At 69.4% G+C, this 54,990-nt stretch carries 53 protein-coding genes (1 of these 53 only partly in view); 20 read left to right on the top strand and 33 right to left on the bottom strand.

All coding sequences use genetic code 11. The features are described 5' to 3' along the window. From CGR01S_RS09855 to CGR01S_RS09840, 4 genes are all read right to left on the bottom strand, one after another. Window positions 1-849 carry the 5' portion of a TRAP transporter large permease gene (locus CGR01S_RS09855; RefSeq protein WP_042426003.1) on the bottom strand. It extends 435 nt beyond the left edge of the window, so the window shows 849 of its 1,284 coding nt (coding positions 1-849); the start codon lies at window positions 847-849; its stop codon lies beyond the left edge, outside the window. Continuing rightward, on the bottom strand, window positions 846-1,529 hold the full coding sequence (locus CGR01S_RS09850) for a TRAP transporter small permease (RefSeq protein WP_042426001.1): 684 nt from the start codon (window positions 1,527-1,529) through the stop codon (window positions 846-848). Before CGR01S_RS09850 ends, CGR01S_RS09855 begins: the two co-directional genes overlap by 4 nt. A gap of 128 nt (window positions 1,530-1,657) precedes the next feature. After that, complete coding sequence (locus CGR01S_RS09845; protein WP_042426000.1) at window positions 1,658-2,665, bottom strand: TRAP transporter substrate-binding protein; 1,008 nt, start codon at window positions 2,663-2,665, stop codon at window positions 1,658-1,660. A gap of 104 nt (window positions 2,666-2,769) precedes the next feature. After that, window positions 2,770-3,771, bottom strand: a complete 1,002-nt coding sequence (locus CGR01S_RS09840; RefSeq protein ID WP_042425997.1) for a DctP family TRAP transporter solute-binding subunit — start codon at window positions 3,769-3,771, stop codon at window positions 2,770-2,772. 50 nt (window positions 3,772-3,821) lie between these two features. Here CGR01S_RS09840 and CGR01S_RS17225 point away from each other — a divergent pair, with 50 nt between their 5' ends. Then, entirely contained in the window at window positions 3,822-5,861 is a 2,040-nt protein-coding gene (locus CGR01S_RS17225) for a sensor histidine kinase (protein ID WP_052382536.1), read from the top strand. Then, the gene (locus CGR01S_RS09830; RefSeq protein ID WP_042426309.1) at window positions 5,858-6,502 is read left to right on the top strand and encodes a response regulator transcription factor; all 645 of its coding nucleotides are present in this window, start codon (window positions 5,858-5,860) and stop codon (window positions 6,500-6,502) included. Before CGR01S_RS17225 ends, CGR01S_RS09830 begins: the two co-directional genes overlap by 4 nt. 60 nt (window positions 6,503-6,562) lie before the next feature. Here the strand turns inward: CGR01S_RS09830 and CGR01S_RS09825 are convergent, their stop codons facing one another. Next, window positions 6,563-7,552 carry an AraC family transcriptional regulator gene (locus tag CGR01S_RS09825; protein WP_245616784.1) on the bottom strand — a complete coding sequence of 330 codons (990 nt, stop codon included), beginning with the start codon at window positions 7,550-7,552 and terminating at the stop codon, window positions 6,563-6,565. A 95-nt stretch (window positions 7,553-7,647) separates the two neighbouring features. Between CGR01S_RS09825 and CGR01S_RS09820 the strand changes: the two genes are divergently transcribed. From CGR01S_RS09820 to panD, 6 genes are all read left to right on the top strand, one after another. After that, on the top strand, window positions 7,648-9,255 hold the full coding sequence (locus CGR01S_RS09820) for an FAD-dependent oxidoreductase (RefSeq protein ID WP_042425992.1): 1,608 nt from the start codon (window positions 7,648-7,650) through the stop codon (window positions 9,253-9,255). A 63-nt stretch (window positions 9,256-9,318) separates the two neighbouring features. After that, a complete protein-coding gene (locus CGR01S_RS09815; RefSeq protein ID WP_042425989.1) occupies window positions 9,319-10,977 on the top strand; it encodes an acetolactate synthase large subunit in 1,659 nt (552 codons plus the stop codon). Between the two features lie 75 nt (window positions 10,978-11,052). Then, the gene (locus CGR01S_RS09810) at window positions 11,053-11,262 is read left to right on the top strand and encodes a DUF3460 family protein (protein WP_042425986.1); all 210 of its coding nucleotides are present in this window, start codon (window positions 11,053-11,055) and stop codon (window positions 11,260-11,262) included. Window positions 11,263-11,330: 68 nt separating this feature from the next. Next, window positions 11,331-12,185, top strand: coding sequence for a segregation and condensation protein A (locus CGR01S_RS09805; RefSeq protein WP_042425983.1), 855 nt, complete (start codon window positions 11,331-11,333; stop codon window positions 12,183-12,185). 131 nt (window positions 12,186-12,316) lie between these two features. Continuing rightward, entirely contained in the window at window positions 12,317-13,897 is a 1,581-nt protein-coding gene (gene nadB / locus CGR01S_RS09800) for an L-aspartate oxidase (RefSeq protein ID WP_042426306.1), read from the top strand. Window positions 13,898-13,908: 11 nt separating this feature from the next. Continuing rightward, window positions 13,909-14,289, top strand: a complete 381-nt coding sequence (panD, locus tag CGR01S_RS09795; RefSeq protein ID WP_042425980.1) for an aspartate 1-decarboxylase — start codon at window positions 13,909-13,911, stop codon at window positions 14,287-14,289. Between the two features lie 19 nt (window positions 14,290-14,308). On the opposite strand, the gene CGR01S_RS09790 is transcribed toward panD, so the two are convergent. From CGR01S_RS09790 to nadC, 6 genes are all read right to left on the bottom strand, one after another. Next, on the bottom strand, window positions 14,309-17,458 hold the full coding sequence (locus CGR01S_RS09790) for a DUF3427 domain-containing protein (RefSeq protein WP_042425977.1): 3,150 nt from the start codon (window positions 17,456-17,458) through the stop codon (window positions 14,309-14,311). A 171-nt stretch (window positions 17,459-17,629) separates the two neighbouring features. Further along, window positions 17,630-19,240: a tetratricopeptide repeat-containing response regulator gene (locus CGR01S_RS09785; protein ID WP_042425974.1), complete on the bottom strand. Its 1,611-nt coding sequence runs from the start codon at window positions 19,238-19,240 to the stop codon at window positions 17,630-17,632. A 21-nt stretch (window positions 19,241-19,261) separates the two neighbouring features. Beyond that, window positions 19,262-19,954, bottom strand: coding sequence for a sensor histidine kinase (locus CGR01S_RS09780; RefSeq protein WP_042425972.1), 693 nt, complete (start codon window positions 19,952-19,954; stop codon window positions 19,262-19,264). Window positions 19,955-20,040: 86 nt separating this feature from the next. Next, on the bottom strand, window positions 20,041-21,807 hold the full coding sequence (locus CGR01S_RS09775) for a chorismate-binding protein (protein ID WP_042425970.1): 1,767 nt from the start codon (window positions 21,805-21,807) through the stop codon (window positions 20,041-20,043). Window positions 21,808-21,860: 53 nt separating this feature from the next. Next, window positions 21,861-22,979 (bottom strand): quinolinate synthase NadA, encoded by a 1,119-nt coding sequence (gene nadA, locus CGR01S_RS09770; RefSeq protein ID WP_042425967.1) that lies wholly within the window; start codon window positions 22,977-22,979, stop codon window positions 21,861-21,863. Continuing rightward, window positions 22,976-23,842, bottom strand: coding sequence for a carboxylating nicotinate-nucleotide diphosphorylase (nadC, locus tag CGR01S_RS09765; RefSeq protein ID WP_042425964.1), 867 nt, complete (start codon window positions 23,840-23,842; stop codon window positions 22,976-22,978). Before nadC ends, nadA begins: the two co-directional genes overlap by 4 nt. An 88-nt stretch (window positions 23,843-23,930) precedes the next feature. On the opposite strand from nadC, the gene panB reads away from it, so the two are divergent. Genes panB through CGR01S_RS09750 form a run of 3 tightly spaced genes read left to right on the top strand, consistent with a single transcriptional unit; the run spans window position 23,931 to window position 26,331 of the window. Continuing rightward, window positions 23,931-24,824: a 3-methyl-2-oxobutanoate hydroxymethyltransferase gene (gene panB / locus CGR01S_RS09760; protein WP_042425961.1), complete on the top strand. Its 894-nt coding sequence runs from the start codon at window positions 23,931-23,933 to the stop codon at window positions 24,822-24,824. A gap of 10 nt (window positions 24,825-24,834) precedes the next feature. Then, a complete protein-coding gene (gene panC, locus CGR01S_RS09755; protein WP_042425958.1) occupies window positions 24,835-25,683 on the top strand; it encodes a pantoate--beta-alanine ligase in 849 nt (282 codons plus the stop codon). 36 nt (window positions 25,684-25,719) lie between these two features. Beyond that, a complete protein-coding gene (locus CGR01S_RS09750; RefSeq protein ID WP_042425954.1) occupies window positions 25,720-26,331 on the top strand; it encodes a hypothetical protein in 612 nt (203 codons plus the stop codon). A 61-nt stretch (window positions 26,332-26,392) separates the two neighbouring features. Here CGR01S_RS09750 and CGR01S_RS09745 read toward each other — a convergent pair whose 3' ends face one another. Then, window positions 26,393-27,796 (bottom strand): aspartate ammonia-lyase, encoded by a 1,404-nt coding sequence (locus CGR01S_RS09745; protein ID WP_042425951.1) that lies wholly within the window; start codon window positions 27,794-27,796, stop codon window positions 26,393-26,395. A gap of 299 nt (window positions 27,797-28,095) precedes the next feature. Between CGR01S_RS09745 and CGR01S_RS09740 the strand changes: the two genes are divergently transcribed. Together CGR01S_RS09740 and CGR01S_RS09735 are read left to right on the top strand one after the other, a co-directional pair. Next, the gene (locus tag CGR01S_RS09740; protein WP_084690634.1) at window positions 28,096-28,983 is read left to right on the top strand and encodes a peptidoglycan DD-metalloendopeptidase family protein; all 888 of its coding nucleotides are present in this window, start codon (window positions 28,096-28,098) and stop codon (window positions 28,981-28,983) included. Beyond that, window positions 28,980-29,618 carry a pseudouridine synthase gene (locus CGR01S_RS09735; protein ID WP_042425948.1) on the top strand — a complete coding sequence of 213 codons (639 nt, stop codon included), beginning with the start codon at window positions 28,980-28,982 and terminating at the stop codon, window positions 29,616-29,618. Before CGR01S_RS09740 ends, CGR01S_RS09735 begins: the two co-directional genes overlap by 4 nt. Before the next feature lie 37 nt (window positions 29,619-29,655). Here CGR01S_RS09735 and CGR01S_RS09730 read toward each other — a convergent pair whose 3' ends face one another. From CGR01S_RS09730 to CGR01S_RS09715, 4 genes are all read right to left on the bottom strand, one after another. Beyond that, the gene (locus CGR01S_RS09730) at window positions 29,656-30,660 is read right to left on the bottom strand and encodes an NAD(P)H-dependent glycerol-3-phosphate dehydrogenase (RefSeq protein WP_042425944.1); all 1,005 of its coding nucleotides are present in this window, start codon (window positions 30,658-30,660) and stop codon (window positions 29,656-29,658) included. Window positions 30,661-30,705: 45 nt separating this feature from the next. Beyond that, window positions 30,706-31,167 carry a protein-export chaperone SecB gene (secB, locus tag CGR01S_RS09725; RefSeq protein WP_042425941.1) on the bottom strand — a complete coding sequence of 154 codons (462 nt, stop codon included), beginning with the start codon at window positions 31,165-31,167 and terminating at the stop codon, window positions 30,706-30,708. Between the two features lie 99 nt (window positions 31,168-31,266). Next, on the bottom strand, window positions 31,267-31,527 hold the full coding sequence (gene grxC, locus CGR01S_RS09720; RefSeq protein WP_042425938.1) for a glutaredoxin 3: 261 nt from the start codon (window positions 31,525-31,527) through the stop codon (window positions 31,267-31,269). Window positions 31,528-31,551: 24 nt separating this feature from the next. After that, window positions 31,552-31,959, bottom strand: coding sequence for a rhodanese-like domain-containing protein (locus tag CGR01S_RS09715; RefSeq protein ID WP_042425935.1), 408 nt, complete (start codon window positions 31,957-31,959; stop codon window positions 31,552-31,554). A gap of 71 nt (window positions 31,960-32,030) precedes the next feature. On the opposite strand from CGR01S_RS09715, the gene gpmA reads away from it, so the two are divergent. From gpmA to CGR01S_RS09700, 3 genes are all read left to right on the top strand, one after another. After that, window positions 32,031-32,774 (top strand): 2,3-diphosphoglycerate-dependent phosphoglycerate mutase, encoded by a 744-nt coding sequence (gene gpmA, locus CGR01S_RS09710; RefSeq protein ID WP_042425933.1) that lies wholly within the window; start codon window positions 32,031-32,033, stop codon window positions 32,772-32,774. 104 nt (window positions 32,775-32,878) lie between these two features. Beyond that, window positions 32,879-34,315, top strand: a complete 1,437-nt coding sequence (locus CGR01S_RS09705) for a S41 family peptidase (protein WP_042425930.1) — start codon at window positions 32,879-32,881, stop codon at window positions 34,313-34,315. A 72-nt stretch (window positions 34,316-34,387) separates the two neighbouring features. Further along, the gene (locus CGR01S_RS09700; RefSeq protein WP_042425927.1) at window positions 34,388-35,152 is read left to right on the top strand and encodes a HesA/MoeB/ThiF family protein; all 765 of its coding nucleotides are present in this window, start codon (window positions 34,388-34,390) and stop codon (window positions 35,150-35,152) included. On the opposite strand, the gene coaD is transcribed toward CGR01S_RS09700, so the two are convergent. The 4 genes from coaD to CGR01S_RS09680 form a co-directional block, all read right to left on the bottom strand. Next, window positions 35,142-35,642, bottom strand: a complete 501-nt coding sequence (gene coaD / locus CGR01S_RS09695; protein WP_042425924.1) for a pantetheine-phosphate adenylyltransferase — start codon at window positions 35,640-35,642, stop codon at window positions 35,142-35,144. The genes CGR01S_RS09700 and coaD overlap by 11 nt on opposite strands. Window positions 35,643-35,772: 130 nt before the next feature. Further along, window positions 35,773-36,462 (bottom strand): 16S rRNA (guanine(966)-N(2))-methyltransferase RsmD, encoded by a 690-nt coding sequence (rsmD, locus tag CGR01S_RS09690; protein ID WP_084690627.1) that lies wholly within the window; start codon window positions 36,460-36,462, stop codon window positions 35,773-35,775. Continuing rightward, window positions 36,459-37,805, bottom strand: a complete 1,347-nt coding sequence (locus CGR01S_RS09685) for a M16 family metallopeptidase (RefSeq protein ID WP_042425921.1) — start codon at window positions 37,803-37,805, stop codon at window positions 36,459-36,461. The genes rsmD and CGR01S_RS09685 overlap by 4 nt, the downstream gene beginning before the upstream one ends. Window positions 37,806-37,834: 29 nt before the next feature. Next, complete coding sequence (locus CGR01S_RS09680; protein WP_042425918.1) at window positions 37,835-39,274, bottom strand: M16 family metallopeptidase; 1,440 nt, start codon at window positions 39,272-39,274, stop codon at window positions 37,835-37,837. A gap of 28 nt (window positions 39,275-39,302) precedes the next feature. Here CGR01S_RS09680 and ftsY point away from each other — a divergent pair, with 28 nt between their 5' ends. Further along, window positions 39,303-40,643 carry a signal recognition particle-docking protein FtsY gene (gene ftsY / locus CGR01S_RS09675; protein ID WP_084690626.1) on the top strand — a complete coding sequence of 447 codons (1,341 nt, stop codon included), beginning with the start codon at window positions 39,303-39,305 and terminating at the stop codon, window positions 40,641-40,643. An 88-nt stretch (window positions 40,644-40,731) separates the two neighbouring features. After that, window positions 40,732-43,383, top strand: coding sequence for an EAL domain-containing protein (locus CGR01S_RS09670; protein WP_042426296.1), 2,652 nt, complete (start codon window positions 40,732-40,734; stop codon window positions 43,381-43,383). A 16-nt stretch (window positions 43,384-43,399) separates the two neighbouring features. Here the strand turns inward: CGR01S_RS09670 and cutA are convergent, their stop codons facing one another. Beyond that, window positions 43,400-43,756, bottom strand: a complete 357-nt coding sequence (cutA, locus tag CGR01S_RS09665; protein ID WP_042425915.1) for a divalent-cation tolerance protein CutA — start codon at window positions 43,754-43,756, stop codon at window positions 43,400-43,402. A gap of 220 nt (window positions 43,757-43,976) precedes the next feature. Between cutA and rpoH the strand changes: the two genes are divergently transcribed. Continuing rightward, complete coding sequence (gene rpoH / locus CGR01S_RS09660; RefSeq protein ID WP_042425912.1) at window positions 43,977-44,912, top strand: RNA polymerase sigma factor RpoH; 936 nt, start codon at window positions 43,977-43,979, stop codon at window positions 44,910-44,912. 104 nt (window positions 44,913-45,016) lie between these two features. Here rpoH and CGR01S_RS09655 read toward each other — a convergent pair whose 3' ends face one another. The 5 genes from CGR01S_RS09655 to CGR01S_RS09635 are packed head-to-tail and all read right to left on the bottom strand — an operon-like array spanning window position 45,017 to window position 49,160. After that, window positions 45,017-45,631, bottom strand: a complete 615-nt coding sequence (locus CGR01S_RS09655) for an SCO family protein (protein ID WP_042425909.1) — start codon at window positions 45,629-45,631, stop codon at window positions 45,017-45,019. Between the two features lie 5 nt (window positions 45,632-45,636). Continuing rightward, window positions 45,637-46,530, bottom strand: a complete 894-nt coding sequence (gene cyoE, locus CGR01S_RS09650) for a heme o synthase (protein ID WP_042425906.1) — start codon at window positions 46,528-46,530, stop codon at window positions 45,637-45,639. Next, window positions 46,527-47,747 carry a COX15/CtaA family protein gene (locus tag CGR01S_RS09645; protein WP_042425903.1) on the bottom strand — a complete coding sequence of 407 codons (1,221 nt, stop codon included), beginning with the start codon at window positions 47,745-47,747 and terminating at the stop codon, window positions 46,527-46,529. The genes cyoE and CGR01S_RS09645 overlap by 4 nt, the downstream gene beginning before the upstream one ends. Further along, window positions 47,744-48,451 (bottom strand): SCO family protein, encoded by a 708-nt coding sequence (locus tag CGR01S_RS09640; protein ID WP_084690625.1) that lies wholly within the window; start codon window positions 48,449-48,451, stop codon window positions 47,744-47,746. The genes CGR01S_RS09645 and CGR01S_RS09640 overlap by 4 nt, the downstream gene beginning before the upstream one ends. After that, complete coding sequence (locus tag CGR01S_RS09635) at window positions 48,396-49,160, bottom strand: SURF1 family protein (RefSeq protein ID WP_042425898.1); 765 nt, start codon at window positions 49,158-49,160, stop codon at window positions 48,396-48,398. The genes CGR01S_RS09640 and CGR01S_RS09635 overlap by 56 nt, the downstream gene beginning before the upstream one ends. Before the next feature lie 15 nt (window positions 49,161-49,175). On the opposite strand from CGR01S_RS09635, the gene CGR01S_RS09630 reads away from it, so the two are divergent. Next, the gene (locus CGR01S_RS09630; protein ID WP_174435697.1) at window positions 49,176-49,397 is read left to right on the top strand and encodes a twin transmembrane helix small protein; all 222 of its coding nucleotides are present in this window, start codon (window positions 49,176-49,178) and stop codon (window positions 49,395-49,397) included. A 9-nt stretch (window positions 49,398-49,406) separates the two neighbouring features. On the opposite strand, the gene CGR01S_RS09625 is transcribed toward CGR01S_RS09630, so the two are convergent. The 7 genes from CGR01S_RS09625 to CGR01S_RS09600 all read right to left on the bottom strand — a co-directional run. Continuing rightward, the gene (locus CGR01S_RS09625) at window positions 49,407-50,288 is read right to left on the bottom strand and encodes a cytochrome c oxidase subunit 3 (protein WP_042425890.1); all 882 of its coding nucleotides are present in this window, start codon (window positions 50,286-50,288) and stop codon (window positions 49,407-49,409) included. Between the two features lie 34 nt (window positions 50,289-50,322). Continuing rightward, on the bottom strand, window positions 50,323-50,547 hold the full coding sequence (locus CGR01S_RS09620) for a DUF2970 domain-containing protein (protein ID WP_042425887.1): 225 nt from the start codon (window positions 50,545-50,547) through the stop codon (window positions 50,323-50,325). Beyond that, window positions 50,544-51,149, bottom strand: a complete 606-nt coding sequence (locus tag CGR01S_RS09615; RefSeq protein ID WP_042425884.1) for a cytochrome c oxidase assembly protein — start codon at window positions 51,147-51,149, stop codon at window positions 50,544-50,546. Before CGR01S_RS09615 ends, CGR01S_RS09620 begins: the two co-directional genes overlap by 4 nt. Before the next feature lie 3 nt (window positions 51,150-51,152). After that, complete coding sequence (locus CGR01S_RS16955; RefSeq protein ID WP_217997533.1) at window positions 51,153-51,266, bottom strand: cytochrome oxidase small assembly protein; 114 nt, start codon at window positions 51,264-51,266, stop codon at window positions 51,153-51,155. Window positions 51,267-51,280: 14 nt separating this feature from the next. Next, window positions 51,281-52,912, bottom strand: a complete 1,632-nt coding sequence (gene ctaD / locus CGR01S_RS09610; RefSeq protein ID WP_042425881.1) for a cytochrome c oxidase subunit I — start codon at window positions 52,910-52,912, stop codon at window positions 51,281-51,283. 32 nt (window positions 52,913-52,944) lie between these two features. Continuing rightward, window positions 52,945-54,114, bottom strand: a complete 1,170-nt coding sequence (gene coxB, locus CGR01S_RS09605) for a cytochrome c oxidase subunit II (RefSeq protein ID WP_042425877.1) — start codon at window positions 54,112-54,114, stop codon at window positions 52,945-52,947. A gap of 332 nt (window positions 54,115-54,446) precedes the next feature. Continuing rightward, window positions 54,447-54,990, bottom strand: a 544-nt coding sequence (locus tag CGR01S_RS09600) for a methyl-accepting chemotaxis protein (RefSeq protein WP_042425874.1), incomplete at its 5' end; no start/stop codon positions are given.

The raw sequence follows: 54,990 nt of genomic DNA, 5'->3' as shown, positions 1-54,990 counted from the left end.
GGTGATGATGTACAGCAGCATGGCGCTCATGTTGGCCGAGTTCAGCAGTACCTTGGGCACGTCTTTGAGGCGCATGTCCTTGTAGACGAACACCGCCACGATGAAGGCGTACACCGCGCTCATGGCCGCCGCCTCGGTGGGCGTGAACATGCCCGTGTAGATGCCGCCCATGACGACGACGATGAGGAACAGGCCCCAGGCGGACTTGCGAAACGCCGTCCAGCGCTCGCCCCAGCTCGCCTTGGGCAGGCGCGGGTAGTTGTACTTGCGCGCGCGCCACCAGGTCACGCCGCCCAGCACGGCCGCCAGCACCAGGCCCGGCACCACACCTGCCATGAACAGCGCGCCCACCGAGGTGTTGGTGGCCACGGCGTACATCACCATGACGATGGACGGCGGAATCAGGATGCCCAGGGCCCCCGAGGTGGTGATGACGCCCGCCCCGAAGCGGTTGGGAAAGCCCGCCTTGACCATGGCCGGCAGCAGGATGGAGCCAATGGCCACCACCGTGGCCGGGCTGGAGCCCGAGACGGCCGCGAACAGCGCACAGGCCAGCACCCCGCCCAGGCCCAGGCCGCCGTACCAGTGGCCGACCATGGCCGTGGCGAAATGGATCATGCGCCGCGCCACGCCGCCATGGGTGAGGAAGTTGCCCGCCAGGATGAAGAACGGGATGGCCATGATCTCGAACTTCTCGATGCCGGTGAACAGCTTCAAGGCCACGGACTCCAGCGGCACGTCTGTGAAGCCGAACAGGAAGGTGAGCACCGTCAGGCCCAGCGAAATGGACACCGGCATGCCGGTGAGCATGAGCACCAGCAGGATGATGAAGATGATGGCGGCGTTCATGGCTTGCCCCCTGCGCTGGGGTCGTTGTCGTTGGGATGCAGGTTGTCACGCATCGACAGGGGGTTGATGTTCTGCGCCTGGGCTTCCTGCGCATCCTCTTCCAGCCCGTCTACGTGGCCGTGGTCGTGGTGCGGCAGTTCGCCCGTGCGCACGAAGCCCACCAGCACCTGCAGGAAGCGAAAGCACATCAGCCCGCTGCCCAGCGGAATGGCGCTGTACACCACCCAGGTGGGCCATTCGAGGTCGGGTGTGGTCGGGCCTTCGATCAGATCTTCGACGTTCAAGCCCAGCGCATGGAAGATGCCGTAGTGCGCGCCGTTGTCCCACACGAAGGTGGCGCCCATGACGGACACGATGCCCGTGAACAGCGCGCCGGCGGCCATGCCGAAAATGATGAACTTGCCGCGGGTGTCCTGGTTCATGCGGTTGATGAACACATCCACCCCCACGTGGATGCCGGTGCGCACGCCATAGGCGGCGCCAAACTTGGCCATCCACACGAACATGATGATGGTGAGCTCCTGCGCCCAGGTCATGTTGATGGACAGCAGCCAGTCCTGCAGGCCGGGAATGGCGTAGCCGGCGGCATAGCGGTGCAGCACCGCCACAAAAATGATGAGCGTGGCTGCGCCCATCAGGAAGGTGATGAGCCACTCTTCCAGGTGATCGAGGATTTTCATGGGAGGTTCTCCGCAGAGATCGGGGCGCGGTGCAGCACCGCTGCACCCGGGCCGGGCCGCCCGGCAGGAGCGGGCCCGGTGGCCAGCGCGGGAGCTGCGCCGCACCCGCGCCGTGTGCCGTCAGATGCTCAGAGCTTGGCGGGATTGAAGCCCGTGGCCTTGTAGACCTCCTGGATGGTCTCCTTGCCCACGCGGCTGGCCATCTTCTCGTGCACCGGGATCAAGGCCTTCTTCAGCGCCTGGCGCTCCTCGGCGGTGGGGGTGTAGATGGTCGTCTTGCCGCTCTTCTTCACGGCTTCGAGCGCCTGGTCGTTCTCGTCCTGGGCGATCTGGTTGGCATAGGCCGTGGCCTGGCGCATGGCATCGCTGAGCTGCTCACGCACGTCGGCGGGCAGGCCATCCCAGAATTTCTTGTTCACGATCACGGCGTAGCCCAGGTAGCCGTGGTTGGTCAGGCTCAGGTGCTTTTGCACCTCGTGCATTTTCTGCGTGTAGAAGTTGGACGGCGGGTTCTCCGTGCCATCGACCACGCCCGTCTGCAGCGCCTGGTAGGTCTCGCCAAAGGCGATCACCTGCGGAATGCCGCCCAGCGCGCGGATCTCCTCCTCCAGCACCTTGGACGATTGGATGCGGTACTTCAGGCCCTTGTAGTCGGCCACGGCGTGCAGCGGCTTGTTGGCCGAGAAGACCTTGAAACCATTGTCCCAGTACGCCAGGCCGGTAATGCCGCGCGCCTCGAGCTTCTTGAGCAGCTTGGCGCCCACGGGGCCGGTGGTCACCTTGTGCAGCTCATCGCGGTTGTCGAACATGTAAGGCAGGTCGAACACCTCGAACTCCTTGACGCCCAAGGGGCCGAACTTGGCGAGCGAGGGGGCCAGCATCTGCACCGAGCCGAGCTGCAGGGCCTCCATCTCTTCCTTGTCCTTGTAGAGCGCGCTGTTGGCGTAGACCTCGACCTTGACCTTGCCCTTGGTCAGCTCACCGGCCTTCCTGGCAAAGAACTCGGCCGCCTTGCCCTTGGGCGTGTCCTGCGCCACCACGTGGCTGAACTTGATCACGGTTTGCGCTTGCGCAGCCAGGCTGGCACCAAAGGCCAGCAGAGCGCAGGCGAGGATTTTCTTCACGGGAAATGGCATGACAGTCTCCTTGGACGGGGGTGGATGACAATGCCGCGGACTGTAGGCCTTGCGCTGCGGCGGCGTAACTGTGGCGTTCCACAGCTAGGGTTATCCCGGAGGGCTCAGGCCAGCGCCGCCTGTACGCGCTCGAGCCACGCGCCCCCGATGCGCCCCTGCAGGCCCAGGAACACCTCCTGCGTGGCCTGGCGCAGGCGCCGGCGCTGCGCCTCGTCCAGCGCATGGATGCGCGTGCTGCCGCTGGCGCGCAGGGCGGCCAGGGCGGCGTCGTTCTCGCGCTGGGCGATGGTGTTGCCCCAGTCGAGCGCCTCGTCCACCGCCTGGCGCACCAGGCGGCGGTCGCCGGGGGACAGGTGGCTCCAGAAGCGCTGGTGCACCACGACGGCATAGCCCAGGTAGCCGTGGCGCGTCAGGCTCAGGTCCGTCTGGGCCTCGTGCATGCGCTGGGTCCAGAAGTTGGAGACGGGGTTCTCCGTGCCATCGACCACGCCCGTGGCCAGGGCGCGGCGCGTCTCGCCGAAGGGCAGCACCACGGGCCGCGCGCCGAGCGCACGCATCTGGTGGGCGATGACGCGCGAGCTTTGCACGCGCATGCGCAGGCCCATGTAGTCGGGCGGCGCCAGCAAGGGGCGGTTGGCGCTCATGTGCTTGAAGCCATTGTCCAGATAGCCCAGACCCACCATGCGCTGGCGCGCCAGCAGGGCCAGCAGGTCCTGCCCGACGGGGCCCTGCGTGATGCGCCGCACCTGCGCGCTGCTGTCGAACAGGAACGGCAGGTCGAACAGTTCGAACTCCGGAAAGCCCACTGGCCCGAACTTGGAGAGCGAGGGCGCGAGCATGTCCACCGCGCCGAGCTGCAGCGCCTGCATCTCGTCGGCATCACCGTAGAGCAGGGAGTTGGGATGGATCACCACCCGGATGCGCCCCTGGCTCAGGTCCTGCAGCCGCTGGCCGAAGCGCTCGAGCGCCAGCCCCTTGGGCGTGGGCTGCGCCACCACGTGCGAGAGGCGGATGGTGATCGGCCCCGCTGCCCGGCCCCGCGCGGGCAGCAGCCCCAGGGCCAGGGCCTGCAGGCAGCGGCGGCGGGCGAGAGGGGCGGCGCACATGGCCGTTATTATCGAGCGCCCAGGCTTGCGCGCATGTCCCCATGCCCTTGATGACGCCCCAATCCTCCGACGACTTCGCGCTGCTGCACGCGAGCACGCGCAGCCTGCCCGACCGCAACCGCTGGACCGTGCTGTGGATGATGGGGCTGGCCGTGCTCATCGTGGGCGCGGTGGTGGCCCTGGTGTGGTACCTGCACCATTTCGAGAACGAGGAGGAGGAGCGCCGCCGCGGCGCCGACGCGCAGTGGCTGGAGCAGAACGTGCAGTTCCACTTCCGCCGCCTGGAGGACGACCTGGCCGAGCGCGCGCAGCAGGCCGCCTTCGGCACGGCGCCATTGCCTGCCTCCGGCACCGCAGACGGCGCGCCCGAGCTGCCCGCGGGCCTGCTGTGGCGCAGCAGCGGCGTGGTGCTGGCGCGCGTGTGGCTGGCCAGCCAGGGCGCGAGCAGCGGCGACGTATTCCGCTGGCAGGAAGACCAGGCCCTGCACCCCGAGAACTACCAGACCCTGCAGACGCTGCAGGACATCGTGGGCGGCCTGCGCCGCGCCAGCTACGCGGGGCCCATGCGCCAGGCCGATGGCCGCGCGACCGACCGCGTCTGGCTGGCCGTGCCCTTTTTCGACGGCCCGCGCCTCGTGGGCGTGTATGCGGCGCAGTTGGCCATGCGCCAGGCGGTCGATGCGCTGCTGCCCCCCTGGTTCCTGCAGAACCAGACGGTGCGCCTGGTGGTGGACGCCGTGGACCCGCCGTCCGCCCCGCCGGCCAGCGGCCCCTACCGCACGGTGATGAACCTGCCGGGCACGGACCTGATGCTCGAAGTCGTGCCGCAGGGGCCCCAGACCTCGCCCGTGCCGCGCATCTTCTTTGTCGTGGCGCTCATGTTCCTGCTGGGCATGCTCGCCAGCCTGGCGGCGCTGCGGCGCGACTTCGTCAAGCGCCAGCAGGTGCAGCAGCGCCTGCTGGCCGAGGTGGCACTGCGCTCGGCCATGGAGCGCTCGGTGACCATCGGCATGCGCGCCTGGGACATGAAAGGCCGCATCCTCTACGTGAACCAGGCCTTCTGCGCCATGGTGGGCTACAGCGCGCAGGAGCTGCGCGGCGCCAGCGCCCCCCTGCCCTACTGGCCCGCGAGCCACAGCGGCGAACTGGCCCTGCTGCACGAGCACGTCATCCACCAGGGCACGCAGCCCCAGGGCATCGAGGTGCAGTTCCAGCACCGCAACGGGCACCGCGTGGACGTGCTCATCCACGAGGCGCCGCTGCTGGCCGCCGACGGCACGCAACTGGGCTGGATGAGCTCGGTGCTCGACATCAGCGAGCGCAAGCGCGCCCAGCAGCTCACCGCCTTGCAGCAGGAAAAGCTCGAAGCCTCGGGCCGCCTGGTGGCGGTGGGCGAGGTGGCCTCGACCCTGGCGCACGAACTCAACCAGCCGCTGGGCGCGCTCGCCTCGTTCGCCAACGGGCTGCTCAACCGCCTGCGCGCCAGCAGCATCACGCCCGCGGAGATGCAGCCCGTGGTGCAGCGCATGGCCCAATTGGCCGAGCGCGCGGGCGGCGTGATCCAGCGCGTCAACGCCTTTGCGCGCCGGCGCGAACTCACGCTCACGCGCGTGGACCTGGTGCCGCTGGTGCGCCGCGCCGTGGCCGCCGCGCAGGAGGCGCGCAACACGCCCGTGGCCCTGGACCTGCCGCCCGCACCGGTGTGGGTGCAGGGCGATGCGCTGCTGCTCGAGCACCTGGTGCACAACCTGTGCGCCAACGCCCTGGACTGGGCCCGGCTGGGCCTGCAGGGGCCGCGGGTGCAGGTGCGGCTCCATGCCGGCCCCGAGGCCGAAGGCCGGACCGCCAGCCTCACCGTGGCCGACAGCGGCCCCGGCGTGCCCGAGCACGCCCAGGCGCGCATCTTCGACGCCTTCTTCAGCACCAAGGACGGCGGCATGGGCATGGGCCTGGCCATCTGCCGCTCCATCGCCGAAGCGCACCACGGCCGCATCCACGTGGGGCAGGACGCCCAGCTCGGTGGTGCGCAGTTCACGGTTGCGCTACCCTTGTCACCCCCCGCCACTGCCGCCCCGCCCGCCGCCCCATGACTGCGCCGCACCGTACCGTGGACATCCACATCGTGGACGACGACGCCGACGTGCGCGACGGCCTGGCCTGGCTGTTCGACTCGCGCGGCTACGCCACGCGCGCCTGGGCCAGCGGCGCCGCGCTGCTGGAGGCCGCGCGCGCCCTGCACGGCGACTGGGGCGAGGCCGTGGTGCTGCTGGACATGCGCATGGAGCCGCTCTCGGGCCCCGTCACCTTCGAGCAGCTCAAGGCCCTGGGCTGCCCCTGGCCGGTGCTGTTCCTCACCGGCCATGGCGACGTGGGCAGTGCGGTGGAGGCGGTGAAGAACGGCGCCTGGGACTTCCTGGAAAAACCCTTCCAGGACAACATGCTGGTGGACCGCATCGAACAGGCCATGCAGGCCGTGCGCGCGCGCACCGATGCCGAGCGCGAGCTGCAGCGCCTGCGCCAGGCGCTGGCGTCCTTGAGCCCGCGCGAGCGCGAGGTGCTGGACGAGCTCATCCGCGGCCACTACAACAAGAACATCGCCGAGCACCTGGGCATCACGGCGCGCACCGTGGAGTTCCACCGCGCCAACATCTTCGAGAAGATGGGCGTGGAGTCGGCCATCGAGCTGGCACACCAGCTCGGGCGCCTGGCGCCCATGGGCGCGAGCAAGTAGGCGCGGCGCAGCGCTATCGATACGATAGCTGTCAGCGCTTGCTGCATAAGCGCTGGAGCCCTAAATCTCTTTATCGTGCCGCGCGCGCCACTGCGCTGGCGTGCAGCCCGTCCAGCGCCGGAAGGCGCGCCAGAACACGCTGGGCTCGGCAAAGCCCAGGCGCTGGCCGATGTCGGCCAGGGCTTGCGGGGTGTGCGCCACGGCGTGCAGCGCCGCGTCGCGGCGCACACCGTCGAGCAGGCCGGAGAAGCTCAACTGCTGCGCCTGCATGCGCCGCGCCAGGGTGCGCTCGCTCAGGCCCAGGGCCTGGGCGGCGGCGGCGCGCGCGGGCACGCGCTGCGGCAGTTCGCTGGCCATCCAGGCGCGCAGCTCCTGGGCCAGCGCCGCCCCTTGGCCCAGGCCCGCGAGCTGGCGCGCCGCATGGCGGTGGTGCTCGCGCACGCGGCGCACATTGGCCTGGGGCAGCGGCGCATCGAGCTGGGCATTGGCCAGCAGCAGGCCGCTGAAGGCCTGCTCGAACGCCACGGGGCAGGCAAATACGGCGCGGTAGCCCGCCAGGGGCCCGATCTGCGCCTGGCTGAACTGCACGCGCTGGGGCCGCAGCCCCGGACCCGCGACACGGCGCGCAAACGCCACCACGGCGGCGAGCACGGCCTCGATCTGGTGCGGGCTGAAGGCGAGCTGGCCCTGGCGCGGGTGGTAGATCACCCAGGTGGCCACGTCCCCGGCCAGGAGCTGGAAGCGCCCGCCGTCGCTGATGAGGCGCTGGTACTTCTGCACGGCGGCCAGGGCTTCGCGCAGCGTGGGCGCGGCCTGCAGGATGCCGCCCACCCCCTGGAAGCGCGCAGGCTCCACCGCCGCGCCCGCCTTGAGGCCAAAGCCCGCGTCCTGCGTGCACTGCACCGCCGCGCGCCACAGCCGCGTGATGTGGTCAATGGGCCAGCGCTCGCGCTCGAGTTCCGCCCCGGCCATGCCCGCCTGCGCCAGAAGCTGCATGCGCGCCACGCCCTGCCGCTCGGCGGCCGTGAGCACGGTCTCGACCCATGCCATGGAGACACTGGCCTGCAACGTCAACCCGCTTGTCCTCCAAAGTCAATGCGCCGCCATGATAAGGGGCTATCTTTGCCTGCGGAGGAGACAAGGGCATGGCACAACACGCATCCGACATCCTGGTCATTGGCGGCGGTCTGGCGGGCATCGTCACCGCCTTGCAAGCCTTGCGCGCCGGCCAGCGCGTGACCCTGGTGGACCGCGACCGCCCCGAGCGCCTGGGCGGCCTGGCGCTGTGGGCCTTTGGCGGCATGGCCCTGGTCGGCACGCCGCTGCAGGCCAAGATGAACATCCCCGACACGCCCGAGCGCGCCCTGGCCGACTGGCTGCGCTTTGGCGAACTCGGCGCCGATGACCACTGGCCGCAGGCCTGGGCGCGCTACTACGCCGAGCATTCGCGCAGCGAAGTCTATGACTGGCTGCTGGGCGAGGGCATCACGTTCATGCCTGCGGTCAACTGGGTCGAGCGCGGCATGAACGGCGACGGCAACAGCGTGCCGCGCTACCACATCGTCTGGGGCACCTCGCGCTTTCTAACGCTGCGCCTGATCGAGCAACTGCGCGCCGCCGGCCAGGGCGGGCGACTCACGCTCCTGCATGGCCACCGCGTGACGCAGCTCGACCACGCGGGCGGGTGCATCGCCGGTGCCGTGGCGGTGCACGAAGCCACGGGGCAGGAGGTGCGCCTGGCGGCCCCGGTGGTGGTGCTGGCCATGGGCGGCATCAACGGCAGCCACGAGGAGGCGCGGCGCAACTGGCCCCCAGAGCGCCCCCGGCCCGCCACCATGCTCAACGGCGCCCACCCCTTTGCCGATGGCCGCCTGCACCACGCTGCCACCGGCCTGGGCGCGCGTCTCACCCACGCGGGCGAGATGTGGAACTACGCCGCCGGCTTTCCGCACCCCTTCCCGCATTTCCCGGGCCACGGGCTGTCGACCATTCCGTGCAAGTCGGCCCTGTGGCTCAACCACCGGGGCGAGCGCATCGGCCCGCAGCCGCTGGTGACGGGCTTTGACACCCACTGGCTGTGCCAGCAGGTGGCCGCACAGGAAAAGCCCTGGACCTGGCATTTGCTCAACTGGCGCATCGCGGCCAAGGAGTTTGCGATTTCGGGCGCGGAGCACAACCAGCGCATCCGCGACCGGCAGTTCCCGCTGTTTCTCAAGGAAACCCTGCTGGGCAACCACCGCCTGGTGCGGCAGATGCAGGCGCAGAGTCCGCATTTCCTGGTGGCCGACACCCTGACCGAGCTGGCGACGAAGATGAATGCGCTCACCGCCTCGCACGACGTCAGCGCCGCCCGGTTGCAGGCCACGGCCGATGCGTTCGACGCCAACTTCGTGCGCGGCGCCAAGCTGCACAACGACGACCAGATCCGCCGCATCCTGCACGCCCGCCAGTGGGGGCCGGACAAGCTGCGCACCTGCGCGCCCGCGCCGCTGCAAATGAAAGGCGCGGGCCCGTTCATCGCCATCCAGATGCAGCTCATCACGCGCAAAAGCCTGGGCGGGCTGCAGACGGACCTGCAAAGTCGCGTGCTCGATGCCGCGGGCCAGCCCCTCAGCGGGCTGTACTGCGTGGGCGAGGCCGCGGGCTTTGGCGGCGGTGGCGCCAGCGGCAAACGCTCGCTCGAAGGCACCTTCCTGCCCGGCTGCATCCTCACGGCGCGCGCGGCGGCGCGCCATATCACCCACGGAAAATAAGCAACAAATCGGCCTCCAGCGCCTATCCATCAAGCGCAAGCAGCTATCAATAAAGGAGCACATATGAACGGCGCACAAGCCCTGATGCAAACCCTGGCCGACGCGGGCATCGAGGTCTGCTTCACCAACCCCGGCACCAGCGAGATGCACTTCGTCGCCGCGCTCGACAGCGAGCCGCGCATGCGCGCCGTGCTCGCCCTGTTCGAGGGCGTGGCCACGGGCGCGGCCGACGGCTATGCGCGCATGGCGGGCAAGCCCGCCGCTACGCTGCTGCACCTGGGCTGCGGCCTGGGCAACGGCCTGGCCAACCTGCACAACGCACGCAAGGGCAAGGTGCCGGTGGTCAACATCGTGGGCGACCACGCCACCACGCACGTGCCGTACGACGCGCAACTGCAGTCCGACATCGAGACCGTGGCGCGCAACGTCTCGCCCGGCTTCGTGCGCACCGCACAATCCACAGCGCAACTGGCGCAGGATGCGGCCGACGCCATCGCCGCCGCGCGCGGCCTGCCCGGCCAGGTGGCCACGCTCATCCTGCCGGCCGATGTGTCCTGGGGCGAAGGCGGCGTGCCCTGCCCGCCCCCGCCGCCGCCTGCCGCGCCCGCGGCGGACGAAGCCGCCATCGCCGCCCTCGCCCAGGTGCTGCGCGCGGGCGGCCAGCGCTGCGCCCTGCTGCTGGGCGGGCAGGCCCTGCGCGAGAGCGCCCTGCTGGCCGCCGCGCGCCTGGCCGCACACTGCGGCGTGCGCCTGCTGGCCGAGGTCTTCCCCACGCGCATGGAGCGCGGCGCGGGCCTGCCCTTCGTCGAGCGCATTGCCTACCTGGCCGAAATGGCGGGCGTGCAGTTGGCGGACGTCGAGCACCTGGTCCTGGTCGATGCCAAGGCCCCGGTCTCGTTCTTCGCCTACCCCGGCAAGAAGAGTGACCTCGTGCCCGCCACCTGCACCGTGCACACCCTGGCCACGCCCGCGCAGGACGCCGCCGCCAGCCTGAAACTGCTGGCCCGGGCCCTGGGCGCCGCGCAGGCTGCACCCGCCCTGGAGCCCGCCCAGCGCCCACCACGCCCGCGCGGGCCGCTCACGGCGCCCAAGGTGTGCAAGGCCGTGGGCCACCTGCTGCCCGAGGGTGCCATCCTCATCGACGAGGCCATAACCTCGGGCCTGATGCTGGGCGTGATGACGCGCGGCGGCCCACGCCACGACCTCATCACCCTCACGGGCGGCGCCATCGGCCAGGGCCTGCCCAATGCCGTGGGCGCGGCCATTGCCTGCCCCGACCGGCCGGTGCTTGCCCTCATTGGCGACGGCACCGCCATGTACACCATCCAGGCGCTGTGGACCATGGCGCGCGAGCACCTGAATGTGACCGCCATCATCTTCAACAACGCCGCGTACTCGGTGCTCAACGTGGAGCTCGAGCGCGTGGGCGCACAGGAGGCCGGCCCCAAGGCCCAGTCCCAGCTCGACCTGGGCGGCCCGGTGCTGAACTTCGCCCAGCTCGCCCAGGGCATGGGCGTGCACGCCGTGCGCGCCCGCACGGCCGAGGAGCTGTGCCAGGCCCTGGAATACGCGCTGGCCCAGCCGGGGCCGCACCTGATCGAAGCACTGGTGCCCGAATCGCTCGGCGGCGCCAAGCGCAAGGTGCTGCCCTGGCTGCTGCGCTCGCTGCCCAGCCTGCCGCAGCCGCTGGCGCGCGCCCTGAAAAAGAAAATTGCGCCTTGAGAGCGCAGCGGGGGCTTTACGGGGCGGACACGGCCGAGCCGGTAAAATCTCCCCTCCTTGCTACCTGCCACGACCATGTCTTTCTTTGCACGCCCCCACTACACCTCGGTTGCCACCCAGTTTCTGGACCAGCTCAAGGAGCAAAAGCCCGGCCTGCAGGAGCGCCAGCAGGCGGGCCGCGCGCTGCTGTGGGACAAGGACGTGGACCGCGGCCTTTGGCAGGAGTACCGCGCCGGCGGCGTCACGCAAAAACCCTACGTGTACTACTCGTACCAGGGTTATTGAGCAAAAACGGCTCCAGCGCTTGATGGTCAAGCGCCGGCAGCTATCCATTCAATAGCACCACACTCCTGATGGCCCCCGGCGTCCTGGCACCAGACGGCACATCCGAGCGGGACGGGTCGCCCGCCATGCCCGAGGTGGTGGACCAGGTGGCGCTGGCGCGCCTGTATGGCGAGCCGCTGTTTGCGCTGCCGCAGGACTTGTACATCCCGCCCGACGCGCTGGAGGTGTTCCTGGAGGCCTTCGAGGGGCCGCTCGATCTGCTGCTCTACCTGATCCGCAAGCAGAACTTCAACATCCTCGACATCCCCATGGTCAGCGTCACGCGCCAGTACCTGGCCTACGTGGACGAAGTGCGCAGCCGCAACCTGGAGCTGGCGGCCGAGTACCTGCTCATGGCCGCCATGCTCATCGAGATCAAGTCGCGCATGCTGCTGCCGCCGCGCAAGCACGAGGGCGCAGAAGAAGCCGAGGATCCGCGCGCCGAGCTGGTGCGCCGCCTGCTCGAATACGAGCAGGTCAAGCTCGCCGCGCAGCAGCTCGCGCACCTGCCGCAGTACGGGCGCGACTTCCTGCGCGCCCAGGTCACCATCGAGCAAAGCCTGCAGCCGCGCTTTCCCGACGTGCACCTGACCGACCTGCAGGAGGCCTGGCGCGACATCCTGCGGCGCGCCCGCCTGGTGCAGCACCACCGCATCACGCGCGAGGAGCTCTCCGTGCGCGAATACATGAGCCAGGTGCTCAAGACCCTGCAGGGGCGGCGCTTCGTGGAGTTCGAGGAGCTGTTCGACCCCGCCAAGGGCAGCACGGTGCTGGTGGTCACCTTCATCGCGCTGCTGGAGCTGGCCAAGGAGACCCTGGTCGAGATCACCCAGGCCGAGGCCTTTGCCCCCATCTACGTGCGCCTGGCCTACACGCCGGCCTGAGGGCCTGGCGCCGTGGCGGCCCGCGCCCCGGGCAGGAACCCTGGCGCCAGCGCGGCCGCAAGGCGCGCCCGCCCGCGCCCTCTCTACAATGCACCCTCCCCCAGCGCGCCCGTTTGCGGCGCACCACCACCATGGCATCGCACGATTTCGACGTACTCATCGTAGGCAGCGGCCTCGCCGGACTCTCGGCGGCGCTGCACCTGGCGCCCACGCACCGCGTGGCCGTGATCACCAAGCGCCAGATGCAGGATGGCTCCAGCGGCTGGGCCCAGGGCGGCATTGCCGCCGTGCTGGCCGATGACGACAGCTTCGCCGCGCACATCCAGGACACGCTGGTCGCCGGCGCCGGCCTGTGCGACCTCTCCACCACCCGCTTCGTGGTGGAGAACGCCCCGGCCTCCATTGCCTGGCTGCGCCAGCTCGGCGTGCCCTTCACCCTGGAGGGCGAGGGGCTGCACCTCACGCGCGAGGGTGGCCACAGCGCGCGGCGCATCGTGCACGCCACCGACGCCACGGGCGCGGCCGTGCAGAAGACGCTGATCGAGGTGGTGCGCGCCACGCCCGGCATCACCGTGTTCGAGCACCACACGCTGGTCGACCTGATCACCAGCCGCAAGCTGGGCCTGGCGGGCCAGCGCTGCCTGGGGCTGTACGCCCTGGACGAGGCGAGCGACGAGGTTGTCACCTTCCGCGCGCCACACACCATCCTGGCCACAGGCGGGGCGGGCAAGGTCTACCTCTACACCACCAACCCCGACACGGCCACGGGCGACGGCATCGCCAGCGCCTGGCGCGCCGGCTGCCGCGTAGGCAATATGGAGTTCGTGCAGTTCCACCCCACGGGGCTGTACCACCCGCACGAAAAGTCCTTCCTCATCAGCGAGGCCGTGCGCGGCGAGGGCGGGCGCCTGCTGCTGCCCGACGGCACGCGCTTCATGCCGCAGCACGACGCGCGCGCCGAACTGGCGCCGCGCGACGTGGTGGCGCGCGCCATCGACTTCGAGATGAAGAAGCACGGCCTGGACTGCGTGCACCTGGACATCTCGCACCAGAGCCCGGAGTTCCTGCACGAGCACTTCCCCAACATCCTGGCGCACTGCGCGGGCCTGGGCATCGACATCACCAAAGAGCCCATCCCCGTGGTGCCCACGGCGCACTTCACCTGCGGCGGCGTGCTCACCGACCTGGCCGGGCGCACCGACCTGCCGGGCCTGTACGCCGTGGGCGAGGTGGCCTGCACCGGCCTGCATGGCGCCAACCGGCTGGCCAGCAATTCACTGCTCGAATGCATGGTGTTCGCGCGCGCCGCCGCGCAGCACATCGCCCAGGCGCCGCGCGCCCAGATCCCGGCGCTGCCGCGCTGGGACGACAGCCGCGTGCAGGACGCCGACGAATCCGTGGTCATCTCGCACAACTGGGACGAGCTGCGCCGCTTCATGTGGGACTACGTGGGCATAGTGCGCACCAACAAGCGCCTGGAGCGCGCCGCGCACCGCATCGCCCTGCTCACGGACGAGATCCACGAGTTCTATTCGCACTTCCACATCACGCGCGACCTGCTGGAGCTGCGCAACCTGGTGCAGGTGGCCGACCTCATCGTGCGCAGCGCGCAGATGCGCCGCGAGAGCCGTGGCCTGCACTACAGCCGCGACTACCCGCAACTGGCCGCACCGGCGGCGCCGACCATCCTCGTGCCCCCCGTCAACCACTGAAAAGCACCACCATGTTCCGCACCCTGCTCAAATCCAAGATCCACCGCGTCAAGACCACGCACTGTGAACTGCACTACGAGGGCTCCTGCGCCATCGACGAAGACCTGCTGGACGCCGCCAACATCTGCGAGAACGAGCAGGTGCACATCTGGAACGTGGACAACGGCGAGCGCTTCGTCACCTACGCCATCAAGGGCCAGCGCGGCAGCGGCATGATCTCGGTGAACGGCTCGGCCGCGCGGCGCGCCTGCGTGGGCGACCTGCTCATCATTGCCGCCTTTGCCCAGGTGCCCGAGGTCGACGTGGCCGCGCACAAGCCGCAACTGGTGTTTGTGGACGAGAAAAACCGCCAGGTAGAACTGCGGCACAAGGTGCCTGTGCAGACTCTCTGACGAGGTCCCAGCCCCCGTTTCAGCCGCGCAGCACCGAAAAGCGGCGGAACATCGCAACAGGGATGGGGCGCTCCAGCTTCCAGACCATCGACATGGGCTTGGCGCCCGTCGGCGCGCCGTCCAGCGTGACCGGCCCCAGCGCGACAAACGGATGGTCTGGTGTCTCCCTGACGAACAACTGGAAGCGCCAACCATTGGTGGCGCTTTGCGTGTAAATGCGCCCCGATGCTGTGTCCGGCCCCGCGTTGTTCTGGCTTTGCCAGTGAAAGAGTTCGGGGCTGATAGCGTAGTCGTGATACGCGATGCGTTCGTGAAACCCCTCTTTCTTGTCCAAGGTCACGAACAACAGTTGTAACTTCAGCACTTTGAAGTTCAGCAAGCCCTCGAACATCGGTGGACGCGCTTGCGAGTGCCAGAACCCTGTGGCACTCAGGATTTCTGTGCGGCTGTAGGTCCCGTGCAGCAACAAAGGCCAGTCTGGCGGCACACCGGGCAGCGGCTGCAGCTCCAGGTCTGCACGCAGGTCGATCCATTCGGCAAGCTCGCCCAGCTCCTCACGCATCAACGGCGAAGCATCCAGGCGCGCCTGGAAACCATCGCCATCCATGATGTCGCTTCGTTGTCCATAAAGCTGATACGCCAGCATTTGAAGCTGACGCAGGGTGCGCAGGTCAGTGCATCCCCACAGCAGAGGGTCCCGCATGGCAATCCGCCGCAACAGCTCCACGCGCTCGCCGTCATTGACGTCCAGCAAGGCGCTCAAACGCTTTCCCAGATACGGCTCGTCTGGCCCCGCCTCTCGCACCTCCAGGCCAGCGGCGCGTTTGAGCGTCGTCCAACCCGAACTGGAACGGGTGCTGCTGTAGAGGTCCGTGGCTTCAAGACACTGCTCCGTCAGGAAATCGGTCAGGCGAATCGCGTTGCGTGGCCGGCCCTGGGCAAAGGCCGCCAGCTCGCCGGTCAGGTGACGCCAGCTCTGGTTGGCAACAGCACGCAGGGCATCGAGCACGCGCTCACGGGCAACGCGATCAAACTGGATATGGCAGCCTGGCGGCAGACTGGCAAACCCCTGCTCCATCTCCTGCTGGAACTGCTTGCGTGTGAGCCCCGTCATGGCTTGGTAGAGGCGATCGAAGCGGAAACCCTCCTGGATGCGCCCCACGAAATCCAGCACCAGGCAGCTTTCCTTGCCTGGTGCCAGGCGCAAACCGCGCCCAAGTTGCTGGGCAAATACCACCGGGCTTTGGGTAGGACGCAGAAACAGCAGGGTATTGGCGTCAGGAATATCGACCCCTTCGTTGTAGAGGTCGCAGGTACACAAAACCTGCAGCCCACCGGACGCCAGACGAGCCGGCGCAGCCAACCGCTCCTCGCGGCTGGTCTGGCTGGTCACGGCCATCGCCGGCCAACCCGTCTCCGAAAACCGTGCGGCCATGAAATTGGCGTGATCGATGTCCACGCAAAAAGCGATGGCGCGCACCGCACTGCGTCGATCTGCATAGTGTTCGAGCGCATGGATGATCCGCCGCGCCCGAGCGTGGTCTGCGCCCAACAGCTTGCCCAGGTCTTCGCGTTCCTGCTGCGGCTGGCCCCAGCGCACCTGTTCCAGATTCGTCTCATCGGCGCTGGCGTAGTACTCGAAGGGTGCGAGAAGTTGCTGGTCCAGCGCATCCCACAGACGCAATTCCACGGCGGGGCTGCCGTCCGGGCGTGCATCAAAAAAATCTGTCACCCGAGCGCCATCAGCGCGCTCGGGCGTGGCCGTGAGCCCTAGCAGCACATTGGGTCGAATGCCCTCGGCAAATCGGCGAAACGATGCCGCCGGGAGGTGATGACACTCGTCGATGATGACCGTATGCCAGAAATCTGCTCCATGGACCTCGATCAGCTTGCGCGAATCCACGCTGGCAATGCTGGCAAATAGGTGCTGAAAACTCAGGGGCTCGCAGCCATCGGCAAGCAGCTCGCCAAAATCCGGGCGGCGCAGAATCTGGCGGAATGTGGCCATGGCTTGGCGCAGGATTTCAACGCGGTGGGCGACAAACAGCAGACGAGGCGGCGTGCCCTGAGACTGCACCTGGCGCAGATAGTCGAATGCAGCGACCACCGTCTTTCCAGTTCCAGTGGCTGCGACCAGCAAATTGCGGCCGCGGCCATGGCGGCGTTCGCTGGCAAGGCGCTCCAGCATGGCTTCTTGAAAGGCGCGCGGGCGCAAGTCAAACCAGGTGGGCAACGCCACCACGTTGGCGCCGCGCTCCGGGTGCCGCGCCTCACCCAGTGCGACCCTCAGGCGTTGGCGGTGCTCCTCGTTTTCTGGATCAAAGCGCTGAAACTCGGCGTCGTTCCACAAGGTCTCGAAGTGCGCCGTGGCTGCGGCAAACAGATCGGCCTGCCCGGCCTGGGTGAACTTTACCGTCCACTCGATGCCGTTGAGCAGGGCAGCGGCCGAGAGATTTGCACTTCCCACCAAGGCCGAGCCAAAGCCCGTCTGGCGGTGGAACATCCACGCTTTGGCATGCAACCGCGAGCGCTGGCCATCCAGGGAAATTTTCACCTCCACACCGGGAAGGCGCGCGAGCTTTTCGACCGCAGCGGACTCCGTGGCACCGGTGTAGGTGGTCGTGATGAAACGCAACCGCACACCCGGCCGGCCGCTGCCGTCCGGTGCCGTAATGGATTCGAGGACATCAATGATCTTGCGCAGACCGCTCCAGGTGATGAAGCTCACCAGTACATCGATGCGGTCCGCGCTCGAAAGCTCAGCACGCAGCTCTGCATACAGCGATGGATCGACCCGGCCGGCGGTAAAGAGCCAGGGCGCGCTCAGGCCGGTGGGCGGATAGCTGGGTGGGGCGCCGTTGGGGTGGATCGCACGCAGCGCGCGCAAGGGCGCAACAAGCCGCGCATCCTCGGCACTCTCCTGGCGCAAGCCCGCCAACAGTTCATTGATCAACGCCAGCTCGCGTCCACTTGCCTCGTCTTCTGGGTCGGTTGCGGCGTCCAGTATCTCCGGCAATAAACGGGCGACCTCCCACACCAGCCGACGGCGCTGCTCCGCACGGCCGAGCTTTTCCAACTGCGCCTGCCTCCCATCCGGAAGTTCTTGCAGCGCGCGCTCCAGCGCACTGTTGACCAGGCGGTCGTAAAGACCATCGGGCAGCGTTGTCATTGATCGATCCCCATGGCTGAAATACCCTCGGCTGTCACGACGGCGCGCATTCTTTCAGCGCAACGGCAGCGGCGTGCCCATGCCCCGCAGCGGGCCCAGGGCACAGGCCGTCAACACCGTGCCGAGCAGCAGAAAGACCCGTCCCTGGAAGATTGCCATGGTGGTCTCGGCCTACGGGCGGCCACCCTGCGGGTGGAGGATGGCCATGTACTGGCGGTACTTCTCGTTGTCCGGGTTGAGTTCGCGCACGCGTTCGAGCAGTCCCATCACCTCGGTGGTCAAGGCATCGCTGCGCCCTTCCGCGCGCATCTGGCCGATGAGCAGGCCGCACAGGTTCAGCATCACCACCTCGCTGCGGGGCAGGTTCTGCAAGGCCGTGCGCAGCAGGCGTGCGCCTTCGGCAAAGTTGCCCTGCTTGGCCAGCATCACCCCCTGGTTGTTGATGTTGACGACCTCCTCGCGCGACTGGGCGATGAGCGAGCGGCCCTCGGCCCCCATCTGGGCCTTCTCGAACAGGCCCTGGACCTGCTCCGAAAGCCGCTGGTCCTCATGGTGGCTTTTCACGAGATCGCGCATGAGGTCGAATGCCTGGTCCTTGCGCCCCACAGCCAGCATGCCCTGGGCCAGCTCCATGGCGGTCTCGGGAGCGATCTTGCCCGCCTGGCCCATCAGCGCCTCGGCCTGCGCCATCGCGGCGCGGGACTCTTCGTGCCGCCCGGTCTGGTGGTAGATCGCGCTCTGGGCCGCGGCCGTCTGGATGGCGATGTCGGTGCTGTCCTTGAACACCTCCTGGGTCCGCGCCAGCAGCTTGAGGGCCTCGTCGGGCGTGTTGTTGTCCGACAGCACCTTGGCCAGCGCCACATAGGCGCCCGGGTTCTTGTTGGAGGAGTGTTCGCTGATCTTGATGGTTTTCTCGAACGCCGCCTGCGCCACGTCCAGTGCGCCATTGCGGTAGGCGGTCTCGCCCAGGGTCTTCTGCCGGCTGGCGGAGTTGGGCGAGAGCTTGACCGCGCTGGCGAGCACCTGCTGGGCCTGCACCCGCTCGCCCATGGCGTCGAGCGTCCTGGCCAGCCAGTCGGACGCCTCGATGAACATGCGGTTCTCGTCGAGCACCTGCTGGAAGGTGTCGCGCGCTGCCTCCAGTTCCCCCTGGTAGAAATGCACCTTGCCCAGGCCGGTCCGCGCCCAGGGCACGCTGCGCGCCGCCAGCACCGACTCGAACAGCGCCCGGGCGCCGTCGTAATCGCCCACCTTGAGCTGCAGGTCGCTCTTGATGCGCAGGATCTCCTGCGGCTTGGTGGCCTCGGTGCGCAGCAACTGGTCGCAGCGCGCTATCGCCGAGACGTAATCCTTGGCCCGGATCGCCTCCTCGATGCCGCGCAGAGCCTGCTTCTTGACGATCAGCCGCTCCAGCCGGCTCTCCAGAATGCTCTGGTTGATGGGCTTGAGCAGGTACTCATCGGGGCGCACTTCGGCCGCGCCCATGACCATCTCTGCCGTCTTCTCCGCGGTCACGATGATCCAGATCGTCGAGACGCCGATGTAGTCATGCTGGCGCGCTTCCTCCAGCACCTGCTGGCCGTTCAGGCCGGGGCCCAGGTTGTAGTCGCAGATCACCACGTCGTAGCGCGTGCCGCGCATCATCTGCAAGGCCTCCTTGCCGTTGGCCGCGGTGTCCACGCGCGCCACGCCCATGGAGCGCACGATGTCGCGCAGGATGGTGCGCATGCCCTGAAAATCGTCGACGACCAGGATGCGGGCCTGGGTAAGCGATGCAGACATGGGGGGAAATCCTTTCGATGATCAAGGCAGCCGGACCACGAAGCAGCCCCCGCCGTAGGCGCCGCCGTTCTCGATGAGCAGCATGCCCTGGCGATCGCCATTGCGGTGCATGCGCGCCACCTGCGAAGAAAAATAGAAACCCAGGCCGGTGCTGCCGGTCAGGAAGTTCACGCTCTTGTCGGCGGCCGCGGCCTCATCGCGCAGCATGTAGGCCGGGTAACCCTGGCCGTTGTCCTCGATGCGCAGTTCCAGCCAGCCCGCCTGGATGCGCGTCGCCACCCGGATGCGGTCCCGCGTGTACTGGTAGGCGTTGTTCAGGGCGTTGAGCAGCACGCCGGCCAGCAGGTCGCGGTCCACGTACCAGAGGCAGTCGGCGCTGCAATCCATGGTCACGGTGAGGTTCTTGAACTCCATCACCGAGCGGTTCTGCAGCAGCACGTCGCCGATCAGCTCGGCGATGTCGCATTCGGCGATGTCCACGGGGTAGATGGACTTGTCCAGCTTGTACAGGCTCAGCAGCTGCACCAGGTTGGAGTTCATGCGGTTGGCCTGGTAGATCACGCCGCCCAGGTTCTCGTAGGCCTGCAGGTCACCATCCTTGCGGCATTGCTCGGAAATCTTCTCCAGCTCGCTGATCTGCACGTTCAGCGAATTCTTCATGTCGTGGATGGACGAGGCAATCAAGTCCGTGAAGCTGATCTCATCTTGTGCCATGGGCTCCCCCTGTGTGCAAACCAATACTCCCGGCCGCTATCCTGCCATGGCCGCGCCTGCCGGCGCTTGACATGGTGCAGGGGAACTCACGCCAGCCGCGCGGCCAGCCAGCCGCGCAGGCTGTTGATGAAGGCCCAGCCCTGCACGCGCGGCAGGTCGTCCAGGCGCACCACGGCCTCCTGCACCCGCCCTTCGCGCAGCGCCACGGCGCGCCCCACGCCGGGCAGCAGGCCGCAGGCGAGCGCCGGCGTGACCCAGCGGCCGTCGAGCAGCAGGGCGATGTTGCCGAAGGTGCCCTCGGTGAGCTCGCCCTCCTCGTTCCAGAGCACGGTGTCGAACACGCCGGGCTCCTGGGGAGCAAAGGCCGCGTAGTGCGCGCGGCGCGTGGTCTTGTGGCGCACGAACTCGCCATGCGCCTGGGCCAGCGGGCGCTCGGCCAGGCGCAGCAGCACGGGTTCGGGCGTGGGGGCCAGGGCAAAGGCCTCGGCGTGCGGCGTACCGCGGGCGTCGAGCCGCAGGCGCACGCGCCAGGCGCCGTGCGCGTGCCGGGCCGCCAGCGCCTGCAGGCACTGGTGCAGGGCGGCGTCCTCCCAGGGGTAGCCGAAATGCGCCGCCGCCTGCCGCATGCGCTCGAGGTGCTCCGGCAGGTGGCGCCACTGCCCGTCCTGCAGGCGCAGCGTCTCCAGCAGGTCGAAAGGCTCGCTGGCGCGCTCGACAAAGGCGCGCTTGGCGGCCCATTCGCGCCATTCGGCATCGGGCTCGGCCCCCCAGACGATGCCGCTGCCGATGCCGCAGCGCACCGCGCTGCCCTGCAGCTCGACGGTGCGGATGGGCACGTTGAAAGTGGCGCGCAGGCCGCCGCCCGCCTGCGGCCGCAGCAGGCCCAGGGCCCCGCAGTACACGCCGCGCGGGCCGCCCTCCAGCGCGGCAATGGCGCGCATGGCCTGCACCTTGGGCGCGCCCGTGACCGAGCCGCAGGGAAACAGCGCGGCAAACACGTCCTGCAGGCGCGTGCCCGCGCGCGTGGTGGCCGCCACGTCCGAGGTCATCTGCCACACGGTGGGCAGCGGCGCCGTCTGGCACAGGGCGGGCACGCGCACGCTGTGCGGCTCGGCGATGCGCGAGAGGTCGTTGCGCAGCAGGTCCACGATCATGACGTTCTCGGCGCGCTCCTTGGGCGAGGCGCGCAGGCGCGCGGCCTGCTGTGCATCGTCGGCGGGCGTGGCGCCGCGCGCGGCCGTGCCCTTCATGGGGCGCGTGAGGATGGGGCCGCGCCCGTCGGCACCGGCCTGCCAGTCGAAGAACAGCTCGGGCGAGACCGAAAGCACCTGGATCGCGCCCGCGGCGATGTGCGCCGCGTAGCCGCCGGGCTGGGCGCGCTGCAGCGCGGCAAACAGCGCCCCCGCGCTGCCCTGTAATTCGCCGCGCAGCGGCGCGGTGTAGTTGACCTGGTACAGCTCGCCCGCGCCAATGGCCTGCTGGATGCGCGCCAGCGCGGCGTCGAAGGCCGCGCGGTCGTGCCCGCCCTGCCAGTGCACCTGGGCGCTGCCGGGCTCCGCGGCCGCGGGCCAGGGCTGCGGCGCAGCGTGCACGCCGAACCAGGCCAGGGGCTGGCCGGGGGCGCTGGCGTGCACCGCGAAGGCCGCGTCGAACGCCGGCGCCGCCTCGTAGCCGAGCCAGCCCAGCACCCAGGCGCCGGCGCGCGCCGCCGCCTCGGCGGCGTCGAGCACGGGGCGCACCTCGTCCAGGGTGTGGGCAGCGAGCACGGCCTGCGGCGGCCCGAAGGCCCAGCGCAGGCGCTCCCCGGCCGGGTCGTGCGGGTCGGCGAAGTCGATGCGGGAGTCAAGAGCCAAACAACCCCCTAACGCTTATCCAGCAAGCGCAAGCAGCTATCAAAAGCGCAGCATCAGGCCGCGCCGATGTGCGGCACCAGCCCGGCCACCGGCTGGCCGCTGCGCAGCGCCGCGGTGAACGCCAGCATGCGGTCGATGGGCAGGCGCGCGCGCGGGATCAGCGCGGGATCGACCTCGACGGCATTGGCGCCCGTCTGCAGCACCTGCGCCACGCCGGCCAGGCCGTTCATGGCCATCCAGGGGCAGTGCGCGCAGCTCTTGCATGTGGCGCTGTTGCCCGCGGTCGGGGCCTCGAAGAAGACCTTGCCGGGGTTGAGCTGGCGCAGCTTGTGCATCATGCCCTTGTCGGTGGCGACGATGAACTCCGGCGCATCCATCTCCTGCGCGGCCTTGAGGATGCCGGAGGTCGAGCCCACGGCGTCGGCCAGGGCGATGACCTCGGCCGGGCTCTCGGGGTGCACCAGCACCTTGGCGTGCGGGTGTTCCTTCTTGAGCATCTCCAGCTCCAGCGCCTTGAACTCGTCGTGCACGATGCAGGCGCCGTTCCAGAACACCATGTCGGCGCCGGTCTCGCGGCGGATGTAGTCGCCCAGGTGGCGGTCGGGGGCCCAGAGGATCTTGTGGCCCTGCTCCTTGAGCGCGCGCACGATGTCGAGCGCACAGCTCGAGGTGACCAGCCAGTCGGCGCGCGCCTTCACGGCGGCGCTGGTGTTGGCGTACACCACCACGGTGCGGTCGGGGTGCTGGTCGCAAAAGGCGCTGAACTCGGTGATGGGGCAGCCCAGGTCCAGCGAACAGGTGGCGTCCAGGTCGGGCATGAGCACGGTCTTGTCGGGCGAGAGGATCTTGGCCGTCTCGCCCATGAAGCGCACGCCGGAGACGACCAGCGTCTGCGCCGGGTGGTCGCGGCCGAAGCGCGCCATCTCCAGCGAGTCGCTCACGATGCCGCCGGTCTCCTCAGCCAGGTCCTGCAGGTCGGGGTGCACGTAGTAGTGCGAGACCATGACGGCGTTCTTCTCCTTGAGCAGGCGCCGGATCTGGTCCTTGAACTGCGCACGCTCGGCCTGCGAGAGCTCGGCCGGCACGCGCGCCCAGGCGTACTTGGTGGAACAGACCGCGCCGCCCTCGGGCTGCTCGTAATCGACTTCTTTCAGGGTGATCGTGGTGGTCATGGCAACTCCTGCAGGCGCATCGAAAAATCGGTCGCCTTCACGTCCTTGGTCAGCGCGCCGATGGAGATGCGGTCCACGCCGGTGTCGGCCAGGGCGCGCACGCTCTCGAGCGTCACGCCGCCGGAGATTTCGAGGATGGCGCGGCCGGCGTTGAGGCGCACGGCCTCGTGCAGCATGGGCAGGGGCATGTTGTCGAGCAGCACCATGCGCGCGCCGGCGTCCAGCGCCTCCTGCAGCTGCGCCAGGGTCTCGACCTCGATCTCGATGAACTGCGCGCGCGCCGCCACCTGCTGCGCCGCGCGCAGCACGGCGGTCACGCCGCCCGCGGCGGCGATGTGGTTTTCCTTGATGAGCACGGCGTCGTGCAGGCCGATGCGGTGGTTGGTGCCGCCGCCGGTGCGCACGGCGTATTTCTGCGCCAGGCGCAGGCCGGGAATGGTCTTGCGCGTGTCCACGATGCGCGCGCGCGTGCCCTGCACGGCCTGCACGTAGGTCGCCGTCTTGGTCGCCACGGCCGAGAGCAGTTGCAGGAAGTTGAGCGCCGTGCGCTCGGCGCTCAGCAGGGCGCGGGCCTCGCCCTCGGCCTGCAGCACCACCTGGTCCGGGGCGCAGCGCTGGCCCTCGGCCACGTGCCAGGTGATGCGTACGCCAGGGTCCATGGCGCGCAGCGCCGCATCCACCCAGGGGGCGCCGCAGATCACGGCAGCCTCGCGCGCCAGCACGCGGGCGCGGGCGCGGCGCGCGGGCGGCACCAGGGCCGCGGTGAGGTCGCCGCCGCCCACGTCCTCCTGCAGGGCGCGGGCCACGTCGAGCAGGACCTGGGCGTGCAGGGATTCGGGAGAAAAATCGGAAAAGGAGCTCATGGGCCGCAAGCATAGCCGCTGGCGGTCGCATACCGGCGCCAGGGTTTTGTAGACTCCCGGCTCCCCTGGACTTTGCGAAGACGCCACCATGACCGACGCCTCCACGCCCGCCTCTGCCAACCCCGGCACCCCCTACGGCACGCTGCCGCCGGCCTCGCCCCTGCCCCAGCGCCGCCCCGTGAGCCTGCCGCGCCTGCAGCAGATGCGCGAGGCGGGCGAGAAAATCACCATGCTCACGGCCTACGACGCCACGTTCGCCGCCGTGGCCGACGCCGCGGGCGTCGAATGCCTGCTCGTGGGCGACTCGCTGGGCATGGTCTGCCAGGGCCTGCACAGCACCGTGGGCGTGTCGCTGGAGACCATGGTCTACCACACCGAGAGCGTGACGCGCGGCCTGCGCCGCGTGCAGGGCACGGCCTGGGTGATCGGCGACATGCCCTACGGCACCTACCACGAGTCGCGCGAGCAGGCCCTGCGCAGCGCCTGCGCGCTCATGCAGGCGGGCGCGCACATGGTCAAGCTCGAAGGCGGCGGCTGGACGGCGCCCACGGTGCAGTTCCTCGTCGAGCGCGGCATCCCCGTGTGCGCCCACCTGGGCCTGACGCCGCAGACCGTGCACGCCCTGGGCGGCTACCGCGTGCAGGGCAAGACCGAGCAGGCCGCGCAAACCCTGCGCCGCCATGCGCACGAGCTGCAGGATGCCGGCGCCTCCATGCTGGTGCTGGAGATGGTGCCCGCGCAACTGGCCGCCGGGCTCACCACGGAGCTGGCGCACTGCCACACCATCGGCATAGGCGCAGGCAACGGCACGGCGGGCCAGGTGCTGGTGCTGCACGACATGCTGGGCATCAACCTGGGCAAGAACCCGAAGTTCGTGCACAACTTCATGCAGGACGCCGGCAGCGTGCGCGGCGCCATGGAGGCCTACGTGCAGGCCGTCAAGGCCGGGCGTTTCCCCGACAATGCGCTGCACGCTTGGTAAACCCTGCATCATGCACATCGTCCACACCATTGCCGACCTGCGCGCCGCCCTGGCGGACAGCCGCAGCCCCGCCTTCGTGCCCACCATGGGCAACCTGCACGACGGGCACCTCGCCCTGGTGCGCCAGGCCAAGCCCCTGGGCGACCGGCTGGTGGCCAGCATCTTCGTCAACCGCCTGCAGTTTCTGCCGCACGAGGACTTCGACAGCTACCCGCGCACCCTGCAGATGGACGCCGACAAGCTGCGCGCCGCCGGCTGCGACCTGCTGTTCGCCCCCAGCGAGCAGGACCTCTACCCCGAGCCGCAGACCTTCAAGATCCAGCCCGACCCGCTGCTGGGCGACATCCTGGAGGGGCAGTTCCGCCCTGGCTTCTTCACCGGCGTGTGCACGGTGGTGATGAAGCTGTTTGCCGCCGTCTTCGCGGGCAAGGCCCAGGGCACGGCGCTGTTCGGCCAGAAGGACTACCAGCAGCTCATGGTGCTGCGCCGCATGGTGCAGCAGTTCGCGCTGCCCGTCACCGTGGTGGCCGGCCCCACGCAGCGCGCCGCAGACGGCCTGGCGCTGAGCTCGCGCAACGGCTACCTGAGCGAGGCCGAGCGCGCCGAGGCGGTGCAGCTCGCGCTCGCCCTGCGCGCCCTGGGCCGCGACGCCCTGGCCGCGGCCCACGCCCTGCCCGCGCAGCGCGCGGCGCTGGAGGAGCGCGCGCTGCAGGCCCTGGCCGCGCGCGGCTGGCAGCCCGACTACCTGACGGTGCGCCGCCGCGCCGACCTGCAGCCGCCCCAGGCGGGCGACGCGCTGGTGGTGCTGGGCGCGGCGCGCCTGGGCCGCACGCGCCTCATCGACAACCTGGAAATCTGAGGCGCGCCCCGCCGCCCCCGCCCACCCCCCCACGCCATGGACATCTTCTTCCTCGCCCTGCTCCTGGCCCTGGGGGTACTGGCGCTCAACGGGCGCCAGCAGCGCCAGCGCGTCGCGCTGCTGGCCAGCCACCTGGCGCAGTACCAGATCGAAAAGCTGCTGGAGAACCTGATCGAGGGCTATATGCGCGCCCTGGGCGAGAGCACGCCCGAGCGGCGCCAGCAGATCTGGGAGCTGCTGCGCACCACCGAGCTGCAACTGAACGAGCAGTTCGGCCAGTTCACCAACGACATGGCGCATGTGGACGCCGCCCTCACGCGCGTGAGCACCCTGCCCCTGGCCCTGCCCTTTGCCGACCAGTGGTGGCCCAGCGCCAGCTTCGACCTGCGGCGCATGCTGCGCGTGCACGCCGAGGGCATCGAGCGCGCCGTGCGCAACGCCGCCGGCCGCTCGGCGCGCGACAAGGCCTACACGCTGATGGCCGAGCTGTTCCTGATGCAGCACACCTGCCACTGGTACTGCAAGTCGCGCACCGTGGCGTCGGCGCGCATGCTGGCCCGCCACCAGACGGCCTACGCCGACGTGCTGGCCGCCGTGGACCCCGCCACGCGCAGCGCCTACCAGGCCCTGCTGCCGGCCGCATCTTGAAGTAAAAAAGGCTTCCAGCTCCCGTCCTTCAAGCGCTGGAAGCTCTCATTTCAGTAGCGCATCAGCGCTCCGCGGTGATCGCCCCCGCCTGCGTGAGGCGTTCGGCCACCAGGAGTTTCTGCATTTCTGCCTGGCCCATGATGCCCAGGTCCTCGGCCACTTCGGCGATGGGCCGGCCCGAGGCAATGGCCGCCTTGGCGATGGCCGCGGCCTTCTCGTAGCCGATCAGCGGGTTGAGCGCGGTCACCAGCGTCACCGAGGCGGCGATGCGCGCGGTCAGCAGGTCCTGGTTGGCGACGATGCCCTCCACGCAGTGCACCTGCAGCGTGTGGCAGGCGTGCGCCAGGTGGTGCAGGCTCTTGTGCAGGGCCCAGGCGATGAGCGGCTCGAAGGCGTTGAGCTGCAACTGCCCGCCCTCGGCCGCCATGGTGATGGCGGTGTCGTTGCCGATGACCTCGAAGCACACCTGGTTCATCACCTCGGGGATCACCGGGTTGACCTTGCCCGGCATGATGGACGAGCCCGCCTGGCGCGCCGGCAGCTTGATGTCGCCCACCCCGGCCTGCGGACCCGAGGACAGCAGGCGCAGGTCGTTGCTGATCTTGGAGAGCTTGACGGCGATGCGCTTGAGCACGCCGGAGATGTCGGCAAAGGCGCCGGTGTCCGACGTGGCGGCGATCAGGTTGCCCGCCGCCTGCACCGGCACGCCCGAGAGCTCGGCCAGCCGCGGCGTGACCACGTCCACATAGCCCACGGGCGCGTTGATGCCCGTGCCTATGGCCGTGCCGCCCATGTTGATCTCGCACATCAGGTGCGCGGACTCGCGCAGGCGCTTCTCGTCGTCGGCGATCATGGCGGCGAAGGCGGCGAACTCCTGGCCCAGGGTCATGGGCACGGCGTCCTGCAACTGGGTGCGGCCGATCTTCAGGATGGGGGCGAACTCCTGCGCCTTGGCCTCGAAGGCGCCGCGCAGCGCGGCCAGCGCCTGCAGCAGGGTCTGGATGCCGAAATACGTGGCGATCTTCACCGCCGTGGGGTAGGCGTCGTTGGTGCTTTGCGAGGCGTTGACGTGGTCGTTCGGGTGGATCACGTCGTAGCGGCCCTTGGGCAATCCCAGGTGCTCCAGGGCACGGTTGGCGATCACCTCATTGGCATTCATGTTCGTGGAGGTGCCGGCGCCGCCCTGGATCACGTCGACGACGAACTGGTCGTGCAACTGTCCGGCAACCAGGTCGTCACAGGCCTGGGAAATGGCGCGGGCTTGGGTGTCGTTGATCACGCCCAGCTGCAGATTGGCGTGGGCGGCGGCCTTCTTGACGAAGGCAAAGGCCCGGATCAACGCGGGCATCTGGGCCACGGTCTGGCCGGTGATGGGGAAGTTTTCGACGGCGCGGGCGGTATGCACGCCCCAGTAGGCGTCGGGAGGGATGGTTTTGATGCCGATGAAATCGTGTTCTTGACGCATGGCCAATGGGCTTTCTTGCAGACGAATAGGGGGAGGGCGCCCCGCCCTGCGCCCCGCGCGCAGCGCGGGGCCTGGAGCAGGGAGCGGGCGGACAGGATGCGCCGCCTCGTGGACGGCGGGGTCGGGCCGGATGTGGCAACGCCCTGGTCGCGAACACGGCAGGGATGCTTGCCATATCGCCACGCAGGGCATTCGGGGGCGGATTATGGCGCAAGAACCATGTTGCGCATAGGCCATTCCGTTTTGTGCATAACCCCGGCTGCGCCAGGCCCTACACTGCCAGGCCCATGCATGCCGCGATGCCCCCCTCCAGCGCCCTCCCCTCTGTCTGCCGCCCTGAGCTGCCCTGGCCCCGGCGCCGCTGGCTGCAAGCGGCCGCGCTCGCCGCGCTGTGCCCCGGCGCCGCGCTGCACGCCCGGGAGGACGGCCCCTGGCCGCAAGCGCTGCCCGTGCCCGGCGGCGTCGCCCGGCTGGACCTGGGCCCCGCGCCCGAGCGCCCCGTGGTGCACGCCGACGGCGTCCCCGTGCTGGTGCTGGGCAGCGCGTCCGGCTGGACGGCCGTGGTCGGCATCGCGCTCTCGGCGCCCGTGGGCGAGGCCCATGTGAGCGTGCAGGCCGCGGCCGGCGCAGCGGCGCGCCGCCTCGCCTACCGCGTGGGCCGCAAACAGTACCGCGAGCAGCGCCTGACCGTGGCGCCGCGCACGGTGGACCTCAGCCCCGAGGACCTGGCGCGCTTCGAGCGCGAGCACGCCCACCAGCAGGAGGTCATGGCCACCTTCTCCACGCCGCTGCCGCAGGACCTGCGCATGCGCGCACCCGTGCCCGGGCCGCGCTCGAGCAGCTTCGGCCTGCGCCGTGTGTTCAACGGCCAGGCGCGCAACCCGCACAGCGGCATGGACATCGCCGCCCCCACGGGCACGCCCGTCGCCGCGCCCCTGCCGGGCCGGGTGATCGACGTGGGCGACTACTTCTTCAACGGCGGCACGGTGTGGCTGGACCACGGCGGCGGCCTGCTGAGCCTGTACTGCCACCTGAGCGCCGTGGACTGCCAGGTGGGCGAGGCCCTGGAGCGCGGCCAGCGCCTGGGCCGCGTGGGCGCCACGGGCCGCGTGACCGGCCCCCATCTGCACTGGGGCGTGATGCTCAACCGCGCCATGGTCGATCCGGCGCTGTTCCTGCCCGCATGACGCCGCGCAAGACCCTGGCCCTGCCGGCGGGCAAGCGCCCGCCGGCCGCGGCGCGCCCGGCCCCGGCCCCGGCCCCGGCGCGCAGCGCGCCACCCCGGCTGCTGCGCTTTTGCAAGCCCTATGGCGTGCTGAGCCAGTTCACGCCCGAGGGGCGCTGGCGCGGGCTCAAGGACTACATCGACCTGCCCGGCGTGTACGTGGCCGGGCGGCTGGACGCCGACAGCGAGGGCCTGCTGCTGCTCACCAACGACGGGCGGCTGCAGGCGCGCATCAGCGACCCGCGCCACAAGATGGAGAAGACCTACTGGGTGCAGGTCGAAGGCCTGGCCAGCGACGCGCAGCTCGAATCGCTGCGCCGCGGCGTGCTGCTCAACGACGGCCCCACCCTGCCCGCCCGCGTGCGGCGCCTGGAGCCGCCGCCCGCGCTGTGGCCGCGCGATCCGCCCATCCGCGTGCGCCAGAGCGTGCCGGACTGCTGGCTCGAAATCGCCATCCGTGAAGGCCGCAACCGCCAGGTGCGGCGCATGACGGCGGCCGTGGGCCTGCCCACGCTGCGCCTGGTGCGCGCGGCCATCGGCCCCTGGAGCATCGAGGGCCTGGCGCCGGGGCAGTGGCAGGACGCCCCCCTCCTTTGAGCCGAAGCCCCCGCAGGCGCGCTGCGCCGCGGGCGGGCTATTCGCCCTTGGGCTCGCGTTCCATCAGCGCGGCCACCGCCTCGGCCGGGCGCAGGCGGCCGTCGAGCAGGGCCACCACGGCTTCGCTGATGGGCATGTCCACCCCCAGGTGGCGCGCGCGCTGCAGCACGGTGCGCGCGCTGTACACGCCCTCGGCCACGTGGCCCAGCGAGTCCACGGCCTGCGCCAGCGTCTGGCCCTGGGCCAGCAGCAGGCCCACGCGCCGGTTGCGCGAGAGATCGCCCGTGGCCGTGAGCACCAGGTCCCCCAGGCCCGACAGGCCCATGAAGGTGTCCATGCGCGCGCCCAGCGCCAGGCCCAGGCGCGTGATCTCGGCCAGCCCGCGCGTGATGAGCGCGGCGCGCGCATTCATGCCCAGCTGCAGGCCGTCGCACAGGCCGGTGGCAATGGCCAGCACGTTCTTCACGGCGCCGCCCACCTCCACGCCCACGATGTCGTCGTTGGCGTACACGCGCAGGCTGGGTCCGTGGAAGGCGCGCACCAGCGCGTTGCGCACGGCGGCATGCTCGCTCGCGGCCACCAGCGCCGTGGGCCGCGCCAGCGCGACCTCCTGGGCGAAGCTCGGGCCGCTGAGCACGCCGGCCTGCAGGCGCGGCGCCACCTGGGCGCACACCTCGTGCGCCAGCAGGCCCAGGCCCTGGCTGCCCGGCGCCACGGCCTCGAAGCCCTTGCACAGCCAGGCCACGGGCACGGCGCTCGCCTGCAGGGACTGCAGCATGCCGCGCAGCGCCGCCATGGGCGTGGCCACGACCAGCAGATCGGCGCCTTCGGCCGCCGCCGGGACGCTGCCCGCTGCCAGCGCCAGGCGCTCGGGCAGGACCACGCCGGGCAGGTAGCGCGCATTGCAGCGCGTGGCCTGCATGGCGGCCACCTGGGCGGCGTCGCGCGCCCACAGGGTGACGGCATGGCCCTGCGGATGGCTGGCCGCGCTCAGCGCCAGGGCCGTGCCCCAGGCGCCGGCCCCAAGGACTACTATTTTCATAGCATCAGGCGCTTGCCACGCAAGCGCCAAAGGCCTCAAACCGTGTTATTGCGGCAGTTGCGATGCGGCCGAGTCGACCTGCGCCTGCTGCTGTGCGTACATGGCCTGGAAGTTGATTTCGGCCAGGTGCACGGGCGGGAAGCCGGCGCGGTTGATCACGTCGGCGACGTTGCCGCGCAGGTAGGGGTAAATGATCTGCGGGCAGGCCACGCCGATCACCGAGCCCATCTGCTCCTCGGGCACGTTGCGGATTTCAAAGATGCCGGCCTGCTTGGCCTCGACGAGGAACACGGTCTTGTCCTCGATCTTGGTCTGCACGGTGGCCGTGACGCAGATCTCGAAAATGCCCTCGGCCACGGGGTTGGCTTCCACGCCGAGCTGGATGTCCACGCTGGGCTGCGCCTGCTCCAGCAGGATGGCGGGGGAGTTGGGCTGCTCCAGCGACATGTCCTTGAGGTAGACGCGCTGGATCTGGAACACGGGGGTGGCGTTGTCTTGATCGGCCATGGAAATCTTTCAGCTCAAACCGCGCCCGGCACCGTGCCAGGCCACACAAAAAGACCCGCCCCGGGAGAACCCCTCCCGCGGCGGGTGCGAAGAGGGGGATTATGCAGCGCCGAGCAGCGCGGCCAGCTCGCCGCGCGCATCCAGCGCCATCAGGTCGTCGCAGCCGCCGACGTGGGTGCTGCCGATGAAGATCTGCGGCACGGTGCGCCGGCCGGTGAGTTCCATCATGCGCGCGCGCTCGGCGGGCTGGGTGTCGATGCGGATCTCCTCGATCTGCTCCACGCCCCGCGCCTTGAGCAGTTGCTTGGCGCGCACGCAGTAGGGGCAGACGGCGGTGGTGTACATGCGGACGGCTTGCATGGAATCGCTCCTGGTGGGGTGGCCTCAGGCCTTTTTGTCGATGGGCAGGCCGGCTTCCTGCCAGGCCTTGGTGCCGCCGGCGAGCACCTGCACGTTCTGGTAGCCCATGCGGCGCGCCATGATGGCCGCGCGCGTGGCGCGCGCACCGCTGGCGCACACCATGACCACGGGCACGGACTTGTTCTTCACCACGGCGGGCAGGCGCGCCTCGATGTCGTTCACCGGCACGTTCTTGGCGCCGCCCACATGGCGCTCGGCGTATTCGTCGGGGCCGCAGACGTCGATGAGCACGGCCTTCTCGCGGTTGACGAGCAGCACCGCGGCCGCGGGCGACAGGCCATTGGCTCCCGACTTGAGCATGGGCAGCAAGAGCCCGCCCCCCGACACGAGGGCCAGGAGAAACAGATACCAGTTCTCGACGATGAAATTCACGACATTCCTTGGTGTGACAAACAGGCCGATTTTAGAATGATGGGTTTTGACCTGCCATTCCTGGGGAGACCATGCACAAACTCGTTCTGATCCGCCACGGCGAATCCACCTGGAACCTGGAGAACCGCTTCACCGGCTGGACCGACGTGGACCTCACGCCCACGGGGGTATCGCAGGCCATGTCGGCGGGCAAGCTGCTCAAGGCCGAGGGCTACGAGTTCGACCTGTGCTTCACCAGCGTCTTGAAGCGCGCCATCCACACGCTGTGGTACTGCCTGGACGAGATGGACCGCACCTGGCTGCCCGTGCAAAAGAGCTGGCGCCTGAACGAACGCCACTACGGCGCCCTGCAGGGCCTGAACAAGGCCGAAACCGCGCAGAAATTCGGCGATGAACAGGTGCTCGTCTGGCGCCGCAGCTACGACACCCCCCCGCCCGCCCTCGAACCCCAGGACCCGCGCTGCGAGCGCGGCGACCGCCGCTACGCCGCCCTGGAGCCGGCCCAGGTGCCGCTGACCGAGTGCCTCAAGGACACGGTGGCGCGCGTGCTGCCCTTCTGGAACGACACCATGGCGCCGGCCATCCGCTCGGGCCAGCGCGTGCTGGTGGCAGCGCACGGCAACTCCATCCGCGCGCTGGTCAAGTACCTCGACGGCATCTCCGACGGCGACATCGTGGGCCTGAACATCCCCAACGGCATTCCGCTGGTCTACGAGCTGGATGACCAGCTCAAGCCCCTGCGCCATTACTACCTGGGCGACGCCGAAGCCGCCGCCCGGGCTGCGGCCGCCGTGGCCTCCCAGGGCAAGGCCTGACCCGCGCGGCGCCGCAAACCCTGCCAGAATGTGAGCAGGCCCGCGGGAACCCACGCGGCCTGGGCCCTTCCAAGGTGTATATTGAGTCGGCTAAAGGTATTCGTATGGGCCAGAAACTGAAAATCGCGGGCTGGATTTCCGTGGGCGCGCTCGCCGGCGCGCTCACCACGGTCTCGCTCCAGACCATGGCACGCGGCGCCATGGCCCCCCTGCCGCTGGAGGAGATCCAGCAGCTCGCCGCCGTGTTCGGGCTCGTCAAGACGGACTACGTCGAGCCGGTGGACGACAAGAAGCTCATCACCGACGCCATCTCGGGCATGGTCGCCAGCCTGGACCCGCACTCGCAGTATTTCGACAAGAAGTCCTTCGCCGAATTCCGCGAGGGCACCTCGGGCAAGTTCGTCGGCGTGGGCATAGAGATCACGCAGGAAGACGGTCTGATCAAGGTCGTCTCGCCCATCGAGGGCTCGCCCGCCTTCCGCGCCGGGCTCAAGACCAACGACCTCATCACCAAGATCGACGAGACCGCCGTCAAGGGCCTGTCGCTCAACGAGGCCGTCAAGCGCATGCGCGGCGAGCCCGACACCAAGGTCACGCTCACCATCCTGCGGCGCGACGAGAACCGCAGCTTTCCCGTGACCATCACGCGCGAGGAAATCAAGACCCAGTCGGTCAAGGCCCGCATGGTCGAGCCCGGCTACGGCTGGGTGCGCCTGTCGCAGTTCCAGGAGCGCACGGTGGACGACTTCGTGCGCAAGGTCGAGGAGCTCTACAAGCAGGACCCCAAGCTCAAGGGCCTGGTGCTGGACCTGCGCAATGACCCCGGCGGCCTGCTCGACGCGGCCGTGGCCATCTCGGCAGCCTTCCTGCCGCCCGACGTGACCGTGGTCTCCACCAACGGCCAGTTGGCCGAGAGCAAGGCCACCTTCAAGGCTTCGCCCGACTTCTACGCCCGCCGCGGCAGCGGCGACCCGCTCAAGCGCCTGCCCGCGGCCCTCAAGACCGTGCCGCTGGTGGTGCTGGTCAACGAGGGCTCGGCCTCGGCCAGCGAAATCGTCGCCGGCGCCCTGCAGGACCACAAGCGCGCCACCATCATGGGCAGCCAGACCTTCGGCAAGGGCTCGGTGCAGACGGTGCGCCCCCTGGGCCCGGACACCGGCATCAAGCTCACCACGGCGCGCTACTACACGCCCAGCGGCAAGTCCATCCAGGCGCGCGGCATCGTGCCCGACGTGATGGTGGACGAAACCGCCGAGGGCAGCCCCTTTGCCGCCCTGCGCATGCGCGAGGCCGACCTGGAGAAGCACCTGGGTAACGGCCAGAGCGAGGAAAAGCCCGACCCCGAGCGCGAAAAGGCCCGCGAGGAAGCCCGCAAGCGCCTCGAGGAAGAGGCCAAGAAGCCCGTGACCGAGCGCAAGCTGCCCGAATTCGGCACCGACAAGGACTTCCAGCTCGCCCAGGCGCTCAACCAGTTGCGCGGCAAGCCCGTGCTGGTGAGCAAGACCCAGACCGAGCGCAAGGAAGAGAAGAAAGAGCAGTAAGAAGCTGCTCACCATCCCACACCGCCCACCGGGGCCGGTCACGCACCGGCCCCTTTTTTTCTGCATCGCCCCATGACCGACGACCAGCTCCTGCGCTATTCCCGCCACATCCTGCTCGACGAGGTGGGCATCGAAGGCCAGGAGCGCATCCTGGCCGCGCATGCCGTGGTCATCGGCGCCGGCGGGCTGGGCTCGCCGGCGGCGCTGTTCCTGGGCTCGGCCGGCGTGGGGCGCATCACGCTGGTGGACCACGACACCGTGGACCTGACCAACCTGCAGCGCCAGATCGCCCACACCACGGCGCGCGTCGGCCAGGCCAAGGTGCTGTCCGCCGCCCAGGCGGTGCAGGCCATCAACCCCGAAGTGCAGGTGCAGGCGCTGCAGGAGCGCGTGGACGCCGCGCGCCTGGAGCAACTGGTGCAAGGCGCCACCGTGGTGCTCGACTGCAGCGACAACTACGCCACGCGCCAGGCCGTGAACGCGGCCTGCGTGCGCCAGGGCGTGCCGCTGGTGGCGGGCGCCGTGATCCGCTTTGACGCGCAGGTCACCGTCATCGACCCGCGCGAGGCCGGCAGTCCCTGCTACGCCTGCCTGTTCGACCCGCAGGCGCAGTTCGAGGAGGTGGCCTGCTCCACCATGGGCGTGTTTGCGCCCCTGGTGGGCGTGGTCGGCAGCCTGCAGGCCACCGAGGCCCTCAAGCTGATCGCGGGGGTGGGCCGCTCGCTGGCCGGGCGCTTGCTGATGCTGGACGGGCGCAGCCTGGAGTGGAGCAGCCTGCGCACCGCGCGCAACCCGGCCTGCCCGGTCTGCGGCGGCGCCCCGGCGCCTACGCCGTAGCGCTGCGGCCCAGTTTGGCCATCAGGCGCCCGTGCACCACGGGCGAGACGAACTGCGCCACGTCGCCGCCCAGCGTGGCGATCTCGCGCACCAGCGTGCTGCTGATGGACTGGTAGCGCGCATCGGGCGTGAGGAACACCGTCTCCACCTGCGGCATGAGCGCGTGGTTCATGCCCGCGAGCTGGAATTCGTAGTCGAAATCCGTGCCCGAGCGCAGGCCGCGCACCATGGCCACGGCGCCCTGCCCTGCGGCAAAGGTGGTCACCAGGCCGTCGAACGGCAGGACCTGCACCTGCGGGCAGTCGGCCAGGGCGGCGCGCGCCATGTCCATGCGCTCGTCCAGCGAGAACAGCGTCTTCTTGTGGTGCGCCATGGCCACGGCGACGATCACGCGATCGAACAGGCGCGCCGTGCGGCGCAGCAGGTCCTCATGGCCCAGGGTGATGGGGTCGAAGGTTCCGGGGTAGACGGCGAGGCGGCTCAAGGACATGGCGAGGGAGTGTGCGGCAAGTAGGGGGTCAGGCGCGATTATGCAGTGCACGCCTCCCCGCCACAATACAAGTCAAAATGGCATCCAGCGCTTATGCAGCAAGCGCCAGCAGCTATTAATTCTGGAGCACCTAGGTCTCACGCGCCAGCAGGTGGGCATGCACCATGCCCGCGCGCAGGTGGCGCAGCACGGCCAGGCCCAGCGGCGCCAGCGCCGCGTCATCCCAGGCCTGGGGGGCTTCCAGGTAGATGCGGCCCTGCGGGGCCAGGGCCTGCGCGGCCGCCTGCAGCGCGCTCTGGAACAGGGTGCTGCCGAAGGGCGGATCGATGAACACCAGGTCCAGGCTGGCGGCGGGGCATTGGCGCAGCTGGGCCAGGCCGTCGCCGCGGCGCACCTGCACGGCCTGGGCCTGCAGGCGCTGCACATGCTGCTGCAGGCGCGCGGCCAGGGCGGCGTCCTGCTCCACGAGCAGCACGCTGGCCGCGCCGCGCGAGGCCGCCTCCAGGCCCAGGGCGCCGGTGCCGGCAAAGGTGTCGAAGCAGCGCCAACCCGTGAGGTCCTGGCCCAGCCAGTTGAACAGCGTCTCGCGCACCCGGTCGGGCGTGGGACGCAGCCCGGGGAGCACGGGCACGGCCAGGCGCGTGCGCTTCCATTGCCCGCCGATGATGCGCACCTCGCCCGCGCCGCGTGCTGCGCTCGGGTTCGTGGCCGGGGCCGCCCCCGAGGCGTTGCGCGGGGACGCGGCGGCCCGCCCGGCAGGCGCCCCGGGCGCGGCGCGCAGGGCGCGCTGCACCTGGGCGGGGCTCAGGCGGCTGGTCATGGCTGCGCGCCCACCACCACGGTGAGCATGCGCGCGGGCTGGAGCTTGCGCGCCATGGCAGCGCGCACCTCGGCCACGGTGAGGGCCTCCACGCGCTGGGTCCAGCCGTCCAGGTAGTCCAGCGGCAGGCCGTAGGTGGCGATGTTCACCACATTGGCGAGCAGCTTGCGGTTGCTGTCGACGCGCAGCGCAAAGCCGCCCACGAGGTTGTCCTTGGCGGCGCGCAGTTCCTCCTCGGTGGGGCCCTCGGCAACGAAGCGCTCGAGCACCTCGCGCGCCACCTGCAGGGCCTGCGCGGCCTGGTCGGGGCGGGTCTGCAGGCCGATGGTGAAGGCCCCCGCCTGCAGCCCCGGCGCAAAGGCGCTGTACACGCTGTAGGAGAGGCCGCGCTTCTCGCGCACCTCCTCGGTCAGGCGCGAGACAAAACCGCCGCCGCCCAGGATGTGGTTGCCCACGAGCAGGGCGAAGAAGTCCGGGTCCTTGCGCGCAAAGCCCGGCTGGCCGATGAGCACATGCGCCTGCGCCGAGGCGAAGGGGATGGCGCGCTCGGCCGCGGCCTGCAGCGGCGCCACCTCGGGCACGGCGGGCAGCGCCGCGCAGGGGCTGGACGCCGGCAGGCGCGAGAGCAGCGCCGCCACCAGCAGGCGCGCCTGGGCGCGCTCGACCGCCCCGACGATGTGCACGCGCGCGCGGCAGGCGTCGAGGTAGCGCGCCTGAAAGCGCTGCAGGTCCTGCACCTGGATGCGCGCCAGCGTCTCCGGCGTCGCCTGCTGGCCGTAGGGATGGCTGCCGAACACGCCCGCGGCAAAGGCCTTGGCGGCGACCACGCCCGGGCGCGTGTCGGCCTCCTTGAGCGCCGCGCTCCAGCGCGCGCGCTCGCGCTCCCACACGGCGGGCGGGAAGGTGGGCTCGGCCATGACGCGCGCAGCCAGGTACACGGCCTGGTCCAGCAGCTTGGGCTCGGTGAGCGAGCGCAGCGAATAGCTCAGCGCGTCGCGCCCGGCGCTCACGTCGAACTGCGCGCCCAGGTCGGCCCAGGCCTCGCCCAGGCCGTTCTCGTCCAGGGCCGCAAACCCGCGCCCGGCGCGCACGCCCTTGGTGGCCATGCCGGCCACGGCCTGCGCCAGGCCCGCCTGCTCGGACGGGTCGCGGCGGCTGCCGGCGTCGAAGTCGATCTGCACGTCCACCATGGGGATGGCCGGGCTCTGCACCAGCCAGACCTGCGCCCCGCTGGGCTCCTGCCAGTGCTGTATGGGCAGCAGCGCCCACGCAGGATTTTGAACAAAAAGGGCTGCAGCGCTTACCAATAAAGCGCGAACAGCTATGTTTTTAATAGCAAGCATAAACAGGCCTCGCAAAGGGTGCCGGGCGCTCAATGGCGGTGGGGGGCCGCGCCCTGCGCGGCGGCAGGGCGCTGAGCGCCGGGGGGCAGGGGCTGGGGCAGCAGCGTGGCCACGGTGAGCTGGTCGTCGCCGAACCAGCGCTGCGCCACGGCCTGCACCTGCTGCGGCGTGACGGCGCGCAACTGCGCCAGCAGCCGCTCCTCGGCGTCCAGCGGCCAGCCCTGCACCCAGTGCTGGGCAAGCAGCATGGCCTGGCGGAACAGGGAATCGCGCTCGTACACCTTGGCGGCGATCCACTGCGTCTTGACGCGCTCGAGCTCGGCGCCGTTCACGCCCTCGCGCGCAATGCGCGCGAGCTCGGCGCGCAGGGCGTCCTCGACCTGGCGCGGCGTCTTGCCCTGGGCGGGCACCGCCGTGAGCACGAACTGCCCCGGCCCGCGGCCCATGACCGAGGCGCTGCTGTCGGCGCTGTCGGCCACGCGCTGCGGCCCCTGGGTGAGCGCGCGCTCCAGGCGCGCGCCGTCGTAGCCGCTGAGCACCGCCGAGAGCACCACCAGCGCCAGCGCGTCGCGGTCCTCGTCGCTGGCCGCGTCCACCGAGGCCAGGCGCGGCGCGCGGAAGGCCAGTGCCACATAGGCCTGCTCGGCCGGCGCCTTGACCTCGATGCGGCGCAGGCCGCGCTGCGCCGGCTCGGTGCGCGGCTTGCGCGCGGGCACGGCGCGCGCGGGAATGCCGCCGTAGTACTTCTCGGCCAGGGCGCGCACCTGCTGCACGTCCACGTCGCCTGCCACCACCACCACGGCATTGCCGGGCACGTACCACTGGCGGTGGAACTGGCGCACGTCGTCCGGCACCATGGCGTCCAGGTCGCTCATCCAGCCGACGATGGGGCGGCGGTAGGGCGAGGCGACGAAGGCGGCCGCGTTCAGTTGCTCCCACAGCAGGGCGCGCGGCTGGTCCTCGGTGCGCATGCGCCGCTCTTCCTTGACGACCTCGATCTCCTTCTTGAACTCGGCATCGGGCCACTGGTTGTTGGCGAAGCGGTCGGACTCCAGGCGCATCACGTCTTCGAGGCGGCCAGCGGGGATTTGCTGGAAGAAGCCCGTGTAGTCCTGGCTGGTGAAGGCGTTTTCCGAACCGCCCAGCGCCGCCACGCGGCGCGAGAAATCGCCCGGCGGCACGGCGGCCGTGCCCTTGAACATCATGTGCTCGAGCACATGGGCCACGCCCGAGGTGCCATCGACCTCGTCCATGGCGCCCGTGCGCACCCAGACCATGTGCACCGCCGTGGGCGCGCGCCGGTCCGGCTGCACGATGAGCTGCATGCCGTTGGAGAGCTGGAACTGCTGCGGCCCGGCAGTCGCCTGCGCGGCGCTGGAGGCCGCAGGCAGCGGGGCACGCACGGGCTGCGCGATGGCAGCCGCCGACAGGCAGGCCCACAGGGCCAGGAGGGAAGTGAGGTGTTTCATAGAATGCACAGATTCTACGAACCCGCCAATGTTCAGTTTTTTCAAGAAGAAAGTCCCTCCTGCGCCGCCGCCCGAGGCCGCGGCGCCCGCTCCAGCTCCTGCACCTGCGCCCCAGCAGGCGCCTGCCGGCCCGGAGCCCACGCCGCCTGCCGCGCCGGCCCTGCCCGCGGCTGCGCCCGCCCCGGCAGCCAGCGAACCGGCTGGCGGCGGCGGCTTGTTCGGCTGGCTGAACAAGCCGGTCACGCCACTGACCCCGCTGGCGCCCTCGCCCAGCGCCCCTGCTGAAGTGGCGCCTGCAGCCACGCCGCCAGCGCCAACAGCATCGGCATCTATTCCTGCCCCCGCTCCGGTACCGGTTCCCGCGCCGGTGCAGGCGCCCGTGCAGACGGCCACGCCTACCCCTGCGCCCGCTCCGGCGGCTGCTCCAGCCCCCGCACCGGCACCCACGCCAGCACCCGTCGCCGCGCCCGCGCGCCAGAGCTGGATGGAGCGCCTCAAAAGCGGCCTGCGCAAGACGGGCAGCAGCATTGCCACGGTCTTCACGGGCACACGCATCGACGATGCGCTGTACGAGGAGCTCGAAGACGCGCTGCTCATGGCCGACACGGGCGTCAAGGCCACGCAGTGGCTGCTCACCGACCTCAAGCGCCGCGTCAAGGAGGCCAAGGCCACCGAGCCGGCCGCCGTCAAGGCCCTGCTGGCCGATGCGCTGGCGGCCCTGCTCGCCCCGCTGGAAAAGCCCCTGGTCATCGGCGAGCACCAGCCCACCGTGATCATGGTGGCGGGCGTGAACGGCGCCGGCAAGACCACCTCCATCGGCAAGCTGACCAAGCACCTGGCCGACCATGGGCAGCAGGTGCTGCTGGCCGCGGCCGACACCTTCCGTGCCGCCGCGCGCGAGCAGCTCGGCGTCTGGGCCACGCGCAATACCGTGGAGATCGTGAGCCAGGAGGGCGGCGACCCGGCCGCCGTGAGCTTCGATGCCGTGAGCGCGGGCAAGGCGCGCGGCAAGGACGTGGTGCTGGTGGACACGGCCGGACGCCTGCCCACGCAATTGCACCTGATGGAAGAGCTGAAGAAGATCCGCCGCGTGGTCACCAAGGCCGACGCCACGGCGCCGCACGAGGTGCTGCTCGTCATCGACGGCAACACCGGCCAGAACGCCCTGGCGCAGGTACGCGCCTTCGACGATGCGCTGCAGCTCACGGGCCTGATCGTCACCAAGCTCGACGGCACGGCCAAGGGCGGCGTGCTCGCCGCCATCGCGCAGGAGCGCCCGGTGCCGGTCTACTTCATCGGCGTGGGCGAGAAGCTCGAAGACCTGGAAACCTTCAACGCACGCGAGTTCGCGCAGGCGCTGCTGGGTTGAGCGGCCCGCACCCGTGTATACACGGGATGTTTACGGAAATACGGGTTTGGCGCATGATGCGGCGCTGGCGCACCATTCGCTCCACCCGATGCTCCTCGAACTCATCCAAGGCGTGGCCCTGCTGCTCGCGCTGTGCTTTCTGCACGGCGTGAACATGCGCCTGTGGCGCGGCCACCCGCGCATGGGCCAGGTCCTTTCGGGGCTGCTGTTCGGCAGCATTTGCATCCTCGGCATGGCCAAGCCGCTGCAGCTGGCGCCCGGGGTCATCATCGATGCGCGCTCGGTGGTGCTCAGCATGGCGGCGCTGTTCGGCGGCCCCCTTCCTGCGGGCATCGCGGCCGCCATGGCGGCTGGCGCGCGCTGGTCCCTGGGCGGCGCGGGCATGGCCGTCGGCCTGCTCGTGATCCTGTGGTGCACGGCAGCCGGCCTGCTGTACCGCTATGCGCGCGGGCGCGGCAAGCTGGGCGTCGACCTGGCCACGCTGCTGGCGTTCGGCCTGCTGCTGCACCTCACGGTGCTGGGGCTGTTCCAGGGGCTGGAGCCGGCCGTGGTGCAGCACATCAACCGCGACCTGGCCCTGCCCTATCTGCTGGTGTTCGGCCCGGCCACGGCGCTGCTGGGCTGGCTGCTGCACGACGTGGAGCAGCGTTTCGCCACCGAACGCGCGCTGTCCGAGAATGCCGAGCGCCTGGCGGCCATCATGCAGTCCGTCCCGGACCTGGTGCTGCTGCTGGACGAAGATGGCCGCTACCTGGAGGTGCTGACCCCCGAGGACGCGCGCCTGGCCGCACCGGTGGCGCAGTTGCTGGGCCGCCACCTGACCGATGTGCTGCCCGCCGAGACCGCCGAGCGCATCCTGCGCCACATCCGGCGCAGCCTGCAGGGCGAGCCCGTGGATACGCTGGAATACGACATCCAGACCATGGCGGGCGTACGCCACTTCGAGGGCCGCTGCCAGCCCCTGGGCACGCCGGTGCGGGGGCGGCGCGCCGTGGTGTTCATTGCGCGCGACCGCACCGAGCGCGTGCAGGCGGAGGCGGCGCTGCGCGAGTCGGAGCTGCGCTTTCGCACCCTGCTGCGCGACATTCCCTCGGTGTCCGTCCAGGGCTACCTGGCCGATGGCACGACGGTGTACTGGAACAAAGCCTCGGAGCAGCTCTACGGCTACTCTGCCGAGGAGGCCGTGGGCCGCAGCCTGCTCGAACTCATCGTGCCGCCAGACATGCGCCCACAGGTGCAGGCGGCCATGGCGCAGATGTTCGCCACCGGCACCCCGGTGCCGGCAGAGGAACTGCGCCTCATGCGCAAGGACGGCACGACGGTGGAGGTGTATTCCAGCCACGCCCATGTGCAGACGCCCGGCAACCCGCCGGAGATGTTCTGCATCGACGTGGACATCTCCGGCCGCAAGGCCGCGGAGAAGCAGGCGCGCTACCTCGCGTTCTACGACGCGCTGACCGGCCTGCCCAACCGCCGCCTGCTGGCCGACCGCCTGCAGCAGGTGCTGGCGGGCAGCGCGCGCACGGGGCTGTGCGCGGCCGTGCTGTTCATGGACCTGGACCACTTCAAGACGCTCAACGACAGCCGCGGCCACGAGATCGGCGACCGCCTGCTCGTGGAGGTGGCCAAGCGCCTGCAGGCCTGCGTGCGCGCGCAGGACACCGTGGCGCGGCTGGGGGGCGACGAGTTCGTGGTGCTGCTGCACAACCTGAGCGCCGACAAGGTGGAAGCCGCCGCCCAGGTGCGCGCGCTGGGCGACAAGATGCTCGAGCACCTGCGCCAGCCCGTCGCACTGGAGCAGCAGGAGTACATCCTCACGGCCAGCATGGGCGCCGTGATGGCCGACGCCACGGCGGTGCCGTCGGTCGAGGACCTGCTAAAGCACGCCGACCTGGCCATGTACCGCGCCAAGGACGAGGGGCGCAACACGCTGCGCTTCTTCGACCCCGTGATGCAGGCCACCGTGAACCAGCGCGTGGCGCTGCAGGCCGATCTGCACCGGGGCCTGCGCCAGGGGGAGTTCGTGCTGTTCTTCCAGCCCCAGGTGAACGGGCAGGGCCGCATCGTCGGCGCCGAGGCGCTGCTGCGCTGGCAGCACCCGGACAAGGGCCTGGTGCCGCCGGGCGTATTCATCCCGCTGGCCGAGGAGACGGGCCAGATCCTCGCGCTCGGGCAGTGGGTGCTGCAGTCGGCGCTGCACCAGCAGGCGCTGTGGCAGAGCGACCCGCTGCTCGCCGGCGTGAGCCTCTCGGTCAACGTGAGCGCCCGCCAGTTCCGCAAGGACGACTTCGTGCCCGGGCTGCGCGAGCTGCTGCGCGCCAGCGGGGCCAACCCGGCGCGCATCACGCTGGAGCTGACCGAGAGCCTGCTGCTGCAGGACGTGGACGGCGTGATCGCCATCATGCAGGAGCTGCGCGCCCTGGGCCTGGCCCTGGCGCTGGACGACTTCGGCACCGGCTACTCCAGCCTGGGCTACCTCAAGCGCCTGCCGCTGGACCAGATCAAGATCGACCAGGGCTTTGTGCGCAATGTGATGCTCGACGCGCGGGACGCGGCGATCGCGCACAGCATCATCGGGCTGGGAGGGCTGCTGGGCCTGGAGGTGATTGCCGAAGGCGTGGAGACCGAGGCGCACCACCATTTCCTGCTCGAGCACGGCTGCCGCGACTTCCAGGGCTACCTGTTCGGCCGCCCCGAGCCGCTGGGCGATTTCGAGCGCCGCGTGCGCGCGCAATACTGAGCGGCACGCGGCGGCCTCACAAGCCGGGCTGCGCGGTCTGTGCGTGCACCCAGTCGGCATAGGCCTGGCTGGCCTGCACCGGCTGGACCAGGAGCTGCGGCAGCGCGTAGGGGTGCTCCTGCTGCAGGCAGGCCAAGAGCCGCGGCACGGCCTCGGGCGTGGTCTTGCAGACCAGGCGCCACTCGGCATCCGCATGCAGCGCGCCCTGCCAGTGGTAGTGCGAGGTGATGGGCTCGATCTGCACGCAGGCCGCCAGCCGGTGCTGCAGCAGCACCTGCGCCAGGCGCTCGGCGTCCTGCGGCGACGCGACCGTGGTGGTCACTGCGCAGACGGCCTCGGGAGCCAGGGGTACGTGGGGGTCGGAACGGGTCATGGACGGGAGTGTGCGCCCGTCTGGCCCAAAGCGCACAACCAGCCCATGGGTGGGCAGACGGAAGCTTCTGAATTGATAGCTGCTCGCGCTTGCCAGTATTGCGCTGGAAGGTCATTTTTGTCATAAAACCCCGTTCCGGAAGACCGCAGGGGAACTTGGCATTTAGCAGTCTCTCCAAGAGAGTGCTAACATGAAGTCTCCCAAGGAGAGGACAAGCCCCATGACCCTTCCCACCGCAACCGCGACGACCGCCCTGGCCCCGGCCAACCCCTGGGCGCTGGTGCCTTCGCTGGGCAACCTGGACGCCTACATCTCTGCGGTCAACCGCCTGCCCCTGCTCACCGCCGAGGAGGAGCAGCAGGCCGCGCGCGCCCTGCGCGAGCGCAATGACCTGGAGGCCGCAGGGCGCCTGGTCATGTCGCACCTGCGCCTGGTGGTGTCCATCTCGCGCCAGTACCTGGGCTACGGCCTGCCGCATGGCGACCTGATCCAGGAGGGCAACGTGGGCCTGATGAAGGCCGTCAAGCGCTTCGACCCCGATCAGGGCGTGCGCCTGGTGAGCTACGCCATGCACTGGATCAAGGCGGAGATCCACGAATACATCCTGAAGAACTGGCGCATGGTCAAGGTGGCCACCACCAAGGCGCAGCGCAAGCTGTTCTTCAACCTGCGCTCCATGAAACAGGGCCTCAAGGCCGACGCCGCAGCGCTGGACACGCACCGCAGCACCCTGACCGACCACGAGATCGACCAGGTGGCCGCGCAGCTCAACGTCAAGCGCGAGGACGTGCTGGAGATGGAGACGCGCATGGCCGGCGGCGACGTGCTGCTGGACCCCGCGCCCGCCGAGGACGGCGAGCAGGCCTTTGGCCCCATCGCCTACCTGTCGGATGCCGCGCACGAGCCCACGGCCATGATCGAGTCGCGCCAGCGCGACGTGCTGGCGACCGACGGCATTGCCACGGCCCTGGCCAGCCTGGACGAGCGCAGCCGCCGCATCGTCGAGGAGCGCTGGCTCAAGGTGAACGACGACGGCTCGGGCGGCATGACACTGCACCAGCTGGCGGCGGAGTACGGCGTGAGCGCCGAGCGCATCCGCCAGATCGAGGTGGCCGCGATGAAGAAGATGAAGAAGGCGCTCGCCGAGTTCGCCTGAGGCCGTGCCGGGCCCGCGTGCCCGGCCGCACATGCAGAAAGGGCTGCCTGGCGCAGCCCTTTTTTGCGGGCGCCTGTGCCGCGCGGGGCACAGGCCGGGAGCCCTCAGCCGGCTTCCTGCAGCAGCGCCTTCACGTCGTGCGCCATGGCATCGACGCCGCTGCCGTAGCGGTAGTACACACGCAGGCGGCCCTGCGTGTCGTAGATGTAGCTGCCCGCCGAGTGGTCCATGGTGTAGCTCGTGGGCGTCTTGCCCTCGACCTTCTTGTAGAAGATCTTGAAGTCCTTGGCCACGGCGGCGGTCTGCTCGGCCGAACCGTGCAGGGCGAGGAAGCTCGGGTCGAAGTTGGCCATATAGGCCTTGAGCATCTCGGGCGTGTCGCGCTCGGGGTCCACGGTCACGAAGATGGATTGCAGGCGCTCGCCGTCCGCGCCCAGCATGCGCTTGACCTCGGCGACCTCCTGCATGGAGGTGGGGCAGACGTCCGGGCACTGGGTGTAGCCGAAGAACACCACCACCACCTTGCCCTTGAAGTCCTTGATGCTGCGCGGCTGGCCGTACTGGTCGGCCAGGGGGGTGAAGTCGCGCGCATAGTCCACCTGCGAGATGTCCACGCCGCGGAACTCCGGCTGGCTCTTGGAACATGCAGCAAAAAGCACGGAAACGCTTGCCAATACAGCGCAAGCAGCTATCGTTTTAACAGTATTCTGGAATCGCATCGGGCTCACAGGACGTAGTGGTCCACCAGCAGCGCGGCAAACAGCAGGCTCAGGTAGACGATGGAGAAACGGAAGGTGCGGCGCGCCAGCGCGTCGGAGTAAGCGCGCCACAGGGCATAGCCGTAGGCGCAAAAGCCCGCCCCCAGCAGCACCGCGGCAACCAGGTAGATCCACGAGCTCATGCCGTAGACGAACGGCATCAGGCCTGCGGCGAACAGGATCAGCGTGTAGAGCAGCACCTGCAGCCGCGTATAGGCATTGCCGTGCGTGACGGGCAGCATGGGCAGGCCGGACTTGCGGTACTCCTCCACGCGGTACAGCGCCAGCGCCCAGAAGTGCGGCGGCGTCCAGAGGAAGATGATGAGGAACAGGATCAGCGCCTCGGGGCCCACGTCGCCCGTCATCGCCGCCCAGCCCAGCACCGGCGGCATGGCGCCCGAGGCGCCGCCGATCACGATGTTCTGCGGCGTGTTCGGCTTGAGCAGCAGGGTGTAGACCACGGCGTAGCCCACGAAGGTGGCAAAGGTCAGCCACATGGTGAGCGCATTCGTGCCCTCGTACAGCACGATGGAGCCCGCCACGCACAGCACGGCGGAGAAGGCCAGGGCCTGCACGTCGCTGAGCTCGCCCTTGGCCGTGGGGCGCCAGGCGGTGCGCTTCATCTTCGCGTCGATGGTCTTCTCGACCAGACAGTTGAACGCCGCGGCCGCAGCCGCCACCAGCCAGATGCCCAGGCTGGCGACCAGCATGCGCCAGAGCTGCTCCACGGTGGGCAGGCCCGGCACGGCCAGCACCATGCCGATGAGTGCGCAGAACACGATGAGTTGGACCACGCGCGGCTTGGTCAGCGCGTAGTACTGCGCCAGGCGCGGGGGCAGGGAGATCGAGGTGGTGTTCATGCCTTGGCCTTTGCTGCGGTCAGTGCGGCGCCGGCGCTGCGCGCGGCCTGGTGCACGGCGGCGGTGCGGCTGCCCGCCAGCGCCCAGGTGAGCACGACCACCATGGCGGCCGCCCCGCCCGTGTGCAGCACGGCGGCAGCCAGCGGCCAGTCGAGCACCACATTGCTCAAGCCGGTGAGCAGTTGCAGCAGCGCCAGCCCCAGCAGCCAGCGGCCCTGCGCCGCCACGGGCGGGGCGCTCCCGCCCGGCAGGCGGTGCGCGGCCTGCCGCAGGCGCCAACCCAGCAGCAGCAGCGCCGCCAGCACCAGGTAGGCGAACAGGCGGTGCACATAGTGGATGGCGGTGAGCGCTGCAAAGCCGATGTGGCTGCCGTCCTTGAGCACGCCCAGCGGGCGCCAGAGCTGGAAGCCCTGGGCAAAATCCATGACTGGCCACCAGCTGCCATTGCAGTCCGGGAAGGTGGTGCAGGCCAGCACGGCGTAGTTGGTGCTCACCCAGCCGCCCAGCGCCACCTGCACGGATACCAGCACCAGCGCCAGCAGCACGCCCCAGCGCAAGGCTCCGGGCAAGGCCACGGCGGGCCGGCCCAGGGCGGTCTGCGCCTGCCGCACCGCCTGCACGCACAGCAGGGCCAGCAGCACCAGCCCGCCGATCAGGTGCAGCGTGACGATGGCCGGGAAGAGCTTCATGGTCACCGTCCAGGCGCCAAAGGCGCCCTGCAGGCACACCCAGGCCAGCGTGGCCCCGGCCCACCAGGGGCTCAGCGGCGCCGCCGCGCCCCCGGGGGCACGCTGCCACAGCCGCCTTTGCCGCCACACGCCCACGGTGATGGCGATGATGAGCACGCCCACGCTGCTGGCGAGGTAGCGGTGGATCATCTCCACCCAGGCCTTGCCGTGCGTGACCGGCCCCGTGGGCATGGCCTGCTGCGCGGCCTGGATGTCGGCGCGCGCACCGATGGGGCTGGCGCTGCCATAGCAGCCGGGCCAGTCGGGGCAGCCCAGGCCGGAGTCGGTCAGGCGCGTGAAGGCACCGAACATCACCAGGTCGAAGGTCAGGAACAGGGTCAGCACCATGAGCGCCTGCAGGCGCCGTCCCTGCCCCGCCCCGCGGCTGCGCCAGGTGACCCAGGCCAGCGGCCCCAAGGCAATGGCTGCGCCCAGCAGCATGAGCTCAAGCACCGGGGCAAAGTCGTACAGGGTCTGGGCGTCGTTCATGGGCGGTCTGGCTCCTTGCGTCCCGCCTGGTCCCAGGAGGCGGATGCGCGCAGTAGGCGCTCGAGGTCGCGCCGCGCCTTGGCGGCGCCCGCAGCGTCAAGCAATGCAGGAAAACGCATCATCCAGTTCCCCTTCGGATCCACCAGGTAGAGGTGTTCGTTCAATGCCTGGCCCGGCGCCGGCTCCAGCCAACGCGCGAGCGCCTGGGCGTCCACGCGCAGCACTGTCGCCTGTCCGAGTGCGCCTGCCAGCGCGCTCGGCACGGGGGCCGCGTCCGTGATCAGCCAGACCCAGTCCAGGCGATCCTTGTCGCGCCCCAGGCTCTCGCGCATCTGGCGCTGCAAATACAGGTGATTCTCGCAGACCGCGTCGCAGGCGCCGGAGCCCACGCTCACCAGCAGCCACTGGCCACGCAGCGCGTCCAGGGGTTCGCGGCGGCCGTCCAGGGCGATCGCCGCCAGGTCGGCAGGCAGGGCACGCTGCGGTTCGATCAGCGTGCCGAAGTTGCGCCGCCCCTCCGGGCGCACGACGTAGTAGGTGAAGTAGGAGGCCGCCACGGGCGCGAGAAAACCCAGGAACAGCAGCAGCAGCGTCCAGCGCGCGCGGCGCCGCGCGCGCGGCGCCACGGGCGGGCGGGCGCCGCTGGCGTCAGCGGGCGTTGCCGGGCCAGGGGCGAATGCGTCGGACGACTTGGAACCAGACATAGAGCAAAGCAATCAGGCCGCTGAGTGCGAACCATTGGAAGGCGTAGCCGTGGTGCTTTTCCACCCCGGCCGTGAAGGCAGGCCACTGGCGCTGCAGGCCATCGCCCGGACCCTCGGTCTGCAGCACAGTCCAAGGCGCGAGGGCCAGGCCGGTCTCGGCGGCGTAAGCGGTCAGGTCCAGATTTTGCCGGATGCGCGAAGACCCTGGCCCGGGTGCGGGGCCGCCCAGGTCCAGCAGACGGGCCGGCGCCGGTGCCAGGCGCCCGGACAGCTCCACCACGCCAGCGGGCGTATCCACCGGCGCGAGCTGCGTGCGGTCCTGCACCTGGCGTGCCAGCCAGCCGCGCTGCACCAGCAGCGTCAGCGGCAGGCCCTCGAGCTGCAGCGGCGTGAGCACGAAAAAGCCCGGACGCCCTTGCATCTGGCGGTTGTCCAGGTACACGGTGTGTTGTGCCAGCCAGCGCCCGCGCAGAAGCACACGCCGGTGCAGCAGGGGCCCGGTCTGCGCCGCCCCGGCCTGCACGGCGGCGGCGAGCGCGGCGGCCGTCAGCGGCGGCAGGGCGCCCTGGGCCTGCACCGCATCCTCCAGGGCCTGCTTCTGCGCGGCGCGCTGCATCTGCCAGCGCCCGAGCAGCGCGGTCGCCGCGACCGCCAGCACGGCGGCCAGCGTCACCGTCCAGAATCGCGCGTGCGCGCTGCGTGCCGACACGGGATAATGCCCTTCATGAAAACGGTCATTGTGCTCGTCTTCCTGGCCATTGTGGCCAGCCTGGGTTCGGCTCTGTTCTTCATGCTGCGCGGCGATAGCCGCCAGCCTGGACAGGGGCAGCGCATGGCCCGCGCCCTGGCTTGGCGCATCGGGCTGTCGGTGGCACTGTTCCTGTGCCTGCTGCTGGCCTGGAAACTGGGCTACATCCAGCCCACGGGCCTGCCCACGGGCCCGTGAGCCCCTCGATCACATCCAGTAGACGAGCAGGTACAGGCCAAGCCAGACCACGTCCACGAAGTGCCAGTACCAGGCGGCGCCCTCGAAGCCGAAATGCCGCTCGGCGCTGAAATGCCCGCTGTGCAGGCGCAGGGTGATGAACAGCAGCATCAGCATGCCCAGGAACACGTGGAAGCCGTGGAAGCCCGTGAGCATGAAGAAGGTGGAGCCGAACACGCCGGAGCTGAGCTTGAGGTTCAGGTCGGTGTAGAGGTGGTAGTACTCGTAACCCTGCACGCACAGGAAGACGAAACCCAGCAGCACCGTGACCCACATGAAGCCAATGGTCTTGGCTCGCTGGCCGGCGCGCAGCGCATGGTGGGCGATGGTCAGCGTCACGCCCGAGGTCAGCAGCAGCGCCGTGTTGATGGTGGGCAGCCAGAACGGCCCGACGGTGCGGAAAGGCTCGACCGTGCCCGCAGGCGACGCCGTGGCACCTGCCATCACGCTGGGCCACACGGCCTTGAAGCCGGGCCACAGCAGGCTGTTGTCGAGGCTGCCGAGCTGGGGCACGGAGTGCGCGCGCGCCCACCACAGCGCCGTGAAGAAGGCGCCGAAGAACATCACCTCCGAGAAGATGAACCAGCTCATGCCCCAGCGGTAGGACAGGTCGATCTTGCGGCCGTAGAGCCCGCCTTCGCTCTCGCGCGCGGCCTCGCGGAACCAGCGGAACAGCACCGCCAGCCACCACAGCAGGCCGAAGGCGAAGGAATAGGCCCCCCAGCCCGCGCCATTGATCCACTGGCTGGCGCCGAGGATGACGAAGAACAGCCCCGCAGCCGCCATCACCGGGTGGCTCGATTGCGCGGGAACGTAGTAGTAAGGCGTCGCGCCGTGGGTCGTTGCACTCATGTCAGCTCCTGTTTCTGGTGTTTGTTCTATGCCTTCAGACGGCCCATTGCACGACCGCCATCAGCAGGCCCACGAATACGAAGATGGCCACCAGCCCCACGGCAATGACGTGCAGGGGGTGCACCTGCTGCAGGTCCTGGCGGTACTCGCTGCCCTTGCGCAGCCCGATCAGCGACCAGGCGACGGCGCGGATGCTGCGCAGCAGCGACATGCGGCCTGCCTCGGGCAGTTGGGTCGTGGTGGTGGTGGGGTGGGTCATGTTCCGGTCTCCTGCGCCGCAGCGGCCGCTACGGGAGCGGCCGGCGTTTTGCCGCCCACCTCGAAGAAGGTGTAGGACAGCGTGATGGTGGTGACGTCCCGGGAGATGCGCGGATCGACCACGAAAACCACGGGCCACTCCTTCTTCTCACCGGGCTCCAGCGTGTACTGGTTGAAGCAAAAGCACTCGATCTTGTTGAAATGCGCCGCCGCCTGCCGCGGTGCATAGCTCGGTATGGCCTGGGCCGACATGCGCCGGTCCTGCACGTTCTCGAATTCGTACATCACGGTGGCAAGCTCGCCCGGGTGCACCTGCAGCGAACGCTGCGCGGGCCGGAACTTCCAGGGGCCGCGCGCGTTGGCGTCGAATTCGACGGTGATGGTGCGGCTCTGGTCCACCTGCGTGTTGCGCGGCAGCGCCGCCGCGGGGCCGGCCACGCCATTGCCTGGCACCTGGCGCTCGGACAGCGCCAGGATGTTGATGCCCGTGGCCTCGCAGATGCGCTGGTAGATGGGCACCAGCACATAACCGAAGGCGAACATGCCGACCGCAATCACGGCCAGCTTGCCCAGCATCCTGGCGTTGGCGCTCTGGCGTGCCATGGCTCAGGAGTGCAGCCAGGCCATCTTGGCCATGAAGCCGATGAAGAACGCGGCCACCACGGACGCCAGCACCAGGGCCGTGCGCAGGTTGGCCTTGCGCTGCGCGGGAGTGGTCATGGCGCGGGCTCCTTTCATCCGATGATGCGCGTGGCCGTGGCGTCGAGCTTGGGCGGGGTCTCGAAGGTGTGCAGGGGTGCGGGCGAGGGCACCTCCCACTCCAGGCCTTCCGCACCTTCCCAGGGCTTTTGCGGTGCTTTTTCACCCTGCTTGCGCATGCAGGGCAGCACCACCGCGAGGAAGAAGTACACCTGCGCCAGACCGAAGCCGAAGGCACCGATGGACGCCACCGCGTTGAAATCGGCGAACTGCATGGGGTAGTCCGCATAGCGGCGCGGCATGCCCGCCAGGCCCAGGAAGTGCATGGGGAAGAAGGTGATGTTGAAGAACACCATGGACGCCCAGAAGTGGATGCGGCCGCGGGTTTCGTTGTACATCACACCCGACCACTTGGGCAGCCAGTAGTAGACGCCGGCAAACAGGGCAAACAGCGAACCGGCCACGAGCACGTAGTGGAAGTGCGCCACGACGTAGTAGGTGTCCTGCAACTGGATGTCGATGGGGGCGACGGCGACGATCAGGCCCGTGAAACCGCCGATGGCGAACACGAAGATGAAGCCGACGGCAAACAGCATGGGCGTCTCGAAGGTCATGGAGCCGCGCCACATGGTGGCCACCCAGTTGAAAATCTTCACGCCCGTGGGCACGGAGATCAGCATGGTGGCGTACATGAAGAACAGTTGCCCCGTCACCGGCATGCCCGTGGTGAACATGTGGTGCGCCCAGACGATGAACGACAGGATGGCGATGGACGAGGTGGCGTACACCATGGAGGCGTAGCCAAAGAGCTTCTTGCGCGCGAAGGCCGGGACGATCTGGCTGATGATGCCGAAGGCCGGCAGGATCATGATGTAGACCTCGGGGTGGCCGAAGAACCAGAAGATGTGCTGGTACATCACCGGGTCGCCGCCGCCCGCCGGGTTGAAGAAGCTGGTGCCGAAATGGCGGTCGGTCAGCGTCATGGTGATGGCCCCGGCCAGCACGGGCATCACGGCGATCAGCAGGTAGGCCGTGATCAGCCAGGTCCAGCAGAACAGCGGCATCTTCATGAGCGTCATGCCCGGGGCGCGCATGTTCAGAATGGTCACGATGATGTTGATCGAGCCCATGATGGACGAGGCACCCAGGATGTGCATGGCAAAGATGGCCGCGTCCATCGAGGGACCCATCTGCAGCGTCAGCGGGGCGTACAGCGTCCAGCCGGCGGCCGGCGCGCCGCCGGGCATGAAGAACGAACCGACCAGCAGCGTGGCGGCCGGAATCATCAGCCAGAAGCTGAAGTTGTTCATGCGCGCAAAGGCCATGTCGGATGCGCCGATCTGCAGCGGGATCATCCAGTTCGCAAAGCCCACGAAGGCCGGCATGATGGCGCCGAACACCATGATGAGGCCATGCATGGTGGTGAGCTGGTTGAACATCTCCGGGTTGAGCAGCTGCAACCCGGGCTGGAACAGCTCGGCGCGGATCAGCAGGGCCAGCACGCCGCCCACCATCAGCATGGCGAACGAGAACAGCATGTACAGCGTGCCGATGTCCTTGTGGTTGGTGGCGTAGACCCAGCGGCGCCAACCGGTGGGCCCATGGTGGCCGTGCGCATCGTGGGCGTGATGGGCGGCGTGTGCGGGATGGTCGATGACTGCGCTCATGGTGTGGATTCCTCAGGGCGTTCGGGCGCGGCTCACTTGCCGCGCTGGGCCACGATTTCAGAAGGCTGCACGATTTGCCCGGTCTTGTTCGACCAGGCGTTCTTGGTGTAGCTGATCACAGCCGCGAGGTCGGTATCGCCCAGCTGCTTCCAGGACGGCATGGCACCATTGGCCGCACCCTGGAGCACCACCTGGATCTGCTTGGCATGGTCGGCGTCCTGCACGATGGCCGAGCCATCGAGCGGCTTGATCGGCCCGGCACCCTTGCCGTTCGCCTGGTGGCAGGCGGCGCAGTTGGCGGCATAGACCTTCTCGCCGCGCTGCACCAGGGCCGCGAGTTCCCAGACCTTGGCCGGGTCGTCGCGCAGGGCGGCGGCCTTCTTCGTTTCGGCCTGCACCCACTCGGTGTAGTCGCTGGCCGACAGCACCTTCACATGGATGGGCATGTAGGCGTGCTCCTTGCCGCACAGCTCGGCGCACTGGCCATAGTAGTCACCCACCTTCTCGGCGCGGAACCAGGTGTCGCGCACAAAGCCCGGGATGGCGTCCTGCTTGATGCCGAAGGCCGGCACCATGAAGGAGTGGATCACGTCGTTGGCGGTGGTGATGATGCGGATCTTCTGGCCCACGGGCACGACCAGCGGGTTGTCCACCTTGAACAGGTAGTCCACAGGCGCATCGCTCACATTGCCGCTGTTGGACATGGCGCGGTGGCTGCTGTCGAGCGTGGAGAGGAAGGAGATGCCCTCGCCCTCGCCCTTGAGGTAGTCGTAGCCCCACTTCCACTGGTAACCCGTGGTCTTGATGGTGATGTCGGCGTTCGTCGTGTCCTTCTGCGCCACCAGTACCTTGGTGGCGGGCAGGGCCATCAGGATGATGATGATGAAGGGAACCACCGTCCAGGCGATTTCCACCGCCACCGACTCGTGGAAATGCGCCGCCTGCGCGCCCTGCGACTTGCGGTGCTTCCAGATGGAATAGAACATCACCGAGAAGACGGCGACGAAAATGACCGTGCACAGGATGAGCATCATCCAGTGCAGCCAGTGCTGCTCCTCGGCGATGCGCGTGACCGGGGGATGCAAATTGAGCTGCATGACCGCCGGGCCGCCAGGCAGGTCCTGCACGGCCTGGGCCGCCGTGGCCATCCATGCTCCTGCCCAGCCCAGTGCGCCGGCCAGCTTGCGGGGAATACTCATCATGGTTCTCACTTTATTGCGCCTCATGGATCGAAACGTCTCCCTCACCCGTACGCCCAGACCCATGGCGGGGGCTGGCACACGCGCTGCGGCGGCACAGACCCGGGCCGCGCCGCGCGTCGGAAAATCCATTGTAGCGTTATTGAGATAGATCAGACGTTCACGTAATTACTCACGTTTGGCGGCATGTCTTTGCGCTGCGTCATACCCCTACAAACGGAATTTGTGGAATACACGCTCTCTGAGCGCCATCCCGGGGCCGCCCGCAAACGCATGAAAAAGGGCCCTGAAGGGCCCCATGCGGTGTTGGCGGCCCTTGCCGCGCACAACATGCGTCAAAAGCTCTCCCACTCCCCTTCCGATGCCGTCGCCTGAGGCGCTGCTGCTATGCGCTGGGCGGGCGCGGGCGCAGGCTTGCGTGCCTGCGGCGGCGGCGCCAGGGGCGCCTTGGCCTTGGCGGCACCTGCCGCCACCCGTGCCGGGGCGCGCGGGGGCGCGGGCGGCGCAGGTCGGTGCACGCGCGCCGCTGCAGGCGCCGGCGCCGGCGCATTGGCCCCGGCCCCGACCTGGAAGACGGCCACCACGGCATTGAGGCGCTGCGACTGGTCGTTCAGCGCGCTGGCCGCGGCCGTGGACTCCTCCACCAGCGCCGCGTTCTGCTGGGTCATCTGGTCCAGTTGGGTCACGGCCTGGTTGACCTGCGCGATGCCGTCGCGTTGCTCGGTGGCCGAGGCCGTGATCTCGCCGATCAGGTCGCTCACGCGCTGCACGCTGGCCACGATGTCGTTCATGGCCTGGCCCGCCTCGGCCACCTGCTGCGAGCCGGTCTCGACGTTCTCGACCGAGGCGCCGATGAGCTGCTTGATCTCCTTGGCCGCC

Origin of the sequence: Comamonas granuli NBRC 101663 (genome assembly GCF_000739995.1) — a bacterium.
Classification (GTDB): Bacteria; Pseudomonadota; Gammaproteobacteria; order Burkholderiales; family Burkholderiaceae_C; genus Simplicispira; species Simplicispira granuli.
Note: the sequence above shows the minus strand (reverse complement) of the source record. Positions and strands in the feature narration are given on the sequence as shown.

Coding starts and splice junctions, on each gene's coding strand:
- CGR01S_RS09670 (WP_042426296.1), top strand. CDS start 40,732: ATGCTCCTCGAACTCATCCAAGGCGTGGCCCTGCTGCTCGCGCTGTGC.
- CGR01S_RS09735 (WP_042425948.1), top strand. CDS start 28,980: ATGACGCCGCGCAAGACCCTGGCCCTGCCGGCGGGCAAGCGCCCGCCG.
- CGR01S_RS09630 (WP_174435697.1), top strand. CDS start 49,176: ATGAAAACGGTCATTGTGCTCGTCTTCCTGGCCATTGTGGCCAGCCTG.
- CGR01S_RS16955 (WP_217997533.1), bottom strand. CDS start 51,266: ATGACCACTCCCGCGCAGCGCAAGGCCAACCTGCGCACGGCCCTGGTG.
- rsmD (WP_084690627.1), bottom strand. CDS start 36,462: ATGACCAGCCGCCTGAGCCCCGCCCAGGTGCAGCGCGCCCTGCGCGCC.
- CGR01S_RS09705 (WP_042425930.1), top strand. CDS start 32,879: ATGGGCCAGAAACTGAAAATCGCGGGCTGGATTTCCGTGGGCGCGCTC.
- ctaD (WP_042425881.1), bottom strand. CDS start 52,912: ATGAGCGCAGTCATCGACCATCCCGCACACGCCGCCCATCACGCCCAC.
- CGR01S_RS09825 (WP_245616784.1), bottom strand. CDS start 7,552: ATGGCATGGGTCGAGACCGTGCTCACGGCCGCCGAGCGGCAGGGCGTG.
- rpoH (WP_042425912.1), top strand. CDS start 43,977: ATGACCCTTCCCACCGCAACCGCGACGACCGCCCTGGCCCCGGCCAAC.
- gpmA (WP_042425933.1), top strand. CDS start 32,031: ATGCACAAACTCGTTCTGATCCGCCACGGCGAATCCACCTGGAACCTG.
- nadA (WP_042425967.1), bottom strand. CDS start 22,979: ATGACCACCACGATCACCCTGAAAGAAGTCGATTACGAGCAGCCCGAG.
- CGR01S_RS09680 (WP_042425918.1), bottom strand. CDS start 39,274: ATGAAACACCTCACTTCCCTCCTGGCCCTGTGGGCCTGCCTGTCGGCG.
- CGR01S_RS09625 (WP_042425890.1), bottom strand. CDS start 50,288: ATGAGTGCAACGACCCACGGCGCGACGCCTTACTACTACGTTCCCGCG.
- cyoE (WP_042425906.1), bottom strand. CDS start 46,530: ATGAACACCACCTCGATCTCCCTGCCCCCGCGCCTGGCGCAGTACTAC.
- CGR01S_RS09850 (WP_042426001.1), bottom strand. CDS start 1,529: ATGAAAATCCTCGATCACCTGGAAGAGTGGCTCATCACCTTCCTGATG.
- panD (WP_042425980.1), top strand. CDS start 13,909: ATGTTCCGCACCCTGCTCAAATCCAAGATCCACCGCGTCAAGACCACG.
- ftsY (WP_084690626.1), top strand. CDS start 39,303: ATGTTCAGTTTTTTCAAGAAGAAAGTCCCTCCTGCGCCGCCGCCCGAG.
- CGR01S_RS09750 (WP_042425954.1), top strand. CDS start 25,720: ATGGACATCTTCTTCCTCGCCCTGCTCCTGGCCCTGGGGGTACTGGCG.
- CGR01S_RS09645 (WP_042425903.1), bottom strand. CDS start 47,747: ATGAACGACGCCCAGACCCTGTACGACTTTGCCCCGGTGCTTGAGCTC.
- coaD (WP_042425924.1), bottom strand. CDS start 35,642: ATGTCCTTGAGCCGCCTCGCCGTCTACCCCGGAACCTTCGACCCCATC.
- CGR01S_RS09740 (WP_084690634.1), top strand. CDS start 28,096: ATGCCCCCCTCCAGCGCCCTCCCCTCTGTCTGCCGCCCTGAGCTGCCC.
- CGR01S_RS09615 (WP_042425884.1), bottom strand. CDS start 51,149: ATGGCACGCCAGAGCGCCAACGCCAGGATGCTGGGCAAGCTGGCCGTG.
- cutA (WP_042425915.1), bottom strand. CDS start 43,756: ATGACCCGTTCCGACCCCCACGTACCCCTGGCTCCCGAGGCCGTCTGC.
- nadC (WP_042425964.1), bottom strand. CDS start 23,842: ATGAGCTCCTTTTCCGATTTTTCTCCCGAATCCCTGCACGCCCAGGTC.
- panB (WP_042425961.1), top strand. CDS start 23,931: ATGACCGACGCCTCCACGCCCGCCTCTGCCAACCCCGGCACCCCCTAC.
- coxB (WP_042425877.1), bottom strand. CDS start 54,114: ATGATGAGTATTCCCCGCAAGCTGGCCGGCGCACTGGGCTGGGCAGGA.
- panC (WP_042425958.1), top strand. CDS start 24,835: ATGCACATCGTCCACACCATTGCCGACCTGCGCGCCGCCCTGGCGGAC.
- CGR01S_RS09745 (WP_042425951.1), bottom strand. CDS start 27,796: ATGCGTCAAGAACACGATTTCATCGGCATCAAAACCATCCCTCCCGAC.
- CGR01S_RS09640 (WP_084690625.1), bottom strand. CDS start 48,451: ATGTCTGGTTCCAAGTCGTCCGACGCATTCGCCCCTGGCCCGGCAACG.
- CGR01S_RS09805 (WP_042425983.1), top strand. CDS start 11,331: ATGGCCCCCGGCGTCCTGGCACCAGACGGCACATCCGAGCGGGACGGG.
- CGR01S_RS09840 (WP_042425997.1), bottom strand. CDS start 3,771: ATGTGCGCCGCCCCTCTCGCCCGCCGCCGCTGCCTGCAGGCCCTGGCC.
- secB (WP_042425941.1), bottom strand. CDS start 31,167: ATGGCCGATCAAGACAACGCCACCCCCGTGTTCCAGATCCAGCGCGTC.
- CGR01S_RS09820 (WP_042425992.1), top strand. CDS start 7,648: ATGGCACAACACGCATCCGACATCCTGGTCATTGGCGGCGGTCTGGCG.
- CGR01S_RS09700 (WP_042425927.1), top strand. CDS start 34,388: ATGACCGACGACCAGCTCCTGCGCTATTCCCGCCACATCCTGCTCGAC.
- grxC (WP_042425938.1), bottom strand. CDS start 31,527: ATGCAAGCCGTCCGCATGTACACCACCGCCGTCTGCCCCTACTGCGTG.
- CGR01S_RS09730 (WP_042425944.1), bottom strand. CDS start 30,660: ATGAAAATAGTAGTCCTTGGGGCCGGCGCCTGGGGCACGGCCCTGGCG.
- CGR01S_RS09620 (WP_042425887.1), bottom strand. CDS start 50,547: ATGACCCACCCCACCACCACCACGACCCAACTGCCCGAGGCAGGCCGC.
- CGR01S_RS09790 (WP_042425977.1), bottom strand. CDS start 17,458: ATGACAACGCTGCCCGATGGTCTTTACGACCGCCTGGTCAACAGTGCG.
- CGR01S_RS09845 (WP_042426000.1), bottom strand. CDS start 2,665: ATGCCATTTCCCGTGAAGAAAATCCTCGCCTGCGCTCTGCTGGCCTTT.
- CGR01S_RS09810 (WP_042425986.1), top strand. CDS start 11,053: ATGTCTTTCTTTGCACGCCCCCACTACACCTCGGTTGCCACCCAGTTT.
- CGR01S_RS09785 (WP_042425974.1), bottom strand. CDS start 19,240: ATGTCTGCATCGCTTACCCAGGCCCGCATCCTGGTCGTCGACGATTTT.
- CGR01S_RS09780 (WP_042425972.1), bottom strand. CDS start 19,954: ATGGCACAAGATGAGATCAGCTTCACGGACTTGATTGCCTCGTCCATC.
- nadB (WP_042426306.1), top strand. CDS start 12,317: ATGGCATCGCACGATTTCGACGTACTCATCGTAGGCAGCGGCCTCGCC.
- CGR01S_RS09655 (WP_042425909.1), bottom strand. CDS start 45,631: ATGCGATTCCAGAATACTGTTAAAACGATAGCTGCTTGCGCTGTATTG.
- CGR01S_RS09830 (WP_042426309.1), top strand. CDS start 5,858: ATGACTGCGCCGCACCGTACCGTGGACATCCACATCGTGGACGACGAC.
- CGR01S_RS17225 (WP_052382536.1), top strand. CDS start 3,822: ATGACGCCCCAATCCTCCGACGACTTCGCGCTGCTGCACGCGAGCACG.
- CGR01S_RS09815 (WP_042425989.1), top strand. CDS start 9,319: ATGAACGGCGCACAAGCCCTGATGCAAACCCTGGCCGACGCGGGCATC.
- CGR01S_RS09685 (WP_042425921.1), bottom strand. CDS start 37,805: ATGCTTGCTATTAAAAACATAGCTGTTCGCGCTTTATTGGTAAGCGCT.